The 56,150-nt window shown below is 71.6% G+C and carries 51 protein-coding genes and 1 tRNA gene (2 of these 52 running past the window's edge); 26 read left to right on the top strand and 26 right to left on the bottom strand.

Going from position 1 to position 56,150, the window contains the following annotated elements:
- The 4 genes in view from Aco04nite_RS10090 to Aco04nite_RS10105 are tightly spaced (each overlapping or abutting the next) and all read left to right on the top strand, a layout consistent with a single transcriptional unit that may run on beyond the window.
- Window positions 1–614, top strand: the end of a protein-coding gene (locus Aco04nite_RS10090) for an FtsX-like permease family protein (protein WP_212996927.1). Its footprint begins 2,512 nt before the window's first position; only the last 614 of its 3,126 coding nucleotides appear in the window; its start codon lies beyond the left edge, outside the window; the stop codon is at window positions 612–614.
- A complete protein-coding gene (locus Aco04nite_RS10095; RefSeq protein WP_212996928.1) occupies window positions 611–3,256 on the top strand; it encodes an FtsX-like permease family protein in 2,646 nt (881 codons plus the stop codon). The genes Aco04nite_RS10090 and Aco04nite_RS10095 overlap by 4 nt, the downstream gene beginning before the upstream one ends.
- Window positions 3,256–4,185 (top strand): ABC transporter ATP-binding protein, encoded by a 930-nt coding sequence (locus Aco04nite_RS10100; RefSeq protein WP_212996929.1) that lies wholly within the window; start codon window positions 3,256–3,258, stop codon window positions 4,183–4,185. The genes Aco04nite_RS10095 and Aco04nite_RS10100 overlap by 1 nt, the downstream gene beginning before the upstream one ends.
- On the top strand, window positions 4,178–4,855 hold the full coding sequence (locus tag Aco04nite_RS10105) for an ABC transporter ATP-binding protein (protein WP_212996930.1): 678 nt from the start codon (window positions 4,178–4,180) through the stop codon (window positions 4,853–4,855). The genes Aco04nite_RS10100 and Aco04nite_RS10105 overlap by 8 nt, the downstream gene beginning before the upstream one ends.
- A gap of 6 nt (window positions 4,856–4,861) precedes the next feature.
- Here Aco04nite_RS10105 and Aco04nite_RS10110 read toward each other — a convergent pair whose 3' ends face one another.
- Window positions 4,862–7,654: a type 1 periplasmic-binding domain-containing protein gene (locus Aco04nite_RS10110; RefSeq protein ID WP_212996931.1), complete on the bottom strand. Its 2,793-nt coding sequence runs from the start codon at window positions 7,652–7,654 to the stop codon at window positions 4,862–4,864.
- Between the two features lie 183 nt (window positions 7,655–7,837).
- Window positions 7,838–8,503 (bottom strand): NUDIX domain-containing protein, encoded by a 666-nt coding sequence (locus tag Aco04nite_RS10115; RefSeq protein WP_212996932.1) that lies wholly within the window; start codon window positions 8,501–8,503, stop codon window positions 7,838–7,840.
- 125 nt (window positions 8,504–8,628) lie between these two features.
- Between Aco04nite_RS10115 and Aco04nite_RS10120 the strand changes: the two genes are divergently transcribed.
- The gene (locus Aco04nite_RS10120; protein ID WP_212996933.1) at window positions 8,629–8,877 is read left to right on the top strand and encodes a DUF3040 domain-containing protein; all 249 of its coding nucleotides are present in this window, start codon (window positions 8,629–8,631) and stop codon (window positions 8,875–8,877) included.
- On the opposite strand, the gene Aco04nite_RS10125 is transcribed toward Aco04nite_RS10120, so the two are convergent.
- The gene (locus Aco04nite_RS10125) at window positions 8,861–9,820 is read right to left on the bottom strand and encodes an LLM class flavin-dependent oxidoreductase (RefSeq protein ID WP_212996934.1); all 960 of its coding nucleotides are present in this window, start codon (window positions 9,818–9,820) and stop codon (window positions 8,861–8,863) included. The genes Aco04nite_RS10120 and Aco04nite_RS10125 overlap by 17 nt on opposite strands.
- 57 nt (window positions 9,821–9,877) lie before the next feature.
- Between Aco04nite_RS10125 and Aco04nite_RS10130 the strand changes: the two genes are divergently transcribed.
- Together Aco04nite_RS10130 and Aco04nite_RS10135 are read left to right on the top strand one after the other, a co-directional pair.
- Window positions 9,878–10,618: a helix-turn-helix domain-containing protein gene (locus tag Aco04nite_RS10130; protein WP_212996935.1), complete on the top strand. Its 741-nt coding sequence runs from the start codon at window positions 9,878–9,880 to the stop codon at window positions 10,616–10,618.
- A 43-nt stretch (window positions 10,619–10,661) separates the two neighbouring features.
- On the top strand, window positions 10,662–11,183 hold the full coding sequence (locus tag Aco04nite_RS10135) for a hypothetical protein (RefSeq protein ID WP_212996936.1): 522 nt from the start codon (window positions 10,662–10,664) through the stop codon (window positions 11,181–11,183).
- A 56-nt stretch (window positions 11,184–11,239) separates the two neighbouring features.
- On the opposite strand, the gene Aco04nite_RS10140 is transcribed toward Aco04nite_RS10135, so the two are convergent.
- Together Aco04nite_RS10140 and Aco04nite_RS10145 are read right to left on the bottom strand one after the other, a co-directional pair.
- Complete coding sequence (locus Aco04nite_RS10140) at window positions 11,240–11,968, bottom strand: hypothetical protein (RefSeq protein WP_212996937.1); 729 nt, start codon at window positions 11,966–11,968, stop codon at window positions 11,240–11,242.
- A gap of 213 nt (window positions 11,969–12,181) precedes the next feature.
- Entirely contained in the window at window positions 12,182–12,934 is a 753-nt protein-coding gene (locus Aco04nite_RS10145; protein ID WP_212996938.1) for a TetR/AcrR family transcriptional regulator, read from the bottom strand.
- A gap of 147 nt (window positions 12,935–13,081) precedes the next feature.
- Here Aco04nite_RS10145 and Aco04nite_RS10150 point away from each other — a divergent pair, with 147 nt between their 5' ends.
- Window positions 13,082–13,693, top strand: coding sequence for a flavodoxin family protein (locus Aco04nite_RS10150; protein WP_212996939.1), 612 nt, complete (start codon window positions 13,082–13,084; stop codon window positions 13,691–13,693).
- On the opposite strand, the gene Aco04nite_RS10155 is transcribed toward Aco04nite_RS10150, so the two are convergent.
- The 6 genes from Aco04nite_RS10155 to Aco04nite_RS10180 all read right to left on the bottom strand — a co-directional run bounded on the left by Aco04nite_RS10155 (window position 13,690) and on the right by Aco04nite_RS10180 (window position 23,860).
- Window positions 13,690–16,857 (bottom strand): AfsR/SARP family transcriptional regulator, encoded by a 3,168-nt coding sequence (locus Aco04nite_RS10155; protein ID WP_212996940.1) that lies wholly within the window; start codon window positions 16,855–16,857, stop codon window positions 13,690–13,692. The two genes, Aco04nite_RS10150 and Aco04nite_RS10155, sit on opposite strands and share 4 nt — an antisense overlap.
- Window positions 16,858–17,530: 673 nt before the next feature.
- Window positions 17,531–18,529 carry an SEC-C domain-containing protein gene (locus tag Aco04nite_RS10160; RefSeq protein WP_212996941.1) on the bottom strand — a complete coding sequence of 333 codons (999 nt, stop codon included), beginning with the start codon at window positions 18,527–18,529 and terminating at the stop codon, window positions 17,531–17,533.
- 52 nt (window positions 18,530–18,581) lie between these two features.
- On the bottom strand, window positions 18,582–19,055 hold the full coding sequence (locus Aco04nite_RS10165) for a hypothetical protein (protein WP_212996942.1): 474 nt from the start codon (window positions 19,053–19,055) through the stop codon (window positions 18,582–18,584).
- Window positions 19,052–20,920, bottom strand: a complete 1,869-nt coding sequence (locus Aco04nite_RS10170; protein WP_244875910.1) for a glycoside hydrolase family 9 protein — start codon at window positions 20,918–20,920, stop codon at window positions 19,052–19,054. Before Aco04nite_RS10170 ends, Aco04nite_RS10165 begins: the two co-directional genes overlap by 4 nt.
- 127 nt (window positions 20,921–21,047) lie before the next feature.
- Window positions 21,048–21,557, bottom strand: coding sequence for a LysR family substrate-binding domain-containing protein (locus Aco04nite_RS10175; protein WP_212996944.1), 510 nt, complete (start codon window positions 21,555–21,557; stop codon window positions 21,048–21,050).
- Between the two features lie 80 nt (window positions 21,558–21,637).
- Window positions 21,638–23,860 carry a putative bifunctional diguanylate cyclase/phosphodiesterase gene (locus Aco04nite_RS10180; RefSeq protein ID WP_212996945.1) on the bottom strand — a complete coding sequence of 741 codons (2,223 nt, stop codon included), beginning with the start codon at window positions 23,858–23,860 and terminating at the stop codon, window positions 21,638–21,640.
- A gap of 124 nt (window positions 23,861–23,984) precedes the next feature.
- Between Aco04nite_RS10180 and def the strand changes: the two genes are divergently transcribed.
- The gene (gene def / locus Aco04nite_RS10185; RefSeq protein ID WP_212996946.1) at window positions 23,985–24,524 is read left to right on the top strand and encodes a peptide deformylase; all 540 of its coding nucleotides are present in this window, start codon (window positions 23,985–23,987) and stop codon (window positions 24,522–24,524) included.
- A 237-nt stretch (window positions 24,525–24,761) separates the two neighbouring features.
- Here def and Aco04nite_RS10190 read toward each other — a convergent pair whose 3' ends face one another.
- Window positions 24,762–25,418, bottom strand: a complete 657-nt coding sequence (locus tag Aco04nite_RS10190) for a TetR/AcrR family transcriptional regulator (RefSeq protein WP_244875864.1) — start codon at window positions 25,416–25,418, stop codon at window positions 24,762–24,764.
- Between the two features lie 153 nt (window positions 25,419–25,571).
- Between Aco04nite_RS10190 and Aco04nite_RS10195 the strand changes: the two genes are divergently transcribed.
- Entirely contained in the window at window positions 25,572–27,020 is a 1,449-nt protein-coding gene (locus Aco04nite_RS10195) for an MFS transporter (RefSeq protein ID WP_212996947.1), read from the top strand.
- Between the two features lie 54 nt (window positions 27,021–27,074).
- Here the strand turns inward: Aco04nite_RS10195 and Aco04nite_RS10200 are convergent, their stop codons facing one another.
- On the bottom strand, window positions 27,075–27,776 hold the full coding sequence (locus Aco04nite_RS10200) for a hypothetical protein (protein ID WP_212996948.1): 702 nt from the start codon (window positions 27,774–27,776) through the stop codon (window positions 27,075–27,077).
- Window positions 27,777–27,941: 165 nt separating this feature from the next.
- Here Aco04nite_RS10200 and Aco04nite_RS10205 point away from each other — a divergent pair, with 165 nt between their 5' ends.
- From Aco04nite_RS10205 to Aco04nite_RS10220, 4 genes are all read left to right on the top strand, one after another.
- The gene (locus Aco04nite_RS10205; protein WP_212996949.1) at window positions 27,942–28,217 is read left to right on the top strand and encodes a hypothetical protein; all 276 of its coding nucleotides are present in this window, start codon (window positions 27,942–27,944) and stop codon (window positions 28,215–28,217) included.
- 57 nt (window positions 28,218–28,274) lie between these two features.
- Entirely contained in the window at window positions 28,275–28,856 is a 582-nt protein-coding gene (locus Aco04nite_RS10210; RefSeq protein WP_212996950.1) for a class I SAM-dependent methyltransferase, read from the top strand.
- Window positions 28,857–29,041: 185 nt separating this feature from the next.
- Window positions 29,042–29,635, top strand: a complete 594-nt coding sequence (locus Aco04nite_RS10215) for an RNA polymerase sigma factor (RefSeq protein WP_212996951.1) — start codon at window positions 29,042–29,044, stop codon at window positions 29,633–29,635.
- Window positions 29,636–29,687: 52 nt separating this feature from the next.
- The gene (locus Aco04nite_RS10220) at window positions 29,688–30,218 is read left to right on the top strand and encodes a hypothetical protein (RefSeq protein ID WP_212996952.1); all 531 of its coding nucleotides are present in this window, start codon (window positions 29,688–29,690) and stop codon (window positions 30,216–30,218) included.
- 119 nt (window positions 30,219–30,337) lie between these two features.
- Here the strand turns inward: Aco04nite_RS10220 and Aco04nite_RS10225 are convergent, their stop codons facing one another.
- Entirely contained in the window at window positions 30,338–30,706 is a 369-nt protein-coding gene (locus Aco04nite_RS10225) for a VOC family protein (RefSeq protein ID WP_212996953.1), read from the bottom strand.
- 58 nt (window positions 30,707–30,764) lie between these two features.
- On the opposite strand from Aco04nite_RS10225, the gene Aco04nite_RS10230 reads away from it, so the two are divergent.
- A complete protein-coding gene (locus Aco04nite_RS10230) occupies window positions 30,765–31,214 on the top strand; it encodes a MarR family winged helix-turn-helix transcriptional regulator (RefSeq protein WP_212996954.1) in 450 nt (149 codons plus the stop codon).
- Between the two features lie 105 nt (window positions 31,215–31,319).
- On the opposite strand, the gene Aco04nite_RS10235 is transcribed toward Aco04nite_RS10230, so the two are convergent.
- On the bottom strand, window positions 31,320–32,663 hold the full coding sequence (locus Aco04nite_RS10235; RefSeq protein ID WP_212996955.1) for a S8/S53 family peptidase: 1,344 nt from the start codon (window positions 32,661–32,663) through the stop codon (window positions 31,320–31,322).
- Window positions 32,664–32,825: 162 nt separating this feature from the next.
- Between Aco04nite_RS10235 and Aco04nite_RS10240 the strand changes: the two genes are divergently transcribed.
- Genes Aco04nite_RS10240 through Aco04nite_RS10250 form a run of 3 tightly spaced genes read left to right on the top strand, consistent with a single transcriptional unit; the run spans window position 32,826 to window position 36,465 of the window.
- Window positions 32,826–35,378 carry a CHAT domain-containing protein gene (locus Aco04nite_RS10240; protein WP_212996956.1) on the top strand — a complete coding sequence of 851 codons (2,553 nt, stop codon included), beginning with the start codon at window positions 32,826–32,828 and terminating at the stop codon, window positions 35,376–35,378.
- A 35-nt stretch (window positions 35,379–35,413) separates the two neighbouring features.
- Window positions 35,414–35,854, top strand: a complete 441-nt coding sequence (gene trxA, locus Aco04nite_RS10245; protein WP_212996957.1) for a thioredoxin — start codon at window positions 35,414–35,416, stop codon at window positions 35,852–35,854.
- A 47-nt stretch (window positions 35,855–35,901) separates the two neighbouring features.
- Window positions 35,902–36,465, top strand: a complete 564-nt coding sequence (locus tag Aco04nite_RS10250; RefSeq protein WP_212996958.1) for a redoxin domain-containing protein — start codon at window positions 35,902–35,904, stop codon at window positions 36,463–36,465.
- A gap of 19 nt (window positions 36,466–36,484) precedes the next feature.
- Here Aco04nite_RS10250 and Aco04nite_RS10255 read toward each other — a convergent pair whose 3' ends face one another.
- Window positions 36,485–37,381 carry an alpha/beta fold hydrolase gene (locus Aco04nite_RS10255; RefSeq protein ID WP_212996959.1) on the bottom strand — a complete coding sequence of 299 codons (897 nt, stop codon included), beginning with the start codon at window positions 37,379–37,381 and terminating at the stop codon, window positions 36,485–36,487.
- A gap of 56 nt (window positions 37,382–37,437) precedes the next feature.
- Between Aco04nite_RS10255 and Aco04nite_RS10260 the strand changes: the two genes are divergently transcribed.
- Window positions 37,438–38,013: a TetR/AcrR family transcriptional regulator gene (locus Aco04nite_RS10260; protein ID WP_212996960.1), complete on the top strand. Its 576-nt coding sequence runs from the start codon at window positions 37,438–37,440 to the stop codon at window positions 38,011–38,013.
- Between the two features lie 45 nt (window positions 38,014–38,058).
- Window positions 38,059–38,520: a GNAT family N-acetyltransferase gene (locus tag Aco04nite_RS10265; RefSeq protein ID WP_244875865.1), complete on the top strand. Its 462-nt coding sequence runs from the start codon at window positions 38,059–38,061 to the stop codon at window positions 38,518–38,520.
- A 5-nt stretch (window positions 38,521–38,525) separates the two neighbouring features.
- Here the strand turns inward: Aco04nite_RS10265 and Aco04nite_RS10270 are convergent, their stop codons facing one another.
- The 3 genes from Aco04nite_RS10270 to Aco04nite_RS10280 all read right to left on the bottom strand — a co-directional run bounded on the left by Aco04nite_RS10270 (window position 38,526) and on the right by Aco04nite_RS10280 (window position 41,651).
- Entirely contained in the window at window positions 38,526–39,929 is a 1,404-nt protein-coding gene (locus Aco04nite_RS10270) for an MFS transporter (protein ID WP_212996962.1), read from the bottom strand.
- A gap of 91 nt (window positions 39,930–40,020) precedes the next feature.
- Window positions 40,021–40,602, bottom strand: coding sequence for a PadR family transcriptional regulator (locus Aco04nite_RS10275; RefSeq protein WP_212996963.1), 582 nt, complete (start codon window positions 40,600–40,602; stop codon window positions 40,021–40,023).
- Between the two features lie 44 nt (window positions 40,603–40,646).
- Entirely contained in the window at window positions 40,647–41,651 is a 1,005-nt protein-coding gene (locus tag Aco04nite_RS10280) for a DUF5937 family protein (protein WP_280519329.1), read from the bottom strand.
- Window positions 41,652–41,752: 101 nt separating this feature from the next.
- Between Aco04nite_RS10280 and Aco04nite_RS10285 the strand changes: the two genes are divergently transcribed.
- A complete protein-coding gene (locus tag Aco04nite_RS10285; RefSeq protein WP_212996965.1) occupies window positions 41,753–42,886 on the top strand; it encodes an MFS transporter in 1,134 nt (377 codons plus the stop codon).
- Window positions 42,887–43,174: 288 nt separating this feature from the next.
- Here Aco04nite_RS10285 and Aco04nite_RS10290 read toward each other — a convergent pair whose 3' ends face one another.
- From Aco04nite_RS10290 to Aco04nite_RS10315, 6 genes are all read right to left on the bottom strand, one after another.
- Entirely contained in the window at window positions 43,175–44,329 is a 1,155-nt protein-coding gene (locus tag Aco04nite_RS10290; RefSeq protein ID WP_212996966.1) for an RNA polymerase sigma factor, read from the bottom strand.
- Window positions 44,326–44,733 carry a YciI family protein gene (locus tag Aco04nite_RS10295; RefSeq protein ID WP_212996967.1) on the bottom strand — a complete coding sequence of 136 codons (408 nt, stop codon included), beginning with the start codon at window positions 44,731–44,733 and terminating at the stop codon, window positions 44,326–44,328. The genes Aco04nite_RS10290 and Aco04nite_RS10295 overlap by 4 nt, the downstream gene beginning before the upstream one ends.
- 96 nt (window positions 44,734–44,829) lie before the next feature.
- Window positions 44,830–45,735: an LLM class flavin-dependent oxidoreductase gene (locus Aco04nite_RS10300; protein ID WP_212996968.1), complete on the bottom strand. Its 906-nt coding sequence runs from the start codon at window positions 45,733–45,735 to the stop codon at window positions 44,830–44,832.
- A 41-nt stretch (window positions 45,736–45,776) separates the two neighbouring features.
- The gene (locus tag Aco04nite_RS10305; protein ID WP_212996969.1) at window positions 45,777–46,253 is read right to left on the bottom strand and encodes a MarR family winged helix-turn-helix transcriptional regulator; all 477 of its coding nucleotides are present in this window, start codon (window positions 46,251–46,253) and stop codon (window positions 45,777–45,779) included.
- 144 nt (window positions 46,254–46,397) lie between these two features.
- Complete coding sequence (locus Aco04nite_RS10310) at window positions 46,398–47,117, bottom strand: S1 RNA-binding domain-containing protein (RefSeq protein WP_212996970.1); 720 nt, start codon at window positions 47,115–47,117, stop codon at window positions 46,398–46,400.
- A gap of 160 nt (window positions 47,118–47,277) precedes the next feature.
- The gene (locus Aco04nite_RS10315) at window positions 47,278–48,105 is read right to left on the bottom strand and encodes a hypothetical protein (RefSeq protein WP_244875866.1); all 828 of its coding nucleotides are present in this window, start codon (window positions 48,103–48,105) and stop codon (window positions 47,278–47,280) included.
- A 101-nt stretch (window positions 48,106–48,206) separates the two neighbouring features.
- Here Aco04nite_RS10315 and Aco04nite_RS10320 point away from each other — a divergent pair, with 101 nt between their 5' ends.
- The 4 genes from Aco04nite_RS10320 to Aco04nite_RS10335 all read left to right on the top strand — a co-directional run bounded on the left by Aco04nite_RS10320 (window position 48,207) and on the right by Aco04nite_RS10335 (window position 54,925).
- Window positions 48,207–48,650: a globin domain-containing protein gene (locus Aco04nite_RS10320; RefSeq protein WP_212996972.1), complete on the top strand. Its 444-nt coding sequence runs from the start codon at window positions 48,207–48,209 to the stop codon at window positions 48,648–48,650.
- A 55-nt stretch (window positions 48,651–48,705) separates the two neighbouring features.
- Window positions 48,706–48,781 (top strand) — tRNA-Gly (locus Aco04nite_RS10325).
- Between the two features lie 404 nt (window positions 48,782–49,185).
- On the top strand, window positions 49,186–51,675 hold the full coding sequence (locus Aco04nite_RS10330) for a DEAD/DEAH box helicase (RefSeq protein WP_212996973.1): 2,490 nt from the start codon (window positions 49,186–49,188) through the stop codon (window positions 51,673–51,675).
- A gap of 208 nt (window positions 51,676–51,883) precedes the next feature.
- Entirely contained in the window at window positions 51,884–54,925 is a 3,042-nt protein-coding gene (locus Aco04nite_RS10335; protein WP_212996974.1) for an ATP-binding protein, read from the top strand.
- On the opposite strand, the gene Aco04nite_RS10340 is transcribed toward Aco04nite_RS10335, so the two are convergent.
- The gene (locus tag Aco04nite_RS10340; RefSeq protein ID WP_212996975.1) at window positions 54,899–55,747 is read right to left on the bottom strand and encodes a LysR family transcriptional regulator; all 849 of its coding nucleotides are present in this window, start codon (window positions 55,745–55,747) and stop codon (window positions 54,899–54,901) included. The genes Aco04nite_RS10335 and Aco04nite_RS10340 overlap by 27 nt on opposite strands.
- Window positions 55,748–55,830: 83 nt before the next feature.
- On the opposite strand from Aco04nite_RS10340, the gene Aco04nite_RS10345 reads away from it, so the two are divergent.
- Window positions 55,831–56,150, top strand: partial view of an NADPH-dependent F420 reductase gene (locus Aco04nite_RS10345; protein ID WP_212996976.1) — the 5' end (the start) only. Its footprint extends 421 nt past the window's final position; 320 of the gene's 741 nt are visible here — the first part of the coding sequence; the start codon lies at window positions 55,831–55,833; its stop codon lies off the right edge, out of view.

Genomic DNA, 56,150 nt, shown 5'->3' on the forward strand with positions numbered 1-56,150 from the left:
TGCCGTCCCTGCAGGCGTTCCTGCTGCACAAGGCCGGGCTGGTCCATCAGACGCAGGAGTGGTGGCTGGGGGTCGCAGCGGGCACCCATGACGAGGCCGCGAGCGACGCGGCCGCGCTCGGAGGCCTGCGGGTCCTGGACCGGCGGGCCATCGCCTCGGCCTCGGCCACCGACGCGTACGGCGTGGGCGGGCGCACCGCACTGTTCGCCGCCGCCCTCGGGGCCCTGCTCCTCGCCGCCGCCGGGATCCTCGTCGACGTGCGCACGACCACCCGGCGGCGCATCAACGAACTCGCCGTCCTGCACACCCTCGGCGCCGGGCCGCGCACGCTGGCCCGCTCGCTGATGACCGAGCAGGCGTTCCTCGCCGGGATCGGGGTGCTGGCCGGGCTCGCCGTCGGGATCGGCGTGGCCGCCGCGATGGCGCCGCTGCTCATCCTCACCCCGCAGGGCGCCAGACCGGTGCCACCGCCGTTCCTGGTCGTCGACTGGTGGCGGGCCGGGGGCACCGCGGCGCTGCTGCTCCTGCTCGCGCTCGGGCTCAGTGCCCTGGCCGGCTCGACCCTGCGCCGCCGGCTCGCCGCCACCCGCATGCACCTGGGAGCCGACCGATGAGGACGACGTTGCGCCGGGTCCGGGCGTATTCCGGGCACCTCGGGCTGCTAGCCGTTCTCGCGCTGGTCGGGGCGCTGCTGGTCAGCGGCGTGCCGCGGCTGGAGAACGAGTACACCGACCGTGGCCTGCGCGCCGACGTGGCCGGGCTGCCGTGGAGCACCCGGGACCTCGTGTTCACCGCGTCGTCCGGGCTCGTCGCGAAGACCCCGCCACAGACCGCCCGCGGACAGCTCAGCGGGTACGAGAAACGCCTGCCCGCGCCGATACCGGGCCTGGTCGAGGACCGCTGGTTCGCCGCCGAGTCCGCGCTGCGCGGCGCGTTCATCTCCGGTCCGGCGCCGTTCACCGGCAACTGCCGCCCCTCGCTGCGGGTCGTCGACCAGTCCGGTGCGGCTTCCGCCGTACGCGTGGTCGAGGGCCGGGCACCCGCCTCCCGCGGCGTCGCCGAGACCATGGTCTCGCGCGACGGCGCCCGGCTCGGGGGCCTGCGGGTCGGCTCGGCGCTGACCATCGGCGCCGACGACGGCGTCCGCACCCCGCTGCGTGTCGTCGGCATCTACGAGCCCCTCGACGCCGCGGCCGCGCGCTGGGAGCCACTCGCGAGCCAGCGCCTCATCTGCCCGGTTCCCGACGACGGGTTCACCTTCGACGTCGCGCTGCTCACCGACGACCCGGGGGTCACCCTGCTCGGGCAGGGCGCCGGGCCGCTCGCGTACTCGTGGCGGTACCGCCTCGCCCCGGACCGCCTCGACGCGTCGGTCGTCGCACCGCTCACCACGGCCGTGATCAACGCCCGGCGTGCCCCGGTCGATCCAGATCTGAAGCTGAACAGCACCCTGGACGCCGAGCTCAGCGAGTTCACCGCGCGGCAGCGATCCGCCCGGGCGACCGTGGCGGTTGTCGAGTCCGGCCTGGTCGCCACCGTCCTCGGCCTGATCGTCCTCGCCGCGCTGCTGATGACCGACCGGCGCCGTGAGGAGTACGCGCTCCTCAGCGCCCGTGGCGGGACAGCACGCCGCGCGGCCCTGCGGACCCTCGCCGAGACCGCCCTCGTCACGGTCCCCGCGGTGCTGCTCGGCTGGCTCGCCGCCACCCTGCTGCCCGGCCGCGCCCCCGCCACGGAGGCGCGGCTGCTCGCCGTGGTCCTCGTCATCGCCGCCGGCGTGGCACCCCTGCTCGCTGCCCGCTCGCGCCCCCGCCCCGGCCGGACGTCGCCGCGTCCCGGTCCGCGCCGGCTCGCCGCGGAGGTGTTCCTGGTGCTGCTGGCCGGGCTCGGGGTGGTGCTCCTGCGGCGTCGCGGCCTGCAGGACGAGGTCGACCCGTTCCTGGTCGTCGTGCCGGTGCTGCTCGGGGCGGCGGCGGCGCTGGTCGTCGTACGTCTGCTGCCCTGGCCCCTGCGCCAGGCCGGCAGGCTGGCGGCACGCGGCCGCGGCCTGGTCGGCTTCCTCGGCCTGGCCCGCGCGGGCCGCAGCGCCCCGCTGTCGGCCGGCCCGGTCGCCGTGCTCATCGTCGCCGCCGCGACCGGGGTCTTCACCGCCGCCGTCAGCACGACCATCGGCGACGCCCGCGACCAGGCCAGCTCGCAGCTCGTACCCGCCGACGCGACGGTCACCGGCTTCGGCTTCGCCCCCGACACCGACAAGCTGCTCACCGCGGTGCCCGGCGTGCGGGCGGCGGTCCCGATGCTGATCGGCTCCGGCGTCACGGTCGTCCCCGCCAAAGGCATGCAGACCCAGGCCCAACTGCTCGTCGTCGACGGCAGCCGCAGCACCCACTTCCCCGCCGCCCTGTCCGCGAAGGCGGGCACCGGCCCGATCCCCGTCGTGGTCTCGCCGGCCATCGCCGCGAAGGTCGGCGCCGGCGGCAGGATCATCATCCAGGGCCGCCGGTACGACTTCCGCGTCGACGAGGTCGCCGGCTCCATGCCCGGCCTCGACATCGGGGCCCGCGAGTTCATCGCGGTGCCCTGGGCGGCCCTGCCCGTCCCGGACTTCGACCCGCTCGTGCCGACCCGCTACCTGATCACCGGCGACGGCTTCGACCCGGAAGCCGTCCGCGTGGCCGCCAACGCCGGTCAGCGCGAGTACTACCTCGGCCTGCTCAATCGCACGATCAACGCCGGCGCCACCGAGGTGACCGACGAGCAGCTGCCCCGGCTCGCCACCGTGCGGACCTGGCAGCAGGAACGCCGCTCGCTCGACGAGAGCGGCGTCAACGCCCTGCTCAGCTTCGTGTTCACGGCGGGAGCGGCCGGTTCGGTGCTGCTGGCGCTGCTCGCGGTCGGGCTGGCGGTGCTGTCCGACGCCCCCGGCCGCGGTCAGGCGCTGTCGCGGCTGCGTACCCTCGGCGTCTCCCGGCGTCAGGGCCGCAACCTGCTGCTGCTCGAGCTGGCACCGCTGCTGGCGGTGGCGTTCGTCGCCGGCACCCTCGTCGGCTGGGCCCTGCCCCGGCTGATCGGGGCGTCGCTCGGCCTGGACGCCTTCACCGCGGGCATCCCCGCGGTCGTCGGCCTCAACCCCTGGCTGCTGCTGCAGGCGCTCGGCCTGCTCCTGGCCGGCCTGATCACCGCAGTGGCGGTGGAGACCACGGCACACCGCCGGATGCGCCTCGGCGAATCTCTGCGACTCGGGGAGGACAACTGATGTCAGATCTGGCGGAGTTGCAGCGGCGGGCAGCGGAACGGGCAGCGGCCCGCGCCGGTGGCACCGACCGGCTGCGCGGGCACCTCGTCTGCGACGGGCTGGTCCGCATCTTCAAGACCGAGGGCGTCGAGGTGGTCGCCCTGCAGGGCCTCGACCTGGTCGTCGACCGGGGCGAGCTGCTCGCGGTGGTCGGCGCCTCGGGCTCCGGCAAGTCCACGATGCTCAACATCCTCTCCGGGCTCGACGTCCCCACCGCCGGCATCGCCCGGGTGGCGGGCTTCGACCTGCTCACCATGAACGCGAAGCGCCGTCTGCGGTACCGGCGCAAGATCGTCGGTTTCGTCTGGCAGCAGACGGCCCGCAACCTGCTGCCGTACCTCACGGCCAAGGAGAACGTCGAACTCCCGATGACGCTGTCCGGCGGGAAGTCGCGGGACCGGGCGATGAATCTGCTGGAGATGGTCGGCGTCGCGCACTGCGCGGACCGCCGGCCCGACCAGATGAGCGGCGGCGAGCAGCAGCGCACGGCGGTGGCGGTCGCGGTCGCCAACGACCCGGAGGTGCTGTTCGCCGACGAGCCGACCGGTGAGCTCGACGAGGCCACCGCGTCCGACGTCTTCGGCGCGCTGCGCACCATCAACGCCGAGCTCGGTGTCACCATCGTCGTGGTCACCCACGACCATGCCGTCGCGGACCAGGTCCGTCGCACCGTCGCGATCCGGGACGGCAGAACGGCCTCCGAGGTACGCCGCAGCGCCCGCACCGGCGCCGACGGCGCGGAGGAGATCGTCTCCCAGGAGTACGCCGTCCTCGACCGCGCCGGCCGGATGCAGCTCCCCGCCGGCTTCGTCGACTCCCTCGCACTGCGCGACCGGGTCAAGCTGACCCTCGAATCCGACCACGTCCAGGTGAGGCCCGGCGATGAGTGACCAGCTGATCGAGGTCAAGGACCTCAACCGCGACTACGGTACGGGCGACCGCGCCGTCCACGCGGTCCGGGACGTCTCCTTCACCACGGGCCGCGGCGAGCTCGTCGCCGTCCGGGGACGCTCCGGGGCGGGCAAGACGACCCTGCTCAACATGATCGGCGGCCTGGACCGGCCGACGCGGGGCACGGTGCTCGTGGACGGGCACGACGTGTCCGCGGCGGGGGAGGACGAGTTGCTGGGCCTGCGGCGTACGACCATCGGCTTCGTCTTTCAGTCCTTCGGCCTGATCCCCATCCTGTCGGCGGCCGAGAACGTGAGCGTGCCCCTGCGCCTGGCCGGCCGCGCCACCGCCGACCGTGAGGAACGGGTCTCGCTGCTGCTGGAGCTGGTCGGCCTGGGCGGCCAGGCCAACCAGCGGCCCTACGAACTGTCCGGCGGCCAGCAGCAGCGGGTCGCGGTGGCCCGGGCCCTGGCCAACGACCCGCCGCTGCTGATCGCCGACGAACCCACCGGCCAGCTCGACTCCGACACCGGCCGCGCCATCATGGACCTGCTCCGCGCCCTGGTCGACGCCCGCGGCATGACCGCCCTGGTCGCCACGCACGACGCCTCCCTGATGGACCGCGCCGACCGCGTCCTCACCCTGCGCGACGGGCGCCTCGAACCCTGATCCGCGTCACCCGGCTGCCGCCGGCCGCGGTCGGGCCGGTTTCCCGACGGCGCAGACCGGCGCGGTGCCGGCGGTCCGGCACGCCACCCGCTGCTCGACCTCGGGCCCTGCCACCCCACCCGGCAGGCTGCGCAGCATGAGGATCGCCTTGGCCGCGGTGACCTGCCCGGTGCGGAAGTCGATCCGGCCCGAGGTGCCGTCGAAGGCGACCTCGTGCAGCCCGGTCCAGACGGTCTGCGGGGTCACCGGCACATCGGCGTCGGTCCCCGTCGGCTCCCGCAGGTATTCCACGGCCCGAACGATCGCCATGACGGAGTCGTACGACAGGGGCGCGTGCCCGTCGAGCGACGGCTGGCTCAACTCGGCGCAGCTCATCGCGAAGTAGTTCGGCTGCCCGGGAAACGTCTCCTGCACCGTGGCGGCGAGGTCGCGCCGGGCGCTGTCCAGGTCGACGGTGCCGGGCCCGTTCGCGCACTGCTCGGCCCCGAGCGCGAAACTGACGAAGTCGAACGACACGGTGTTCTGCAGGTTGCGCCGGGGGACGTCCGCGACGTACTCGGAGATGTCGTCGCCCGCGATGATCTGCGGGAGTCTCGCCCTGTCGGTGCCGCAGGCCGCGCCGAGCCCGGTGACGAACTGCTCGAAGTCCTCGGACCGGCCGGCGAACACGACGATCCCCGGATAGCCGCAGAAGGTGCCGCCCACCTTCCTCGGTTCGGCGGTCCCGTCGAGGGTCGTCGCGGCGCTGATGGGCTGGATCGCCCGGTCACCGTCCGTGGCGAACCCGTGCTCCCCGAGGCTGCGGGTGAGGTCCCCCGCGAGGCTCACGGCGTACGTGTCGTCGGGGTCCGCGGACCGCACCAGCCGGTAGCGCCGGGGAAGGTCACCGCCCGCCGGTCGCAGCATGTCGGCGTAGCCCGCCACGAAGTCGGCCTGCCGCCGGTTGTCCGGCGCCACCTGGAAGTACATCGGGGTCAGCTCGTCGAGCACGTCGGCGGAGAGCGTCGCGGCGACCATCGGGATGCCGTACGCCGACAGCGCCCTGATGGTCCGCTGGGTCGCCGCCCGGCTCTGGTCGAGGCCCACCACACCCGCGACGGTGCGGTCGGTCTCCGCGATGGTGTGCAGGATCCGGGCCACCTCCGGGCCGTGGCGCATGTCGTTGCCGGCGTTGCCGACCAGCACCCGGACGATCGGCGAGTCGTTGCCGGCCAGCTGCAGCTGACGCAGCTGCGCGGCGGCGATCCCCTCGAGCTCCTCGCGGCGGGAGATCAGCGTGGCGTCCGGCGCCCCCGGTCTGCTCAGGATCCCGATGAAGGCCACGCTGATCAGGGGCCGACCGGACGTCTCCCGCTTCGCCTCGGCGAGCCGGTTCAGCCAACCGATCTTGCTGAGCACGTCGCTGGTCCGTGCGGCGCCGGGCTGGAACGCATGGCCCGTCGCGCTGACCCCGATGCACTCACCGTCGATCGTGGTGAGATTCGCGGCGTCCGGGTCCTGGTCGCCCAGCCCGCAGTGCGCCGCGCTGAAGGCGGCGACACCCGCGGACCATCTCCGGTAGGCCAGTCCCGCGGGTACGCCGATGAGCAGCATCATCACCGTGAGCACCACCCACGTCCGCGACCACAGCGGCGCCCGGTCGACGCCCAGCGGCGGCGTCACCCCCAGGGCCTCCCCGCCGGTCCCGCGGGCAGGGCCGCCCGGCCGCGGGGGCACCGCCAGCGTCATGAACCAGGCGTTGTGGATCCGGGCCCGGCTGTCGGCCACGATCCGGTAGCCCCATCGGCGGTAGACGGTCGCGGTGTCGGCAGCCGGTGCGGTCACCCCCGCGACCAGCGGGGCATCCTCGCCCTTCGCGATGACCAGCAGCGGGTCGAACAGGCCCGTGTCGTTGCGGACGTCGTTGATCAGTTGCAGCAGCCGGCAGCCACCGTTCGCGGCGGTGACCCCGTCGAGCAGCACCACCGCGTACGCCGTGTGCCGGGCACCGGACGGATGCCACAACCGGCGCCGGTACGCCGCCCGCAGGTCCGCGAGGAACGCGTTCACGAGCAGGCGCAGCAGCTGCTCCGGGTCCTCCTCCCCGCGGGCAGCGGCGGTGAGCCGCTCCGCGAAGCCGATGAACGAGCCCGGGTCGTGCGGGGCGAGGTGCGGCTGGCGGCGCGCCCAGCGGTATTCGGCACCGGTCCACGCGATCCGCCCGGAGGCCTTCATCGGGAACCACAGCGGCCGGAAATACCGCACGGCCACCCAGACGACCAGAGCCACCCATTGATTCGGTACGCGGTCCGCGAGCTCGGCCAGCGGATCCCCACCGGTCCCGGCGGCGTCCGACGACTGGCCCCGGGAGGCGTCGCGGTCCCGCAGCCCGCGCAGCAGCACGGGGCGCGCGTTGTCCTGCTCGACGTCGACGTCCTGGTTCATCAGCCAGTTCAGCAGCCAGAGCCGCTGGAACAGAATCTGCCCCTGACCGCTGTTGGCACCCTTCGACAGCTTCCGCGACAGCTCGACGAGGACCCTGCGGACGTCGTCGACGTCCTGCATCGTCGGCGGAGCCGTGTCGTGGTTCCCGGTGCCGGGGTTCTCGTAGCCGTACAGGGCATGCGGTATCACGGCCCGGCGCGATCCCGCCTGATCGCCCCCGCGAAGATAGCGGTCCACGGCCTGCAGCAGGCTGCCCTGGTCGTCGGGCCGCACCAGGCACAGCAGCGGAATGCCCGCGCGGCCCTTCGGGCGGCCACCGGACACCGGGATCTCCCCGAACCGTGGCCGGCGAACCAGGGACCTGATGCATTCCATCAGCGGAAGAATCGCGTCGGACCGATCGGAGTCTGCCATCGCTCGCCCGTCACTCGGCACACCGGACGCTCCGGTGCGCGAAGACGTCAAGCTAGGCCACGGCATCCCCGCGACCCGCCCCTGAAACGGGCCAAAATCCCCGGTGCGGCGACGTTCACCCCTACGCGTTCCCCCGAACCGGGCTCAGGAGGGCCGGAACGGACCGCGCAGCGCCGCCCACTGCAGCAACATGATTGTCTTGGCGTCGTTGATGCGCCCGTCGTAGGTCATGTCCAGCGCCTCGGCGAAGGGCAGCTCGACCACCGTGATGTCCTCGCCCTCGTCGGCCAGCCCGCCGCCCGCGGTGAGCCGCGTGTCCGGGGTGTACGGCGCCGCGTAGAAATGCAGGCGTTCGGTCACCGAGCCGGGACTCATGTAGACGTCGAACACGTGCTCGATCTCGCCGATGGTGATGCCCAGCTCCTCCGTGGCCTCGCGGCGGATGGCGTCCTCGGGGCTGTCCTCGTCGAGCAGCCCCGCCGCCGTCTCGAGCAGCAGTCCGTCGGGGTGACCGTTCACGTAGACCGGGTAGCGGAACTGCCGAGCGAGCAGCACGGTGCCGCGTTCCGCGTCGTAGGGGAGCAGGGTCGCTCCGTTGCCGCGGTCGTAGGTCTCGCGCTGCTGCCGCGACCAGGTGCCGTCGGGACTGCGGTAGTCGTACGTCGTACGCCGCAGGACGTGCCAGGCCGTGGCCAGGAGCTCGACGTCGTGAATGACCACATCAGGGTTGCCCTCGAGATCCCGTCCGGTCCGGTCGAGACCGGTGCGGCCGCGGGCGTCGGGCACGTCGATACCGGGTCTGCTGCTCATGATCACCGAGGCTAGTGCACGGTCACCCGGCGGCTTCACCCCCGACAAACGGGTCCGTCGTGTGCGAGGCGTTCGAGATAATCGTGGAACACGCCGTAGGCTGAGGGCTATCGCGGAGGTGGACGTTGGCTGCAGAACCGGACGACGCCAAACGCTTCGACGACATCGTCAACAACCTCCACCAGGAGGACCCCGGCTTCACCTCGGCCTTCCAGCCCGAACGCCGCCCGCCCGGCCGCGTACCGTTGCTGATCGGCATCGCCCTGTGCCTCGTCGCCCTCGCCATGCTCTCCTTCGGCGGCGTCAAGGGCGCGGTCCTCTCGGTCTTCCCCTGGCTCATCGGCATGGGCTTCGTCCTCAAGGGCCGAGGCTGACCACAGCCGCTGCGACCCTCTCCAGTTGGTCGCGCTGGGCTCGTAGATCGAGCGCGCCGAGACGGAAAACGATATGACGAGCACCCGCGGCGGCGTAGCGGGCCAGCGCCGCGCGGACCTGGTCGGCGGAGCCTGTGACGACGGCCTGGATCTTCTCGAGGTCGGCGAGGGGTACGCCGTAGGTGGCGGTGGCGTACTTCTCCATGGTTCTCCGGCCGCGGGCGGCGTCGTCATCGATCAGCACGGTTACGAACAGTGCGGGTGTGATCGCCTCGGGGGCGCGGCCGTTGTCCGCGGCGGCCCTGTGTACCTGCGCGAGGCCGGAGGCGTAGTCGTCGGGGTCCGGCGGGTAGGGCAACCAGCCGTCGTAGCGGGAGCCGGTGCGGGCGAGGGCCGCCGGTGTCGCGCCGCCGAGCCAGATCGGCGGTCCGCCGGCACGGAACGGGCGTGTTGCGGGTGGGAGGGCGTCGTGCCGGAAGAATTCGCCGTGGAAACTGGCGGCACCGGCCCACAGCGCGCGCCAGAGCTCGACCGTCTCGTCCAGCCGGGCGAACCGCCGTGCCCAGGGCACCTCGGACAGCTCGTACTGCGGCTTCCCGAAGCGCCCCGGAAAACCCGCGCCCACCGCGACGGTCAGCCGCCCGCCGGAGAGCAGATCGATCGACGCCAGCGCCTGCGCCACCTGCAGCGGCCTGCGCAGGAACGGCAACAGCGCGCCCGTACCCAGCATTGCGGTGGTGGTGACCGGGGCGAGCGCGGCCAGCATCGTGAGCGTTTCGATGCGCGGGCTGAGCAGGGAATCGTTGACGAACAGGGAGGAGAAGCCCAGGCGCTCGGCGGTTTGGCCGAAAGCGATCAGGTCGCGGGGGTCGCCGTGGGTCGAGCCGGTCGCAAGCAGTACACCGATGTCCACGCCGATGATGGTCGCCGGGCGTGCGTACACCCGGCAATTCCCTCGAAGGTATAGCCGGGATGCCCTGGCTGCGGCTACAAACGGGCCATGGACTTTCCCCGCGCGCTGCGGGCCCGGCGTGCCGACCGCCGGGTCAGCCAGCTCGAGCTCGCCTCGCGGGCCGGCACCACGCAGCGCCACCTGAGCTACATCGAGGCCGGCCGGTCCCATCCCGGTCGCGCCATGGTGGTCCGCCTGGCCGAATCGCTGAACCTGACCCTGCGCGAACGCAACGAGCTGCTCCTGACCGCCGGGTACGCCCCCGCTTACCCGGAGACCGCATTGGACGCCGCGGCGCTGGCCCCGGTGCGCACCGCGCTCGGCCACATCCTCGCCGGCCACGAGCCCTATCCGGCCCTGGTCACCGATGGCACGGGCACCCTGATCGCCGCGAACGCCTCGTTCGGCGTGCTCACGTCCGGCGCATCGGCGGAGCTGACAGGCCCCGGCTGCAACGTCTACCGTCTCGCGTTGCATCCGGCCGGGATCGCGCCCCGTATCCGCAACCTGCCCGAATGGGGACGCCACATCCTGGACAGGCTCGGGCACCTGGCGGAGCTTCGCGACGAGCTTTCCGCGTACGTTCCCGATCTGGAGCCGTCGGCAGCCCACCTGGGTTTCGCGGTCCCGCTCCACCTCGGCTCGCCCCTCGGTGAGCTGCACCTGATCACCACCGTGACAACCTTCGCGACCGCCACCGACATCACCCTCTCGGAGCTCAAACTCGAAGCATTTCTGCCCGCCGACGCCGCCACCGCCGCAGCCCTGCACACCCGCCCCGGCCGGTAGCAAATCCCGCGACAGGATCGTGGGCAGCGGCCACACTGTCCTCGTGCCGGAACCGGGTGAGCAGGAGTATCTGCGTCAGGTCGAGTTACTCGCCCGCGAGGTGGTCGCCGCGGCGCACGACGAGGGGTGGCTGACGTACGCGGAAGACCCGGGGGAGGCCAGTGGGCTGCAGCGGCGGGTGAACGAGCTGGCGAGTACCCTGCGTCATCGGCATTTCGAGGGTGACGGTTGCGCTGAGAGTGACCGGCCCGTGCTGACCCTCGGTGGTGCCGCGTTGATCGTGCCGGGTGGGAACTATCGTGCCGGCTGTGACCTGCTCGGGGTCGAAGCGCGGGAGGAGGGCTGGGCGCTCTGGTACACCTGGGACGACAAGGACCATGCCCACACGATGGTGACCACCGCCCTGGAGACCACCCGCGGCCTGCTGGACAACTGGGCACAGGGCCGCGATGTCCATACTGTCCAGCCCGCACGCAGCCAGATCCGCGCCGTCCGGCGAGGATGGATCGGGCCGGTCACCCTGTCGCCCGGCTACGCCGCCACCAAAGGACTCGGCGGATGGTGACGATGCAGGGCCGGCCGCAGTGGTGGGGGAGTGCGTCCACGTTGCTCGGCACGTGGTCAGCCGGGCAGGCGGAGGTCCAGGATGCGGCCGAGTTGCGACAGGGCGCGCAGGTTGAGCCCGGTGGGGACGAGGCGCTTGGTGAGGATGTCGCCCCGATCGGTGATCGGGTTCTCGGCGTGGACCACCGCCCCGGATCGGGCCACGAAAGCGTCGGCCGCCTGCCCGGAGGCGTTCCGGTTGTTGCTGCCGCGAAAGAGCCACCACCCGGACAAGGACGTCGACGGCCGTCCGAGGGTGATGACCTGGGTGCCCGGTGGAAGGTTGCGCCGGGCGGCGTCGGCCGCGACCCATCTGCCGACGATCGCTGAATCCCAGGGTACGGTTTCCTGGCTGTACGGATGCGCCTCGGCGGCCGGCTCCCGGAACGTCATCGGTTTCCGGAAGTCCAGGTAGGGGCAGAGTCGCGAGACGAGTGGATAGACCTCGTCCCCCGTTATGCCGTCGAGCCACATCGCGACCTGCAGCAGTCGTTCGATCGGATCGATGGTCGTCAGCTTGGTCCCGATCTGCCGTTCCCGGGCCAGCGCGGCGGACCGCGCGTGCTGAGCACCGGCGCCCGTGCACCCCCGGCACCATCCGCCGGAGAGGCCCACGCAGTCGGCACACCGATATTGGCCGCACTGGCCGCAGACGGTGCTGGCAAGTTGGCCGCATCCGCACGTGGCGATGGGCTCGGTCGACGGATCGTAATACCGCTCGGTGCAGACGCCGACAGGTGTCATCATCGGCACGACCCGACCCGGACCGACCAGGGTCGGGATCTGAGCCAACACCGTGGCCCCGCATTCGAAAAGCCCGGGGAGGACACGGACCCGAGTGCCGTTCGGATGGCCCCTACCGCATCCCATGGTCCGACTATGGCAGCGTCCCGCACCGGACCGCTACGGGAAATGGACAGCTCGGTCCGGCTTCACCCGCCAACGGTGCGCCGCCGGGGGTCACCGGGCCAGGGTGCCGATCCACTCCCTGAGCAGCACGGCCTCCGCCGGGCTGAATCCGGCCTTCACCACCGGGTCGCCGGCATGGGCGTCGTTGCCCTCACCGATCGCCGCCAGGAGGGCCAGGGCCTGCCCGGCGATGGTCGGCCCGTCACCGGTCGGTCCGGTGTCGCTGACGATCGAGGCGATCACCGTGTCGCAGAGGCCGACCAGCGAGGCCGGGTCACGTTCGCTCTCGGGCTGCGAGAGCAGCAGCAGCACGGCACCGGTCGTGGACGCCTCGATGTGCCGCGCGGCTGTCTCGACCGGGACGCGTAGCCGGCCCTGTTGCCGGGCCCGCTCGAGCATCCGGCGAAGGATCTGCCCGTTCTCCTGCGCTGCGGCCGGGCGCCGGCCCGGGCGCAGGTTGCCGTACATCAGCGCGTAGAACGCGGGGTTCTGCAGCCCGAACTCGACGTGGATGTCCCACCCGCGGCGAATGTCGTCGATCGCGTCCGCGCTGGGTTCCAGAGCCCGCTTCCCGGCCAGGTAGCTCTCGAAGACGTAGCTGGCCAGGGCGTCGAGCAGGCCGTCCTTGTCGCCGAACAGGCGGTACAACGTCGGCGTCTGCACCCCGGCTGCGATGGCGACCGCCCGGGTCGAGATGGCAGCGGGACCTTGCTCCCGGAGCAGGTCGGCGGCAGCCTGCAGGATGCGCGCGCTCTGCTCGCTGCGGTCGGTGGTGGCGACGGTCTCGGTTCTCACAGCTGGCATGTGACGATGATAACGCCATCGTGTTGACGATGGTATTAACGCTGTAAACAGTTTAGCGTTGCCATCATCAACAGGGCCTGTACCCGACCACGATCGGGACCTCGTCCGTGCGCGAATCGCGCTGACCCAGAACCCGAACGGAAATTCATGCCCCAGATCTCAGTCGCCATCGCCTACACCTCCGGCTACGGTCACACCCGCGAATTCGCCACCAGCGTCGCCGGCGGTGCCCGTTCGGTGGCCGGTACGAGCGTCGATCTCGTCGACGTCGCCACCATCACCGACGCCGGCTGGAGCACGCTCGGCAGCGCCGACGCGATCATCTTCGGCACCCCGACCTACATGGGCAGCGCGTCGGGCGCCTTCCACGCCTTCGCCGAGGCCTCCTCCAAGCCCTGGATGCAGCGGTCCTGGCAGGACAAGCTCGCCGCCGGCTTCACCAACTCCGGCTCGATGAGCGGTGACAAGCTGCACACCCTGCAGTACCTGGCGCTGCTCGCCGCGCAGCACGGCATGCACTGGATCAGCCTCGGACTCCTGCCCGGCTGGAACACCACCACCGCCAGCGAGCACGACGACAACCGTCTCGGCTTCTACCTCGGAGCAGGCGCCCAGTCCTGGAACGACCAAGGCCCCGACGCCGCGCACAAAGCCGACCTGAGCACCGCACGTCACCTCGGCCGGCGTGTTGCCACGGCGGGCCACATCTTTGCCGCAGGAAATTCCATCACGACAGCCGGACCGGTCGCCATCGACTAGGAGGCAAAGCCACGTCCCCCACGAACGACGGCGACGGCTGCTTCGGTGTCCAGCTCCCAGCCCTGGGCGTACGCCGTGGCGAAACCCTCCGGGCCCAGCGCGGCCCGCCCCCGCTCGGTGAGTTCGCGGACGTGCGGGTCGGTGTGGTCGTGGGTGCCTCGCAGCCGGGCGGCGGTGCCGAGCAGCATGGCCGACCGTTCCCGCAACCCGCGCGCGTCGGCGAGGGCGGCCGCGTTCACCGTTACCAGGGACAGGACCGGCAGTTCCCGCGTCGCCAGCGCGGCGGCGTACGCCTCCTGCAGTGCGCTGTCCACGCCGGACAGATCACCCCGCGCCAGGCAGAGAGCCGCCCGTGCGTTGCCGACCAGCGTCCGGGCGTGGGAGGTGGACGATCCGGGGTCGGCGGCGTCGAGCAGGTCAGCGGCCCGGTCCAGGTCGCCGCGGCGCACCCGGTAGCCGGCCTCGGTGGCGTCGACGAGGATCAGCATCGGCGCCGATGAGGCTTGCAATGCGCGCGATCGTGCCGCGTCGAGCATGGTGAGCGCGCGGTCGGTGTCGCCGCGGCGGGCGTACAGGTCGATCCAGCGCAGGTCGCTGTAGAGCTGGTCGCCGAGGCTGAGCCGGCCGAACTCGCCCGCCAGGGTCCGGGCCTCGCGCAGATCCGCCAGGGCGCCGTCGAGATCGTCGTAGCGCCGCAGCTGGGCGCGCATCGGGAGGGTGGCGGCCAGGCCCCAGCCGTCGCCGGCCTCCCGGAAGCGGGCCAGGGAGACCTCCACATGGGAACGCATCCGGGTCAGGTCGCCCATGTTCTCGGCGAGCTCCGCCTGGAACATGTGGGCCAGTCCGGAGAGCCAGGTGTCGCCGCCGTCGGCGAGAACCTGGAAGTTGGCCAGTGCGGTGTCCTCGTCCTGCAGGAAGAGCAAGACCGGGCCGAAGACGCGGTAGTGGCTCGGCAGCTCCGGATGGGCGAGCAGCCGGGCGGCGAGGTCGCGCATCTCGATCCGGTCGGCCGCGGCCTGGTCGGCGGTGATCCCGGAGAGGATGTCCGCGCGGTTGAGCAGGTAGACGGCCCGGGCGCAGTCGCGTTCGGGGCTCGGGGCACCGCCGGGGACCGCCAGGGCCTCGCCGAGCCAGTGGGCCCCGTCGGCGTGGTGGCCGAACATCTGCCAGTACCAGGTCAGGGCCAGTGCGAGGGCGATCGCCCCGGTGGAGTCGTGGGTGGCACACAGGTGGCGCAGGGCGGCGAGCGTGTTGTCGTACTCCGCGCTGATGACCTTCATGGCGGCAAGCTGGGACGGACCGCGCAGCCGGGCGTCGTGCCGGGTCGTCAGAGCGGTGAAATGTACGGCGGCCAGGTCGCGGACCGGCCCGAGTTCACCGGTGCCGGTCAGCCGGTCGATGCCGTACTCCCGGATGGTTTCGAGCATGCGGTAGCGGCCGGCGCCGGGCGCGAGCTGCAGCAGCGACCGGTCCACGAGGGTGGCGAGCAGGTCGGGGATGTCACCGGCAGGCACCGCCGTCCCCCCGCACACCGCGACGGCCGAGGCCGTCGTGACACCACCGGGAAGGACCGAGATCCGTTCGGCGACCGTACGCTCGTGCCCGGTCAGCAACTCCCAGCTCCAGGCGATGACAGCGCGCAGCGTCCGATGTCGTGGCGGTGCCGTGCGGCTGCCGGTGGTGAGCAGCCGGAACCGGTCGGACAGCCCGTCGGCGAGGTCCGGGAGCGCGAGGGTCCGCAGCCGGGCGGCGGCCAGCTCGAGGGCGAGCGGCATGCCGTCCAGGCCGCGCACCACGCGCACGATGTCGGGCACCGTGGACCCGTCGACGGCTAAACCGGGTCGTACGGCAGCGGCCCGCTCGGTGAACAGGCGCACCGCGGCCGACCGGCGGGCCTGCTCGACGCCGTCGTCCGGGCCGGGCAGGGCGAGCGGGGCCAGCGGCACGAGGGTCTCGCCGTCGACCGCGAGGGGTTCCCGGCTGGTGGCGAGCACGCGCAGGCCGGGGCAGCGTCGCAGCAGAGCCTCGACCAGGTGGGCCACGGCGTCGATCAGGTGCTCGCAGTTGTCGGCCAGCAGCAGCACCTCCCGGCTGCCGAGCTCGTCTACGAGGATGTCCAGTTCGTCACCGCCGCCCCGCACGCCCCGCAGCCCGATCGCGGCGAGCAAGGCCCCGGCGATCTTCGCTGTCTCGGTGACGGGCGCGAGATCGACGAGCCACACACCGTCGCGGGTGTCCTGGCGGCGGGCTGCCTCCAGCGCGAGCCGGGTCTTCCCGGCGCCCCCAGGACCGAGGACGGTGACCAGCCGTGCGGTGGTGAGCAGGGTGCCGATGCGCTCGAGGTCGTCGTCGCGGCCGATGAAGCTGGTCAGCGGCGCGGGCAAGGGGGAGCGGGAAGCGGCAGGGGTCGATGGAGCACGCAACAACCGCAGGTGGCGTTCCCGCAAGGCGGTGCCCGGGTCGGCGCCGAGGCCGTCCGCCACGGCCTCCCGGACCCGCTCGTAGACAGCGAGCGCCTCGGCCTGACGCCCCTGAGCGGCGTACGCGTCCATCAGCAACGCCGCCGCCCGCTCGTCGCCGGCGTGCTCGGCCAGCACTCCGGCCAGCCGGTCAGCGGCAGCCTCGGCCTGCCCCAGCGACAACTCCGCATCGGCCAGATCGGCAACCGCCTCGATCGACAACTGCGCCAACCGGGTCGCCACCGCCGGCGCGACCGCGGCGATCACCGGGGGTTCGGCGCCGGGCCGTCCACCCCACACCATCAGAGCCTCGGCGAGCGCGGCACTCGCGGCCTCCGGCTCACCCGCCCGCAGCCGCTCCCGCCCGGCCGCGGTCAGCTCCTCGAACCGCAGAGCGTCCACATCGGCCGGTGCCACCGCCAGCCGGTAGCCGCCCGCGACCTGCTCGATCGCATCACTGGCCGGAAAAGCCGGAGCAAGGGCGCGCCGGAGCCGGGAGACCAACGCCTGCAGGGCCGCCGAGGGTCCGGCCGGCGGCTCCTCACCCCAGATCGCCCCGATCAGCACGCCCGGCTCGACCGCCCGCCCACCACCGAGCGCCAGCCGCACGAGCAGTCCCTGCAACCGGGCCCCGGCAACGCTCAGGACGGCGTCGCCGGCGGACACCCGGAACGTGCCGAACATCGTGATGCGGAGACGGTCCATGGCCTGAATCCTCCCGCCCAGACTTGTGCACCCGCACATCAGGGGCGGCGATGTCCTGGCAACGACGAGCATCGACGCGGGCGGATCAATCACGTCGTTCCGGCAGCACGCGCAGTAAGGTTGTGGGCAATTTGGTTGTGCACAACTAAATTGTGCACAATTTAATTGCCCACAACCTTACTGCGCGAAAAAGGGCTGCTCTGCCGGGAAGGCTGCTCTGCCGGGAAGGCTGCTCTGCCGGGAAGGCTGCTCTGCCGGGAAGGCTGCTCTGCCGGGAAGGCTGCTCTGCCGGGAAGGCTGCTCTGCCGGGAAGGCTGGGCCGCTCGGTGATGCAGCGGGAGCGCGACAGGCAGGGCCGCGAGGTGGAACTCAGCGGGAGGCGACCGTCGGGCCTGCTGCCGCATGGCCGGCATCGGCGACGGAACGGCGACGAGCCGGGCAAATCACGGCGACGCGGCGGCGGGTCTGTCCGCGGTGCGGGGCCGCTGCCGGGCCAGGTCGAACAGGTAGGCGGGTGTAACCCAGATCGGGCGTGACTGGCGGGCCTGCCTGCTGTAACCCAGATCGGGTGTGACTGGCGGGCCTGCCTGTTGTAACTCAGATGGAGCGTGACAGGCGGGCCCGCTTGGTGGAATTCAGACCTGGCGTGACAGGCGGGCCCGCCTGGCGGAGCTCAGCGGGAGCGGGGCAGGCAGCACTTCTTGTACTTGTTGCCGGAGCCGCACCAGCAGGCACCGTTGCGCTCCGGGGGCCAGGTGATCTGGCCGGCGCGGGTGGCCTGCTGGTTCGCATAGCCGGCGCGGGTTTTCGGGTCGGCCGGGTCGTTGTCGGTGCCGGCGAAGCCGGTGAGGCCGGTGACCGTGGCGGGGAGCAGGGTGAGGCCGGTGCGGCCGGCGGAGGTCAGGCGGACCAGTTCGCGTTCGAGGTGGGCGCGGTGGTCGTCCCAGGTGGCGCCGTAGGGCTGGGCGAGGGCGGGCCACGTGGTCAGCATGCGGTCGAACTCGGCCTGGGGCCAGAACAGCAGGTCGTCGGCGGGCTCGGCGGCTGCGCGGGCGGTGGTGGCGGCGAGCTTGTTCTCGAGGCGGTCGGCCAGGTTGTCGTTGGCGTCGTGGGGGAGGCCGAGGGTGTGGCGGACGCGGTGGCGTTGCTGGAGGAGGAAGAAGGTGAGGCCGGCGTCGTCGGCGCTGGACGGCTCGGTGGCGCGGCCGGCGAGGGCCTTCTTCACGGCTTCGGTGAGCCACTGCTCGGCGATGATGACCCTGCTGCGGCCGCCGGCGGCCAGGGCCGCGGTGATGTACGCCGCGGCGTCCGGAACCTCGGTCAGCAGGGGGCGCAGGGGCTCGAGCTCGGCGAGGGCCTCGTCGTCGCGGCCGGAGCGGAACAGCAGGCGGGCGTGCAACGCGTGGGCAGCGCCGGCCTTCGTGTCGTCCGGTGTGGCGTATGAGGCGATGGCTCGTTCCGCGTAGCCAAGGGCGGCGTCGAGCTTGGAGCGGCTCTCGGCGATCTCGGCGGCGAGGGTGAGCGCGTGACCGGCGTCGTCGGGATCGGCGAGGCGGCCCGTTTCGGCGGCGTCGGCCAGGTCGGCGGCGATGCCCAGCGGATCGGCGGCGCCCAGGGCGGCTTGCCGGATCTCGGTGAGGTCAGCGCTGGTCAGGTCAGCTTTTGTCGGCACATCGCCACGCTACTGCGCACAGCGTACCGATGTCGGTTGATCTAAGTCTCATTCACGAAAGCCCGCGGCGGTCCAGGGCATGGAGGGTGGCGTAGGTGACGGCGCCGTAGATCAGGTGGGGGACCAGGTCACCGGCCCAGTCCGTCGCTGACCAGCTTCGCGGGTCGGTCACCCGCAGCTTGGCCATGGACACGTCGGTCGAGGCCATCGCTGTCACTCCGGCGAGGAGCGCTCCTACGGGTACGGGTGGGCGCACCCCGGCACCCCGCAGCAACCCGAACGCCGCGCCGATCCCGACTCCCGTGAGGATGCCGGTGAGGCTACCGAGGCCACTGACCCTGTTCTGCCGTTCATCGCCGGCGCCGGGCACCGTGACGGGGAGCCGGTCCTCGATGGCCTCGACGGTCCGCTCGGGTGTCCGGCTGGCGGCCCGGCCACGCACCACCATGTCGACGTAGGTCGCCGCGTTCAATGCGGCCGTGCCCGCGGCGCCCGCTGCTGCTCCGGCGAGGAATCCCGTGTTCATGAACCAGGTGTTCCCGGGGGCGCCGCGGTCAAACGGCCGATGAGGGCGAAGGCGAGCAGCCCGGTGGCGGTGAAGTCGATCGAGGGTTCGTTGGTGGCGGAGACGCGGGTGTCGTCGACGTAGTGGGCATCATCGCGGTCGAACGCCGCCAGGGAGCCCGTCGCACACGGGCTGGGTTCCGGGCCGTCGAGCAGTTCAAGGACGCGGTCCGCGTCGTTGGGGCCGTTGACCACGGCGCCGGTCATCCGCGCGGACGTCCCGGCCAGGGAGGCGATCTGATCGTGCGGGCATCGCGGGTACGTCGTCCCGGCCCCGACGACCAGCGAGGTGCCCCACCCGTTCGCGCCGAGGACCACACCGCGCTGGGCCGTCGCGAACGCCGCGTACCTGTTGTCGTGGAACGTGTGCTGGTAGAGCTCCGCCGCTGCGGTGAACCCGAGTTGCCGCGCGGCGTAGTCGGATCCGCCGTTCCCCGCGGCCGCGCTCATCGGGTTCGTGGCGGCGGCTTTCACCGCAGCGTCGAGGCGGTGTTCCAGGTCGGCGCGGAGGGCGTCGGTGTCTGCCCCCGGGATCCGGGCGAGCTCTGCGTCGGCGAGGACGCTCACGTCGTACACGGAGAGTGTTTCTGTGCCGCCGTCCTCCATGTAGCCGGACGCCCAGCTCGAGGCCGTCCGGAGCCATTCCGCGGTCCGGGGGTCACCGAGACCGGCGCCGGCGAGGGCGAGTTCGGTGGCGCCGAGGGCCATGTCGTCGGCCCAGCTGTCCTCGGGATAGAAGCTGCGGGGTTCAGCGGTGACCAAGGTGTCTCCGCCGGAGCCGGCCGCGTCGTAGATCTGGGCGGCGAGCGCCAGGTAGCGCGTGGCGAGGGCCCGGTCGGTGCCGGTGCGGACCTGGGCGGCGAGGGCGAACGCCGCGGCGACCCGGCCGGCGAGGTTGGGGCTGAGCGGTTCCCCGGAGGCCGCGGCGCGGAAGACCGGCCGGTACCGCTGGTAGTACTGGTCATCGCCGGGTTGGACGTCGAGCTGGTCGTCGGCCTGGGGGAGCCGCCACGTGTCGTGGTCGCCCAGGAAGGAGCCGCTCAGGCCGCTGCCGATCCCGACCTGGGTGTAGAGGACCCCGGCCTGCGGGTTCCACATCTTGGTGAGCCAGTCCAGGCCGTGCCGGGTCTCCGCCGCCAGGCCGTCCACGGCGCTGCCGTCCCGCTGCACCACGAGCATGGCGATCAGCGCGTACGCCGTGGTGTGCGTGAACTTCAGGAAGTCCCCGGCGTCGTACCAGCCCCCCTCCACGTCGACGGGCCCGCCCGACCCGGTCAGCTCCCCGGTCAGTGTCCCGTCGTCGTCGAAGTCCGGGGTCTCGTAGATCGTCGCCGCCCGGTCCGCCAGATGCGCCGGCTGCCGCTGGAACGGCCCGCTGACCTGGTCGGCGCCGTCGCGGTGCGCCTGGAAATATCCGACGGCGTCCCGGACCAGCGGATCGAAGAGCGAGTTCCCGACCCGGAAGGGTACGGACTCAGCGCGCACGCCGCCCTCGACGCGGATCTTGTACGTGCCCGGCCGGGTCAGCGCGCTCAGGTCCACCGGGCGTACGTCGGGGAACCGGTCGTTCCAGCCGGCGCGACGGGCACCGATCGTCGCGTCCAGCACCTTGTCGCCGGAGGCGTCGATCACCGTCGCCCGTGCCCCTGCGGCGTCGCGCGGGGCCATCAGGACGGCGATCTTCTGCTCGCCGGGGGCGTAGCCGATCTGGTCCACCCGGATGAACGCGTCCGCCTCCGGGTGGCTGGAGCCGCATGAGCCGACTGGCAGGAGCACCACGATCAGCGGCAGCACGAGCAGGCGGCGGAGCCGGGTTCCCAAGAGCATCACGACGATGCATTCTTGTCGCTGCCGAACTCCGCGAGACGGACATTTTGTACGGGCCGCTCGCCGTTGTGTTGCGCACAATTTAGTTGTGTGCAATTTAGTTGTGCACAACTAAATTGCACACGACCTAACGGTGGGTGACTTGAGCGGCGCCGAAGCTCGTCGAGGTGATTCTGCTGTCATCCCGGCGGCGCAGGATCTGCACCTCGGTGGTCGCCCCGGTGCCGGTCATCGGCAGAACGCGCACCGAGGAGGGCGCGACCGCGGACACACTCGCCGGCGCGATGGTCACCCCGAGCCCGGCCGCGACCAGATGCGTCACCGTGGTCCAGCTGCTGGCGTCCTGCACGATCCGCGGGATGTAGCCGGCCTCCAGGCACGGGCGGAGGTTGCTCTGGTACGCCCGCTCCCCGGCGGCCCGCGGGAAGAACACGAACGGGTCGTCCCGCAGGATCCCGGCATCGATCGCCTGGTCACCGGCGTGCGGGTGGTCGGCCGGCAGGATGGCGACGAAGGACTCGGTGGCGAACGCGGTGGCCACCAGATCGTCGTGCGGGTCCGCGTCCCGGACCACCCCGAGATCAACCTCGCCGGTCAGCAACCGGTCGATGACCTGCGCCGTCACGTCAGCCCCCACGAGATCCCCCTGGCGCCGTACGCCCGAGCCAGCGTCTTCATGAAGATGGCCCTCTGATCTTCACGGCCGGCACCGCGTGATCAGGCCCGGGCGCGTTCGACCAGTGACGCCGTGAAATCCGCCGCCGGCATCGGCCGCGCGAACAGATACCCTTGCGCGACCGAGCACCCGAGCAACTGCAGCTCCGCGACCTGAGCCGTCGTCTCGATCCCCTCGGCGACGGTGCTGAGCCCGAGCACCTGAGCCAGCCGGATCACCGCCTCGGCCACACCGGCACCACGCGTCGTGCCGTCGAGCTTCGCCACGAAGCTGCGGTCGATCTTGAGGACGTCGACCGGGAGCTGGGTGAGCAGGTGGAGCGAGCTGTAGCCCGTACCGAAATCGTCGACCGCGACCCGGATGCCGTGCCGGCGCAGGGCCTCCAGGGCCGGGATCGCGACCTCCTCGTCCACGATCGCGGACTCGGTGATCTCCAGGACCAGCGCCTCGGCGGGCAGCCCGGTGCGGTGCAGGACGGTGATCACGTCGCCGAGGAACGAGTGTTCCTGCAGCTGGCGGGCCGAGACGTTGACGCTCGCGTAGAGGTCGCCGGCGCCGGACATCCGCCACTGCTGCACCTGGCGGCACGCCTCTTCCAGGACCCAGCGGCCGATGCCGGTGATCGCGCCGGTGCGTTCGGCGATCGGGACGAACTCGGCCGGGGAGATCGGGCCGAGGACCGGGTGCTCCCAGCGCAGCAACGCCTCGACGGCGACCGGGTTGCCGGTGCTCAGATCGACCAGCGGCTGGTACGCGAGCCCGAACTGCCCGTCGCCGGCCGCCGTCACCAGCGCGTCGGCGAGTGCGGCGTCCCGGTCGCGCCGGTCGGTCATCTCCGGGTGGAACATGCGCCAGCCGTGCGTTCCGGCGCGCTTCGACTCGTACATGGCGACGTCGGCCCGGTGCTGGAGTTGTTTGGCCGTGTCGCCGGGCCGGGACAGCGCCATGCCGATGCTGCAGCGGATCGTGAGCCATTCGCCGCCGATCTCCAGCGGGGTGCCGGCGAGGGTCGCGAGCACCCGCTCGGCGACGGCGACGGCCTCGCCCTCGTTCGTGACCCCGCTCAGCAGCACCACGAACTCGTCGCCGCCGACCCGGGCGGCCACATCACCGCGGCGCACCGTCGTGTTCAGCTGCCGGGCGAACTCGACCAGCACCCGGTCCCCGGCGTCGTGCCCGAGCCGGTCGTTGACCTGTTTGAAGCCGTCGAGGTCGAGCAGCATCAGCGCTGCCGGATCTCGGCGCTGCTCGGCGCGGTCCAGGGCCTGGCGCATGCCGGTGAGGTTCGCGAGGCGGGTGAGGGTGTCGGTGACGTTGATGCGGCGGCTGTCCCTCAACGAGATCAGCTGGCGTACGGCGAGCGCGGTGGTCATCGCCGTCTGACCGATCGTCAGTCCGCCCCAGAGCAGGAACGCGTGCTCGCGGATGGTGACGACGACCAGGAGCGCGTTGCCGAAGCCGACCGCCACGTACGGCAGCCGCGTCGACCAGGCCGGCATGCGCGCGGTGCCGGGCAGATCGTCGTCGGTCGCGGCGGAACACTGCTGCATGGCGGCCACGGTCATGATCAGCGAGGCGATGACCAGGCTGGCGGACGCGAGCGGGGAGTGCTCGGCCGCCTGACCCTGCACGCGCAGCGCCGAGAACACGGTGTCGGCGACGGCGTAGAGCAGGATCCCGGCCAGCAGCACGATCAGCGGCCGGTTCAGGCGGGCCACCGCGCCCCGCAGCAGCACGGCGCTGACCGCCACGAGCAGCAGCAGGGTGCCCAGCGGATAACCGACGTCGAACAGCCAGCGCAGGTCGGGTTCGGTGCGCACCGAACGGGCCAGCACGAAATACCAGACCAGGATGAATCCGCTGCTCAGTACGGTGACGACCTCGGCGATGAAGGCGAGACGCTCGCGAGCGTCGAGGCGCTGCGCCGAGACCGACAGCGCGGCCCCGGTCAGGCTCAGGAACATGCTCAGCCCGCACAGAACCGCGACCCAGAACCACGGCTCCCGGCCCGTCAGCTCGTTGACGGCGAAGCTGATCGTACTGGCCAGCGAGAGACCGCGGCCGGCGGCCGCCAGCAGCCAGGTGGTCCGGGTGGCGGTCCGGCGGGCAGCCCTGATGCTGTACGCCAGCCCGAGCGCATCGAGCGCCAGCAGCGACACCCCGAGCACGGCGGTACGCGCTGCCGGGCTGGTCAGCGCCACGCCCTGCCCGAGCACGGTGAGAGTGATGAGCCCCAGCGCGCTGCGGGGCAGCCGTCCGAGCATCGACCCGTCCTCCGCCGTAGTGGTTTTCCACGCGTCTCATCGGTCGGCAGCGGCCCGTCTCACAGCCGTCGTGACTGTTGCACCCGATCTGCAACCGTCGTGGCGGCGCCGTATTTTGGACGCCATGACTGTTCTGCCCATCCGGCTCGTCGGCGATCCGGTGCTGCGCGAGGCCGCCGTCCCCGTCTCCGACTTCGACGCCGAGCTGCGCAAGCTCGTCGACGACCTCAGCGAGACCCTGATCTCCACCGGCGGCGCCGGGCTGGCCGCCCCGCAGCTCGGCGTCGGCCTGCGGGTCTTCGCGCTGAACCCGAAGATCAGCGACGGCGAGTTCGACCACCTCGTCAACCCGGTCCTCGAGTTCCCCGACGAGGAGGATCAGGACGGCCCCGAGGGCTGCCTCTCCATCCCGGGCATCTACCTCGACACCCGCCGCCGGATGAACGTCGTCGCCAAGGGCTACACCAAGCACGGCGACCCGATCCAGCTCGTCGGCGAGGGCCTGCTGTCCCGCTGCGTGCAGCACGAGACCGATCACCTCGACGGTGTGCTCTTCATCGACCGCCAGCGCCCCGAGCAGCGCGACCAGCTGCTCGCCACGATCCGCGCGGCGGCCTGGGCCGAGGGCCTGCCGATGCCGGAGGTCCGCACCAGCCCCCACTGATCACCCGCGTCCGCGCCGCACCACCGGGACCCCGGAGCTCACGTGATGACGCCTCCCAGGGCGTGCCGGGGCCTTCAGCCGGCGACGATCGGCTGACCGTTCGGCCCCCGGTCGACCGGCCCATCCTGACCGATCGGACCACGGCGACCGACCCGATTGGACGGTCGCGGTATCCATCGAGTATCGTTGTCCCTACGCCGTTGCGAGTTCTTCCCCCGTGGAATTCGCAGCGGCGCTTTAATTTCCCCCGCCTCCCGTGATTTCCCCGTCTCCCGTGATCCCCTCGCCGCCCGTGTTTCCGTCCAGGCCCGGTGCGCGGTCGTCACGCCACTCGGCTGCCACGGCGAGCAGGACCTCCTCGAGATGGGCGAGCGGGTCGGCCGGCGCCGACCGGAAATACTCGTCGTACCAGACCCGGAACGCCCCCACGGTCGCCACGACCCGCAGCCGCAGCCGCCAGTCCACCTCGCGCGGCCCCGGGCCCCGGGCCGCCACCAGCGCGGCGATCTCGCTCTCCTGATCGGGGCGCATCCCGACGCTGGTCGCCCGCAGATGCTGCGACCCCTGGACCACGAACCGCAGCCCGGCCAGCCAGTCGTGGTGATCGATCGCGAACCGGCCCAGCTCCAGCATCGCGAGCCGCAGCACCTCGGTGTCCGACGGCCCGCCCGGCGCCGCCGCCAGGTAGTCGATCACCAACCGGCCCATCAACCGCACCGGCTCGGCGACCACGTCCTCCTTACTGGCGAAATACCGATGGAACGTACGCGGTGCGATGTCCGCCGCCGCACAGATGTCCGTGACCGTCACGTGGTCGTACCCACGCTCGACGAACAGCCGCCACGCGGCAGCCACCGTCGACGCGCGGGCCTCCTCGCGCTTGCGGTCCCTCAACGTAGTGATGAGCGCGCTCCCTCTCGCTGTCCCGGCCGGTTGTGACGCCGCTCTCAGAATCGCCGTGCGGCCATCTCCCTGCAACATACAAGTGGCACTGTCTGCCTCGTGGCACATCCTGCCACTTCCGCGTCCCGATGTTGGAGCCTCCACATGTCCCGAGCCGCCGAACTCGCCGCCCCGGCCGCGGCCCCCGTACCGGCGAAGGGGTCCTGGTCCGGCCGGCAGATCGCCGTCGTGCTGGTGATCGGTCTCGCCGCGCTGATGGTCTCACTCACCCAGTCGCTGCTCATCCCGGTCATGTCCGAACTCGGCGTCGAGCTCGACGCCTCCGCCGACGGCATCGCCTGGATCTTCACCTCGACCCTGCTCGTCGGTGCCGTCGCCGTCCCGACCTTCGGGCGCCTCGGTGACCTCTACGGCACCCGCAAGATGCTGCTCGTCGCCCTCGGCGCGCTGATCGCGGGCTCACTCATCTGCGCCGTCTCCACCAACCTGCCGATGATGATCGCCGGCCGCGCGGTCGTCGGCCTGTCCGCCGCGACCATCCCGCTCGCCATCAGCCTCGTCGGCGTGATCCTGCCCCGCGAGCATTCCCGCTCGGGCATCGCCCTGATCAGCGCCATGCTCGGCGTCGGCGGCGCCCTCGGCCTCCCGCTCGCCGGCCTCGTCGCCCAGTACGCCGACTACCACGTGCTGTTCTGGATCTGCGTCGTCGGCGGCATCCTGGTCGTCCCCGCGATCCTGCGCATGGTTCCCGAGCCGGAGCGCACCGCCAAGGGCACGATGGACATCCCCGGGACCCTGCTGCTGGCCGCCGCGATGCTGTCCCTGCTGCTCCCGCTCGCCCAGGGCGAATCCTGGGGCTGGACCGACCCGCTGACCGTCGGCCTGCTGGTCCTCGCCGTGGTCCTGCTCGCCGCGTTCGTCCTGCTGGAACTGCGCCTCAAGTCCCCGCTGGTCGACGTGCGGACCAGCGCCCGGCCGTCGGTCCTGCTGACCAACCTGGCATCGCTCTGCGTCGGCTTCGCCCTCTTCGCCACCCTGATCGGCACGGCCTCCTACGTCCAGGCCCCGGCCGCGACGGGGTACGGCTTCGGCTCGTCCATCCTGGTCGGCGGGCTCTGCATGCTCCCCGGCGGCCTGATGATGCTGCTGCTCTCCCCGGTCTCGGCCAAACTCAAGCCCCGCACCGCCCTCACCGTCGGGGCCCTGATCATCGCCGCCGGCTTCGGCACCCGCATCGTCCTCACGGACCACCTCTGGCAGGTCATCCTCGGCGCCACCATCGCCGGAGCCGGCACCGGCATCGCGTACGCCGCCATGCCCGGTCTGATCATGCACGCCACCCCCCGCTCCGAGCTGGCCGCCGCCAACGGCCTGAACACCCTCTTCCGCAGCGTCGGCAGCTCCCTCGCCAGCGCCATCGGAGGCGCCATCCTGGCCGCCCAGACCATCGCCCTGGCCGGCCACGCCCTCCCGTCCCTCACCGCCTACCGCACCCTGTTCGCCATCTGTGCCGGCGCGGCGGTTCTGGCCGCAGCCCTCGCCACGGTCATCCCACGCTCCTCCACCACCGCGGACGCCGCCCTCACCGACTGACAACGCCCTCCTCCTCTTTTGCCGGTCGTGCCGCGAAAGAGGAGGAGTGTGTCGTTACCGGCCAGGGGTGTCCGAGCCGACACAGATGCGAAAGCCGTACTCCTTGGCCTCGCTACGGTATTCGGCCTCGATGTCGGACGCACTGCTCAGGAATTGCTCACCGGTCACCGCCTGACCGACCTTGAAGGCGCCGGCCGATTGCAGGAAGACGTCGTTCGCCCGGGTCCGTTGCGCGAAGAGGTCAGTCAGCAGGTCCTTGTCCGCGGGCGGGCGGCTCAGGGCGGCGAGGGTGTCCAGCAGCCTCTGGTTGCCGGTGGTGATCGTGGTGAGCCAGGCGCCGAAGTCTCCGGGCTCCTGGGACCGGTCCGGCATGGCTGTGGAGACGTCGCTGCGATGGTCCGCGCACGCCTTCTCGGCCTTCGCGAGGAAGGTCGCCTTCGAGGTGCCGCGGCTCGGGACCGGGCTGGGATCCCCGCTCGGCGTCACCTCCGGCGTCACCTCCGCTGTCGCCTCCGCCGTCCGGGAAGCCGACTGATTTCCCGGGTTCCCGGAATTGGATTCGCTTTTCTCGTTATCAATGGCGAATCCCACCGCGGCGGTTGCGACGACTATCAGGGCGAGTGCCATGACGACCCGCCTCGCCCCGCCTCGTTCCGGCCTGGCCCAGCCGGGCCGGTCGAGCCAATTCGCCAGCACTCCGCCGACGACGGTGATGGCCGCCCCGGCCAGCACCAGAATGATCAGTATGGGCATCACGGATACATGGTGCCAGCCGATATCGATCATTATCGGTGCGGCATGCGATCAATTTCCTAATTCTATTGAACGGTGATCCTTCTGATCCTTTCACCGGTTGCGAACGTACGAGTTGTCACGCCGGCAGCGACTGCATTCATCAACCGACAGAAAGGACGGAACGCGATGCTCGATCTTCTTCTGGAGTTCCTCTTCGACGAGGTCGGAGAGCTGGTGGGCGATGCCGTGAGCAGCGTCGTGGAGGCGGTCGCCGAGGCATTCGGTGACTCCGTGGCGGACGCCGGATCGGCCGTGACAGCCATGGACCTGCCGATCGACGGGCCCGTCGAACCGCCGCTGGACACACCCGCGGAGGGCGGCGGCATGATGGCCGCCATGGACGGCGGCATCTCACCGGACCGGTTCGACCCGGCGCCCGTGATGGGGGCTTTCCGGCCCTGACGAAACACCCGGCGACCGGCGCGGCAATGCTGACCGCACCGGTCGCCAATGGGGAGGGTGACCGGTGTCGACGTCGGTGGGCGTCTGGTCGGGTGGGCCAACCTCATGCACCATCAGCGGAATGTGACCACCGCTGCCTTCCCTGTCGCTGACGGGATGGGCGGGTTTCCGCGGAACGCTCCGTACGACCGGATCGTCGGATGGTGCACGCCACCGGAGTTGCCGCGGGCCCGGATCGAGCAGCTGGCCGTGGGCGGACTCGACCTGCTCGTGGAGCCCGCGCACACCGAGGTCTGCCGGCATGCCCCGCTGGACCGGCGATCGTGGACAGCGGGGTGTTCGGCGCTCGGGGATCCGCAGCTCAGCACCGCTTCCCTGCGTGACGGGACGCGCGCCGCCGGGCACGGCACGACGACGTCGGCCGCGATGGCCGGGAGCGACGGGGTGATCGTCGCCGACGGGCCGGGCCCGCCGTCACTCAGCGTCCTGCGAGGGCGGTTGCGGGACTGGGAGCGGGCCGGGCGATCCGGTGCCGACGGATATCGGGGCGTTTGGGGGGCTGCGGCTGCGGCTGTTCCGGCGATGAGGGTGGGGGGCTCGTGGGGTCGTGACGGTGGGTCACTAGCCTGGGTCCGCTGATGGGGCGGGATGGGACACCGGATTCGGGGTCGGGGTCCACCGTGTCGTGTCGGTAACCGGGACATGTGTTTGGTCTATGGTGAATTGGTATATCTACGGTCGCCGATGGGCGTTCCGGGCGGGGACCCTGTGGACCGGGGTGGTGCCGTGCGGGGCGTGGCGGGGCGGCGGCATCGGAGGAGACGATGAGCGACAGCGAGCCGGCCGACGACATGGCCCTGCTCGTCGGCAAGGCCCTCGGCGGTGATCATGCTGCCTGGAATCGGATCGTGGACCGCTACAGCGGCCGGGTCTGGGCCATCTGCCGGGTCCACAACCTGGGCCAGGCGGACGCGGCGGACGTCTTCCAGCAGACGTGGCTGCGTGCGCTGGAGAATCTCGCCGCGCTGCGCGACCCCGACCGGTTCGGTGCCTGGCTGGGCACGACCTGCCGGAACGAGGCCCGGGCGACGCTGCGGCGCGGCCGGCGTACGCAACCCGTGGACGACACCTGGCTGCTCGACCGGGAGGCCGGGCCGGACGGGGACCCGGAGCGGCCGGTGCTGACGGCGGCCCGGGACTCCGAGCTGTGGGGGGCCTTCTCCCAGCTGGGTACGCGCTGCCAGCAGGTGCTGCGGGTACTCGTGGTCGACGCGGAGGACCGCCGCCCGTCGTACGAGCTGGCCGCCACCGCGCTGGACATGCCGATCGGCAGCCTCGGGCCGACGCGCAAGCGGTGCCTGAATCAACTGCGCCGATTCCTGACAGAAGGTATCGACGGCGAAACTCGGGAATCGTGACAGTGACGAGCGCGCCACGCAACGCGTTTTCCCCCCGCCCCGAGGAGACACCGTGACCGAACCCATCGAGCCCGACGAGCTGTCGCCGGAGGACGGGCTGCTGCTGGCCCGGCTGGAGGCGATGTTCATCGAGGCGGACCCGGCCCCGGACGGGGCCGTGGCGCTCGCGAAGGCGAGTTTCATCCTGCGGTCCCTCGACGCGGAGCTCGCGGCGCTGGTGGAGGATTCGGAGAGCGAGTCGGCCGAGCCCGCGGGCAGCCGGGCGATGGCGGTGCGCGGGCCCGGTGCGGCACCCCAGCCGCGTCAGCTCACGTTCCAGGTCGTCGACGCGCGCGGCCGCGACGAGGTGGTCATCGCGGTGCAGGTGGAGGCCGTCGGCACCCGGCGCCGGCTCACCGGCCATCTCGCCCCCCAGGGCCCGGCAACCATCGAGGTACGCCAGACCGCCGGCGCCCAGGCCCGCAGCGTCGACGCCGACGGCCGCGGCCTGTTCATCATCGACGACGTCCTGCCCGGCCCGATGAGCCTCACCCTGCGCCGCGCCGGATCCCCCGCCGTCGCCACCCAGTGGACCCTCGTCTGACAGATCACCGACACTGCGCCTCTTCGCCGTGACGGACCCAGGTCCCTGCGGCGAAGAGGGCCAGGTCATCCCAAGGCGCGGTCGTGCAGGTTGGTTCAGGCGCGGTCGTGCAGGTTGGTTCAGGCGCGGTCGTGCAGGGTGATCTGGTAGCCGTCGGGGTCAGCGAACGTGAACGTGCGCCCGAACGGGCCGTCGATCGGTGCGGAGACGATGGGGTGACCGTCGGCGGCGAGAGCGTCGTGAATGGCCTGGACGTCGGTGGCATGGAGCCAGATCGCCGCGCCGATGCCGGGCTGGGCGACGGCGGCGAGGTCGGTGCCGGGAACGATGTCGCGGAGTGCGAACGCGATCGGCTTCGTCTCGAAGACCACGGCGTGCGGCGGCCCGGCCGGCGAGCGGACGAGGCCGAGATACTGCTCGTAGAACGCCTGCGAGGTGGCGAGGTCGCGGGCCTGCAGGGAGATGAAGTCGGGGCCGGTGACCGGCATGTGAGGCTCCTTCGCATGTGTCAGTTAACTGACACGGAGCTTATGTCAGAATGCTGACATGAGTCAAGACAGCACCGGCGTCGACCTGGAGACGTCACTGGGCTACCTGCTGAAAGAGGCGTCGAGCGCCCTGCGCGCGGCCATGGAGGAGGCACTGCGCCCGTTCGGGATGAACGTGACGCGCTACGCCTGCCTCGAGCTGCTGGCGCAACGGCCGGGCCTGTCGAACTCCGAGCTCGCGCGGGGCGCGTTCGTGACCCGGCAGTCGATGAACGTGCTGCTCCAGGCCCTGGAGCGGGAGGGCTACGTCACCCGGCCCGCGGAGGCCCCCGTCGGGAAAATTCTCCCCACGCGTCTCACTCCGCTGGGCCGGCAGAGCCTGGAGAAGGCCACGGCGGCGGTCCGGTCCGTCGAGGTCAGGATGCTGGCCGGCATGACCGGCCCCGAGCAGTCAGAAGCATTCCGGCTCCTGCAGAGCATGATCCGATCCCTGCGCGACACCGCCTGACCGCGACGCCGGTCCAGAGCGACGCCGGACAGAGCGACGCCGGACAGGGAAAGGCCCGGGACCGCGTGGTGGTCCCGGGCCGGTGTTCGTTGTGCGGGGTAAGGGTCAGAGCGGCGTGCCGGGGAGCAGGTGCACCGCGGTGCCCAGCTCCGGAACACCCGGGCGGCCGGTGACCAGCTGGTCGAAGGCTGCCTTCGGGGTCAGGGTGGCGTTCTCGCCGCAGAGGGCCGCGACCGCCGCGCTGATCTGGGGTGCGGTGAACGAGGTGCCGCTCCAGGTGGCCCACGGGTCCTGGCCGAAGGTGACGTCGTCGCCGATGTGGTCCTCCGGCGGGAGTTTGCCCTCGACGAAGGTGGAGACGATGCCGACGCCGACCGTGGAGCAGTGGACCCAGGAGCCGTGGTTGGAGAAGTTGGCCGGGGTGAGGTCGCTGTTGAGCGCGCCGACGGCCTTGACGCCCGGGAACGCCGCCGGGTAGAGCGGCAGGTCCTTGCCGTCGTTGCCGGCGCTCGCCACGATCAGGACCTGCGGGTGCTCCGCGGCGATGTGGGCGACCGCCTCCTGCATGGCCAGCGGCGGGACGCCGTCGACGGCGGGGGCGCCGAAGGAGGCGTTGATGATGAGGCGTCCGCCGTTGGCGTCCTCCGCGGCTTTGATCATCATGTCGGCCGCGGCCTCGTCGGTGCCGAGGCCGTCGGTGCTGGTGAAGCGGTAGACCACGACCTCGCAGTCGGGGGCGATCTGGCGCACGATGCCGGCCGCGAACGTGCCGTGGCCGGCGAACCAGTCGATGCGGTCGAGCGGGGCGAGGACGTTGACCGGGTCGGTGCCCTCGCGGACGACGCCGGTGTCCCAGCCGTCGCTGCGGGCCTCCGCGGTGATGCCCGTGTCGATCACCGCGACCCGCACCGGGGCCCCCGCGCCCTGGGCGGCGAACGGTGCCGGGGCGACGGTGCTGCCCGGGTACGAATTCCCCTTGATCACGTAGCCGAGCGGGACGATCGAGTTGACGTTCGCCATGATTTTCTTCTCGTCGCGCAGGCGCTTGGCGTCGGCGCGCAGCTCGGTGACGTTCTTGCGGCCCTCGCTGCGCAGGACGCGGGTGCGCCGGCGGGGGCTGCGGTCGGCCCGGTCGGCCGGCGCATATCCGGGGAGCAGTCCGTCGAGCTCATCGGGCCCGGCGTCGACGACGAGCTCGTTGGCCACGGCGAGGACCGCGCGGGTGCCGCTGCGTGGCACGAAGTGCAGGAACGGCGTGGCGTGGTCGGCCGGGGCGGCGAGCTGGCGCCGCTGGATCCGCTCGACGAAGACCTCCTGGGCGACCCGGGCGTCGTCGTCGGCGTTGGGCGTCGTCAGCGAGGTCACCTGCTTGCGGACGGCTTCCTTGTCGTGCGCGAGCTGTTCGGCTGTACGCCGGTCCGGCAGTGGCCAGCGGGACGCAACGGTCATGGATTCTTCTCCCTTGTCGTCGGTAGTCTGACGGCGGCTTTATCCCTCACGTCATCCGGGGCGGTGGACCATGGGGGCCGGCGGAACGGAAGACGGTCGGTTGTGGATCTGAGTTCTGTAGTGGATCTGAGTGAACGGGCTGACGCCGCCTACAACAGAGTCGTGCTCGATCCGGTCAGATACGCCGGAGAGGCAGAAGAACTCGTGGCGTCCGCCACCTCGGCCGGTGACAGCGAGGCTCTGGTGGTGAGCCTGCGTGCCCTGGCCTGGGTGCGGCACGTCAATCTCGACAACGAGGGCGCCCGGAAACTTCTGAGCCGAGGGGTACGCCTCGCCGCTCACTGCGGCCTCGACCGGCGCCTCGGCGACCTGCTGATGACCCGCTCGATGGCGCTGCAGGAGCTGGGCCGCTACGAGGCGGCCGCCCGTGACCTGCACCGCGCGGAACCCCTCGTGGATCACGCGGAGCTACCCGACCTGCGGTTCCAGCTCGCCGTCCTCGATCACAACCGGGGCCGCATCCAGGCCGCCGCCGACGCGTACGAGCAGCTGCTGCAGGATCCGGCCTGCCCGCCGTTCGTCTGGGTGAAGGCGGCCAACAACCTGGCCAACGTGCAGACGCTGCTGGGCCGCCCGCAGGAGGCGCTCGGCTACCTGGAGCGCGCCGCCGAGCTGGCCGCGGGCCTGGGCACCCGGCTGCCGGCCGTGATCGCGAACGGGCGGGCCTGGTCGAGCTACCACGCCGGCCGGCTCGCCGAGAGCGTGCGCCTGTTCGAGGAGGCCGGGCGGCTGCACGCGGCGGCGGGGCTGCCGCTGGGCGAGCACCACGTGGAGTACGCCGACGTGCTGCGCGATCTGCGGTTGCTCGACGAGGCGATGGCCGCGGCACGCTCCGCGAGTGTCGAGTTCGAACGCCACGGCGCCCGGCTGATGGCCGCCGAGGCCCGGTTGCGATGTGCCCGGCTCGCGCTGGAGCTGGGTGACCCGGCGACCGCCCTGGCCGACGCGCAGACCGCGGCCCGCGACTTCCGCCGTCAGCGCCGCCCCGCCTGGGCCGCCCGGGCGCGCGTGGCGGAGGCGGAGGCGCAGGCCGCCCTGGAGGGTGACTCGACGCCGGTGCTGCACAGGCTGCGGCGGGCCGCGGCCACGCTGCAACGGCTCGGCCTGCGCGAGGAGGCCGCGTACGCGCACCTGGCCGCCGGTCGCGCCGCCATCGCCCTGAACCGCCCGGACTTCGCGCGGCGCGAGCTCTCCGCGGTCGGTGACCTCGCGGACGGCCAGTCCCTGCTGGTACGCCTGCGCGGGCACCTCGCCCGGGCCCTGCTCGCGGACGCCGAGGATTCCGGCGACGTGCTGCGGGACTGCGTACGGGGCCTGCGTGAACTGGCCCGGCACCGCGCCGCCCTCCCGTCGCTGGAACTGCGGGTCCTCGCCTCCGGGCACGGTGCCGAGCTGGGCGAGCTGGGCCTGCGCACCCTGCTGCCGAACGGCTCGGCCGGCCGGATCTTCGAGTGGCTCGAACGCACCCGCGCCGCCGCCCTGCTGCGCGTGCACCCCCCGGCGACCGGCGTCGACGAGGACGTCGTCGCGCTGCGCAGCGTCGAGCAGGAGCTCCGCGACGCCCGGCTGGCCCGCGGCGAGGAACCGGCCGGGTTGCTGGCCCGGCAGAGCGCGCTGGAGGCCCGCATCCGGCGCCGCTCCTGGACCGGGGACGAGGGTGTCGGCGGTGAGGCCGCCTCCCCGACGAGCCTGGCCGGGTTGCGGCGCGCCCTGGACGGTCAATGGCTCATCGAGTACGCCGTGATCGGCGACCGGGCACTGGCGGTCGTGGTCGAACCCCGCCGGACCCGCGTCGTCGAGCTCGGCCCGGTGGCTCCGATGAACCAGGAGGTCGCCGCGGCGGAGTTCGGGCTGCGCCGGCTGCTCAGCGGCACCCGGTTCGGGGCCGCGGCCCGTGCGGCGACCCAGGAGGCGATCGACGCGCTGGCCCGGCTGCTGGTCGCCCCGGCCGGCGTACCCGCCGATGTCCCGCTCGTCGTGGTGCCGTCGACGCACCTGCTCGGCGTACCGTGGTCGGCTCTGCATCCGGCCCCCGTGTCGGTGTCGCCTTCCGCGGGTCTCTGGGCACACGCTCGCCGGATCCTGCCGGCCGGGGGAGCGCGCGGGGTGGCCGTCATCGGCGGCCCCGACCTGGACGGCGCGGGAGCCGAGGTCAAGGCGGTCGCCGCCGAGCACGACCGGGCCCGCGCCCTGCTCCCGCCGCAGAGCACGGCCGCCGCGACGGTCGCCCTGGTGAAGGACGTGGAGCTGGCCCACTTCGCGTGCCACGGCCGGTTCCGCTCCGACAGCCCGCTGTTCTCCGCGCTGCAGCTCGCCGACGGCCCGCTCACGCTCTACGAGATGCTCGCGCACGGGATGGCCCCGCGCCGGCTGGTGCTGGCCTCCTGCCACTCCGGGGCGCAGCAGCCGTACGGCGGTAACGAGGTCCTCGGCTTCGCCAGCGCCATGATGTCGCACGGCAGCACCGGCATCGCCGCCGCCGACGTACCGATCCCCGACGGCGCCAGCACGGGCGCCATGACCGTCCTGCATCAGCGCCTCGCCCGCGGCGACACCATGCCGCAGGCCGTCCGGCACGCCCGCGCCGCGCTGGCCGAGGGCGGCGCGGAGGAGTACGTCGCGTGGTACGGGCTCACGGCGTACGGTCCGGGTTAGGAATTTTCTTGGTTGTCGCGGTGTCTGTTCCTGACGTGACTTCTGACATCGTCGCGTGCGCCTCGTGCGGGCAGCGCAACCGCGTGCGGGCGACCGCCGCCGGTAAACCCGTCTGCGGCAAGTGCCGGGCGGCCCTGCCGTGGATCGTCGACGCGGGCGACGACACGTTCGCCGAGGTGGCCGAGCAGTCCTCGACGCCCGTCCTGGTCGACTTCTGGGCACCGTGGTGCGGGCCGTGCCGCGCGGTCGGCCCGGCACTCGAACAGGTGGCCCGGGACCTCGCCGGACAGGTCAAGCTCGTCAAGGTCAACGTGGACCACGCCCCCCGGTTGTCGCAGCGCTTCGCCGTGCAGGCCGTGCCGACCCTGATGCTGATCAGGGACGGCCACGTCGCCGCCCGCCAGGTCGGCGCAGCACCGGCCGCGATGCTGCGCCGCTGGGTCGAGCAGGGCCTCGCCGCACCCACGGTCCACTAACCGTTAACCTATTATCCTAATAGGAAATGACCAGGTATCCTGAATCCATGACCGTCACCTCGGCCCACCCCAAACCGGCTACCGACGCAGCGTTCCGCCGGCAGCTGGAACGCGACGCCGTCTGGGAACGCATGATCTCCCCGGGCGCCCGGGTGCCGGACCTGCCGCTCCTCGAGGCGGACCTGGGCCCGATCTTCCTGCACCGCCTGCTCGACACCGGCCCCGTCGTCCTGATCTTCTTCGGTCACGCCGGCTCCCCGGGCAGTGCCGAGGCGCTCGCTGCGTACGACCGGGATCTGCGAGGCCTGGACGCCCACCTGGTCGCCGTCAGCCCGCAGCGCCCGGAACGCCTCGCCGAGCTCAAGCACCGCCTCGACCTGACGGGCCTGCTGGTCGCCGCGGACCCCCGGCACACCCTGATCGACGCGTTCAACCTCGGCTACAGCAGTCCCGAATCAGCCCCGGCCCTCGCGACCGGCCGCTCCACCCTGCCGTACCCGGCCGTCGTGGTGGTCGACCGCACGGCCACGGTCCGCTTCACCGACGTCAGCGCCGACCCCTCCGCCCGCATCGGCGCCGCCGCCATCATCGAGGCGGTCTCCGCCCTCTGAGGACGATCGGCCGGAGGGGTCAGCCGTCGAGGAAGCCCTCCAGGATCCGGGTGAACTGCGCCGGCTGCTCCTCGGCCACGTAATGGCCGCAATCGTCGAGGACCACCCCGGTGACGTCGTCGGCCGCCAGCCGCATCGTGCCGGCGGCCGACGCACCGGTGTAGAGCGCGCCGCCGACGGCGAGCACCGGTAGCGTCAGCCGGGTCTTCATGCGCTGCTCGTTCTGCGCGATCGTCTCGTCCAGCGCCCGGTAGTAGGCGAAGCTCGCCCGCAGCCCGCGGGGATCCGCGACGATCGCATCGACGTAGACGTCGACGGCGTACGCGGGGATCGCCTCCGGGGTGGCGGCCTTCTGGGTGAACTGGTAGCCGAAGAACAGCCGCTCCCGTCCCCGGACGAGGTCCTCGCCGAGGTGGTCGGCGAGCCGGTTGAAGCCGAAGTGCCAGAACCGCTGGCTGACCGCGGCCGGGCTGAAGAACTCTGGGGTCGGCGTGACGCCGGGGATGATGGCGTCGACGACGGCGAGCTTGCCCACCCGCTCCGGGTGATCGGCGGCGAGGGCGTACCCGGTCCACATGCCGATGTCGTGACCGACCACGTCGAACCGGTCGTGCCCGAGTGCGGCCATCAGCGCGACCAGATCAGCGGCCAGCGTGCCGGCGTCGTAACCGTCGTCGGGCTTGTCGGAGAGCCCGGCCCCACGCGAGTCGACGGCCACGACGGTGTGCTCGCGGGCGAGCGCGGGCATGACCTCCCGCCAGGCGTACCAGGTCTGCGGCCATCCGCCGATCAGCAGCACCGGCGGGCCGTCCCCGCCGGTCACCGCGTGCAGCCGCAGCCCGTCCACCTCCACGATCCGGCTGGTGAACACGTCGGTGAACCCCTCGGGCAACCGCAACGAACTCAGATATGTCATGCCGGCGACGATACCCATCTTTGAACGATCAGTACAAGATGTGTAGGCTGACGAGCATGGCGGGCCGCAAGCAATTCGACGTGGACGAGGCGCTACGACGCGCGATGCACGTGTTCTGGCGCTGGGGCTACTCGGAAGCCTCGATCGACCGCCTCACCGAGGGCACGGGCCTGGGCCGCGGCTCGCTCTACGGCACGTTCGGCGACAAGAGCACCCTCTTCCGCAAAAGCCTCGAACGGTACGCCCAGACCTACCACCCGCTGTACTACCAGGCCCTCACCGCCCCCCACCCGGACCCGGGCGCCGTCATATCCGACTACCTCCAGGTCACCCTGAACCGCATCGCCGACCCCACGGTCCCGGACGGCTGCCTGCTCACGGTCTCGGCAACGCAGTTCCCCGCCCTCGACGCGGAGGGTCAGACCATGGTCCGGACCATGATCGACGGCTTACGGGCGATGCTGACGCAGGCGTTCCTCGCGGCGGGTGCCGATGAGCAGCGGGCGGCAGAGCTCGCGCTGTGCACCCTGGCAACAAACAAATCCCTCGCGGTGCTGAGCCGCGCCGGCTTCTCCGCCGAGGATCTGGCAACCGTCGCCGCAGCCGCCGCCCGCATCCCCGGTAGGCCCTGACCGCCTCGTGGGGACGGGTGATCAGGGGTGCTTCATGATGTCGGGGTGAGCAACCTGACTATCCGGCCTTTGACCATCCGGGCCCGGCGGTCCGAGGACCTCGAGCTGTGTGTGCAAGCGTTGCGTGAGGTGCGCCTCGCGAGCGGTTATCCGATGAAGTGGCCGTCGGATCCCGTGGGGTGGCTGGACCATCCGCGGCTGGACCAGGCCTGGGTCGCCTATAGCTCACCCGGTGTGATCGACGGGCATGTCGCTGTGCAGAACGGCCGGGAGGTCACCCGGTTGTTCGTGGCGCCCGCGGCCCGGCGGATGAAGGTTGCCAGCGCGTTGCTGGACCACGTGAGTGTGTGGTCCGGCGGCCGGCTGATCCTCGACGTCGTCGACCGGCCGGACTCGTCCGCGGTCGCGTTCTACGAGGCCACCGGCTGGCGGTACACGCACATGACGACCGCCGGCTGGAACGGTCCGCGTGGGGAAACCGTCCGGCTGCGACACTACGTCCGATAGTCGTCTCACGGGCGGGCTTGGCGGGGGAGCAGGAAGGTCAGCGCGGCCAGGGCGACGGTGATGCCGAGTCCTGCCTGGAGGCTGCGTTCGAAGCCGGCGAGGTAGCCCGGCGCGGCGAAGAAGACCGTGCCGATGGCGGCGATGCCGGTCGCTGAGCCCAGCTGCTGCAGCGTGTTGAGGACGCCGGAGCCCGAGCCCACCTCGTCCTCGGTGAGGGCGGCGAGGACGAAGTCGAACAGCGGGGCGATCACGAGCCCGATGCCGAGGCCCCATACGAGCAGCGGCAGGGCGAGGTCCCAGCTGGTGACGGTCAGCTGCGTACGGGAGAGCACGACCAGCGTCAGGATCAGGCCCGCGGCCTGCAGGGCGTTGCCGAGCTGGAGGGTGTTGCGGCCGATCCGGGGGGCGAGGACCGCCGCTCCGATGATGGCGCCCACCGATGAGCCCAGGGCGAACGGGGTGGCGGTGAGGCCGGCGTGGATCGCGGAGAAGCCCCGGCCGAGCTGGAGGAACAGGGTCAGCGCGAGGCCTACGCCGAAGGTGGCGCCGAAGAAGGCCAGGGTGATCAGTACGCCGCCCGAGAATCCGCGGTGGGAGAAGACCGACGGCTGGACCAGGGGGTCGCGGCCGGTGCGCAGGCGCAGCCGGGTCCAGAGGACGAGGGCGCCGAGGGTGGCCAGGCCTCCCGCGATCAGGGCGTAGGTCCAGGCGGGCCAGCCCGCTTCCCGGCCCTGGATCAGGGGGTACGCGATGAGCAGGGCCGCCGCGCCGACCAGCAGGGTCCCGGTGATGTCGAGGCGTGGGGCGGACTCGGCTCGGGACTGCGGGAAGATGCGGGTGGCGCCGACCGCGGCGAGGATGCCGATCGGCAGGTTGATCAGGAAGATCATGCGCCAGCCGGTGCCGAAGAGGTCGGCGTCGACGAGGACGCCGCCGAGGACCGGGCCGAGGACGGCGGCGAGGCCGACCACGGGGCCGAAGATCGAGAAGGCCCTGCCCTGATCGCCGGGGCTGAACGCCTCCTGGAGCAGCCCGAGCCCCTGGGGGATCAGGAGTGCGGCGGCGACACCCTGCAGCAGCCGGCCCGTGATCAGGGTCGGGGTGTCGGGGGCGAGTGCGCACAGCGCTGAGCAGGCGACAAACGCCCAGGCGCCGACGGCGAACAGGGTGCGGCGGCCGAAACGGTCACCGAGGCGGGCCCCGGCGATGAGGAACGCGGCGAGGGTGAGGGCGTAGCCGCCGGTGATCCATTGCAGGGCCGCGGAGCCGGCGTGCAGGTCGCGGGCGATGCTCGGCGCGGCCACGTTGACGATGGTGCTGTCGAGCAGGTCCATGATCTCCGCGCACAGGATCAGGGCGAGGATCAGCCACGCTCGGGGGTGGGTCTGACGTGCGGTGTCGACGGACACGGAGCCTCCTGGTGACGTTTTGTTCAAGGGTGAATATTCACCCTTGAACAAAAATCGTCAACAGGGAATGACGTCGATCACGGGAGAGGGTCTACTCGCCGGCGAAGGTGTAACTGCCGGAACGGATACGCTCCAGGAGGGTGCGGGTGAACGTGAGCTCGCCGTCGAGACGACCCGCGGCCAGCTTGACGAACTCGACCGAGTGCGGCGGCTTGGTGACGCTGTCCAGGACGGTCTGCTTCTCGTCGAACTCGAACTGCCGCAGCTGGCTCTCCAGCCGGGAGACCCGCTCCTCGATGGCGGCCGTCACCTCGTCGCGCGTCAGGGCGACCAGGAAACAGAGCGCTGCCATGAAGGGCGCCGTACGGTACGGGCTGACCTCCCACAACGCGCTGCGCAGCAGGCTCGTGAACGCCGACTCGCCCTCGTCGGTGAGGCGGAATTTGGTGCTGTCCTTGTGACCCCGCCCGCTCGTCGCGACCTTGTCGGTGACCTCGGCGACGAACCCGTCCTTGACCAGCGCGCGCAGCGCCCCGTAGATCGAGCCGGGGTTCACGCTGGCCCACTCCTGCACGCCCCAGCTGGTCAGCTCGCGCATGATGGCGTACCCCGTCGCCGGTTGTTCCTGACGGGTGGCGCCCAGCACGAGGAGCCGGGTCGGGTCGACACTCATGAAGGACATCGTGTCATGGCCGCCGCGCCGCGAACGGTTGCCGGTCAGCGCAGCAGGACGGCGATCAGGTCTGTGCCCAGGGCCGCCGTCGCGGTGAGGTCGAGGCGGTGGCTGGTGTAGCGGCCGGTGCGGGTGCTGTGGAGCAGGCCTGCCGCGCGCAGGGTGGCCAGGTGGCGGGAGACCTCGGGGGCGGTGAGGCGCAGGGCCTCGGCGAGTTCGGTGGTCGTCCGGGGTGCGCGGGCGAGGCTCCGGCAGAGCTGGAGGCGTACGGGATGGGCGAACGCGTCGAGCCGGCGCCGGACCAGGCCCGGGGCGGCGGCCGGCGCCGGGGTGATCGGGTACTGCACCACGGGCTGCCAGCTGGGGGCGTACACGGCGAGCAGGTGAGGGTGACCGAAGACGGTCGGGACGAACGTCAGGCCGTGCGCCGCGGTGGTGCTGTCGTTCTGGAGTTTGTCCAGGGTGATCCGGGTGCCGTGCAGGGCCAGGGCCGGCGACATCGCGGCGAGGGCGGCGCTCAGGCCGTGCCGGGCGTGCAGGTCGGACTTGTGCCGGGCGTCGGCGGCGAGCGTGGTGCGGATGCCCTGCCAGGCCGCGTCGAAGAACTCGGTGGCGCAGTCCTCGAGGATGCGCCGGACGTGGGCGCGGGCACCGGACGGGTCGCTGAGCAGGCGGGCGGCGAACGCGGCCTGGCGCGGGCCCCGGGCCGCCATGAGCTCGACGAGCCGGTCGGGCGCGGGTGCCCCGAACGACAGGCGGGACGAGCCGCACGTCGTGACCAGCGCGGACGCGACGTACACCCCGTCGGGTAGTTGATCGATGCGGTCGAGCTCCGCCTCGAGGGTGGGCCGGGGGTCGGCCGGTAACAGGAAGTCGGCCCGCGACGAGCGCCACAGGAACTCGGCGTCCAGCAGGCGGTCGGCGAACGCCGCGCTCACCCGGGTCTGCGGCGCGCGGACGTGCAGCATCGCGGCGAGCTCGGCCAGCGGGGACGGCGCGATCGTGAGCCGTTGCGGTGCCAGCCCGGTGATGTCGATCGTCAACGCCATGTGCCGCATTGTCGCGCGCCCGGCTGTGCGCGGGCGAGCCGGTTGACGAAGATCCGCAACTGGCGCGGCGTACGCGGCAAGCGGGGGTCAGGGTTGCCGCCATGTCACTGCGTCGTTACTCGGCCGCGCTGCTCGTCGACGCCCTGGGCGCCGGTCTGCTGCGGCCGTTCCTGCTGCTCTACGGTCTCACCGTCGTCCATCTCAGCACCGCCGGGACCGGGCTGGCGCTCTCCGCGGGCCTGCTGCTCGGCCTGATCGCCGTCCCGCTGACCGGGCGCTGGATCGACTCCGGTGCCCGCGGATGGCCGGTCGCCGCGACGATGCTGATCCGCGCGGCCGGGATCGGGCTGCTGCTCCAGGCGTCCGGCCCGGTCGTGTTCGGCCTGGCCGCGCTGCTGCTCGGCGCGGGCGGTCAGGTCTTCCCGGCGGCGCACGCGGCGCTGGTCAGCTCGCTCGTGGACGGTCCCGCCGACCGGGCGCTCGCGGGTGCCCGCGCGTTGCGTAACGCCGGGCTCGGGGCGGGCGCGCTGATCGCCGCGGTCGCGGTCACCGGTGGCCCCGACGCGTTGCGGCTGCTCGCCGCGATCAATGCTGCTGGCTATCTGGTCGCGGCGGGCCTGGTGCTCTCGCTGCCGCAGCGCGGAATTCCCCGGCTCGTGCGGCCCGAGCCGGTCGAAGGGCCGGCCCTGGGACCACTGTTGATCGCCAATCTTGCGTACGCGTTGTGCTTCGGTGTTCTCGAAGTCGCCCTCCCCGCCCTGCTCGTCACCCGGATGCACGCCGCGCCGGCCTGGTCCGCGGCGGTGTTCGCGGGCAACACTGTGCTGGTGGTCGCGATCCAGACGCTCGTGGTGGTACGCCTCGCGGGGCACCCCCGGCGGCGGGTGCTGGCGGCTTCCGGGGTGGTGCTCGCGTGCTCGTACCTGGGATTCTGGGCCGCGGGGGAGTCCGGCGCGCTGGGGCCGGTGCTGGTGGCGGCGGTCGCGGTGCCGTACACGATCGGCGAGATCCTGTATGCGGGCAGCGGCACGGCTCTGGTCGCCGCCGCCGCGCCGGCGCATCTGCTGGGGCGGGCGTTGTCGCGCTGGCAGTTGTCGACCGGGCTGGCGTCGGCCGCGGCGCCTGCGGTGCTCACCTCGTTGCTCGCCGCCGGGCCGGCCGCGCTGTGGGGCGTGCTCACCGCGGGCACCCTCGGCGCGGCGGTCGCGGTCCGCCGCTGGGCCCCGGCAGTCTGAGCCGCTGGTCTGAAGCTCGCCGGCCCCGTCGGTGGCGGGGACACCGTCCGGGAACTGGCCGCGCGGTGTCGTCACATTCCGTCACCTCAGCCAGAACCTATGTGACAATTGCGGCTGCCCGGTCCAGGCCGGTCACCGGCATCTGAGCATCCGCCGGGTGGGCCGAATACAGAGCGACCGGCGGGTGTCCCAGCGTTGTGGTTGCGGGGCTCGGTGACCGCGCCGACGATGCCGTAGCCGCCGACGCCGGCCGCGCTTTCGTCGGCCGGCGGCTGCTGGTCGGTTGGGTCAAGCCTCGCCCGGGTGGAGCCGGGTGTTGAGGCGGGCGGCCTGGCGGGTGAGGTGGTCGCGTTCGGCGAGGTTGGGGGACTTGCGGGCGGCGTCGGCGTACAGCCGGGCCGCGGTCGCCGGGTCGCCGTCGCGTTCGTGCAGCCACGCGGCCACGGCGGTGTGCCGGGGCAAAGACTCGTCCAGCCCGGCGAGTGCCGCCAGGCCGGCGCGCGGGCCGTCCGCCTCGCCGACGGCGACCGCGCGGTTGAGCCGCACGATCGGGTTGTCGGTGAGCCGCGCGAGTTCGTCGTACCACTCGACGATCTGCACCCAGTCTGTCTCGGCGGCGGTGGGTGCGTCGGCGTGCAGGGCCGCGATGGCGGCCTGGGCCTGGAATTCGCCGAGCCGGTCCCGCGCGAGGGCCGCCTGCAGGATCTCGACGCCCTCGGCGATCGCCGTGGTGTCCCACCTGCTGCGGTCCTGCTCGGCGAGCGGCACCAGGCTGCCGTCCGGGGCTGTCCGGGCGGCGCGCCGGGCATTGTGCAGCAGCATCAGGGCGAGCAGGCCCGCGACCTCGGGGTGGTCGATCGCCGCCGCGAGCTGCCGGGTGAGCCGGACCGCCTCGGCAGCCAGGTCGACATCGCCGGAGTAGCCCTCGTTGAACACCAGGTAGAGCACCCGCAGCACGGTGGCGACATCGCCGGGCTGGTCGAACCGTACGCCGCTCACCGTGCGCTTGGCCCGGCTGATCCGCTGCGCCATGGAGGCCTCGGGCACGAGGTACGCCCCGGCGATCTGCCGCGTGGTGAGCCCGCCGACGGCGCGCAGCGTGAGCGCGACCGCGGAAGACGGGGTCAGCGACGGGTGGGCGCACAGGAAGTACAGCTGGAGCGTGTCGTCGACCCCGGAGGCGGGCCCGGGCTGCGGCTCCTCCTCGACGACGTCCTCGCGGCGGCGGCGGGCGGCATCCGCCCGGGCGATGTCGAGGAACCGGCGCCAGGCGACGGTGACCAGCCAGCCCTTCGGGTCCCGCGGCGGATCATCGGGCCAGCTGCGGACCGCTTCGATCAGCGCCTCCTGCACGGCGTCCTCGGCCGCCGCGAAGTCAGCTCCGCGGCGGACGAGGACGGCGAGAACCTCCGGGGTCAGCGTCCGGAGCAGGACCTCGTTCACTCCGTGATGGTGGGAGGCCCGGTCAGGAACGGGCGCACCTCGAGCCACTCGTGGATCGGCCGGCCACCGGCCCCGGGAGCGGCCGACAGCTCCCCGGCGAGCTCGATCGCCCGCTTCTCGCTGTCGACGTCGATGATCATCCAGCCCGCGATCAGGTCCTTCGTCTCGGCGAACGGCCCGTCGGTGACCGGCGGCCGGTCCTCACCGTCGTAGCGCACCCACATCCCGGTGGGAGCGAGGGCCTGCCCGTCGACCCACTCACCGGTCTTCTCCAGCTGAGCCGAGAAATCCCACATGTACTGCATGTGCGCCGAGACCTCCTCCGGCGTCCACTTGTCCATGGGCACGTCGTTGACCGGGGTCTTCGCGCCGCGGTAGTGCTTGAGCAGCAGATACTTGGCCATCGTGGTTCTCCTCGGTGCGACTGCGACCCATTGTGGCCGCGTTCGCACCGGGGACGGAGCCCGACACGGCTTCTCGACATCCCGGCCCGGAAAACTTCACAAACTTTTGGACACGGCTTCGCGTACGGCCGGAGCCACCTCGACCGCCCACCGCCCCAGGGTGACCGCGTCAGCAGTGCCCCCGACGGGCGTGAACAGCGTGAAACCCGCCGCGCCGTGCTCCAGCACCGCCCCGGTCAGCTCCTCGACCCACTGCGCCACCGAGCCCCCGAGCCACTTCCCGGTGTCCCGGTCGCGGGTGACGCCGAGGGGGAGGTCGGTGATCATGCCCTGCAGGTTGTAGATCGTCCGGATGTCGCGCGGGTCGCGTCCCGCTGCGGTCGCGGCGGCGTCGATGACCGGGCGTGAGCTGCGGAACCGGTCGCTGAGCCAGTCCGCGCCGTGCCCCGGGATCCAGCCGTCGGCGACCCGCCCGGTGACCGCCAGGGACTTCGCGCCGACCGAGCCCGTCCACACCGGAGGAGCGGCCACCGGCGCCGGCTCGATCCCGTCGACGCGGTAGTGCACGCCGTGGTGGGTTACCGGTCGGCCGGTCGCGCTCAGTTCGCGTACCAGGATGATCGCCTCCTCGAAGGCCTCCACCGCGGCACCGGGAGAGAGCCGCGGCACCCCCATCGCGGTGATCCGGTCCCAGATCCCGCCCGCACCGGCACCGAGAATGACCCGCCCGCCCGACAGCGCGGACAGCGAGGTGATCGTGCGGGCCAGCATCGCCGGCGGCCGCAACGGCACATTGGTGACATTGGCGAGACCCGAGATCCGCCGGGTCCGCCCCAGAACGAAACCGATCATCGCGTACGCGTCCAGCCGCCCGCCCAGATAGGGATGGTCGGAGATCGAGAAGTGATCGAGCCCATCGGCATCCGCCTGCTCGACGCTGCGCAGAATCCCGGGCACCTCGGCGATCTCATGCTGCGTCCCGAACCCGAAAACAACGCTCATGGTGTTCCCCTCCCGCAGGTAAGTTCGCACCACGAACTTTATTAGTTCGTACTGCGAACCGTAAAGTCCCCCGGCTCCGCAAAAACCATCGGCACCTCGTTCTCCTGAACCACCCGCCCCAGCAACGCACCCAGCGCTTCCCGCTCACCGGCATCCAGCCCGTTGGCGAGCTCGTCGATCCGCCGGCAGGTCTCGGGATAGAACACGTCAACGAGCTCCCGCCCTCCGGCGGTCAGCCCGACGTGGACGCCACGGGTGTCCTTCGGATTCGGCAGCCGCTCGACCAGGCCGTTCCGCTCGGTACGGTCGACGAGCCCGGTAAGACTCGACTTCGCCAACCCGAGCATCGCGTTCAACTCACCCATGCCGTACGGCTGCACCATCAGCACGCAGAGCAACTGCCCCTGCTGCGAGGTGATCCCATGCTCCCGCGCCGACCTCTCATACACCGCATTCACCAGGAACGCCGCCCGAACCAGCCCGGTCACCACCCCGACCGACCCACCCTGCTCACCCATTCCCGCAGCGTACTGCGCCTCGCTCTGCCCGCATCGTCCCTCAGAGCAGGCGGTCGTCCATGACCGGGCCTTCCGGCCCCGGGGTGAGCGCCGGAGCGGAAGTCAGCGCGTAGACGAGTTCACGCGAGTCGATGGGAGTGGTCGTCATGCCTCCGGGTGATCATCCACCGGCAGCTCCACCCTGATCCTGCGGCGGCGCAGGTCGACCTCGGCGATCGTCACCGTGAGCTCGGTGCCGATCGGGTAGGGGTCGGTTCCGCGGAGCATGGCGTGGACCTGCGGGGCGAGGCGGATGAAGGAGCCGAACGGGACGACCTTGGTGACAGGGGCGGTGAGGGTTTCGCCGACGCGGGTGGCGTACGGGAGGAAGGGGTCCGGTTGCAGGGCCTTGAGGGACACGGAGACCTGGGCGCGGCGGGTGTCGATGTCGAGGATCTTGCCGGTGACGCGCCGGCCCGGCTCGACGACCTCGGTGGTGCTGCTGATGTGGGACCAGGTGAGTTCGGGGACCTGGATGAAGCCGGTCTCGCTTTCTGCGGGCTCGCCGTCCAGAGCGAGGAAGACGCCGAAGTTGCGGACGCTGGTCACCGTGCCGCTGATGATCTGGCCGCGGCGCAGGCTCAGGAGGAAGGCGCGTACGGCGGGGTTCGCGCAGGCCCGGGCCGAGAGCATGATCGGGTCGAGGCTGATTGTCTCTGCTTCGAAGGTCTGACCGATGGTGGCTGTTCCGGCCGCGTCGAACATTTCGCTGTGCGGGATGCGGCCCGCGGGGCCGGGGCCGGGGCCGGGGCCGTCGAGTTGTACGAGGATGTTGCGGGGTTCGAAGCCGGTCACCGTGACCGTTACGGTTTCGCCGATGCGCACGGCTGTCAATCTAGTGTCCTGACAACGCCGTCGAAGCGGCCCGGCGGAGACTGCGAGAGCAGGGGCGGTGTTGCCTCGCCCTCACGGTTGCCGGGCAGCAGGTACTGATCGAACCGTCGACCCGGGCAGATGCCAGTCAGGTGCCGTGGCCGGTCGGCACTCAGGCGAAGGCGTCCAGGAGCGTGCTGATCTGCAACCGCAACGCAGGCGAGTGCGCGCCGGCGACAATGACGGAGACCACGTCTCCGCCGGCTGCCAGGCGGACGTCGAGCGTCTCGAAGATTCCGTCCATGGTGTACGAGTGCCAGCTGTCCTTGTCTTCCTCCTTGCTGTTGTCCATTGCCGAGGCCACCACCTCGCGGGCTGTGCCGATGGGGCGGTGCAAGGCGTACTCGGAGAGCAGGTCGAGGAAGGCGCCCAGGTGCGGTAGCTGGATTCGCCCGTCTATCTCGGTACCTTCCGGCCCCGGTAGCCCCGCCTCCTCTTCGGCGTCGTCGCGCGGCTGTAGGCCACCACTGACGGCGTGCTTGTCGTTGAATCCGAGACGCACGTCGGCCCAGAGGTCCAGATTGCGGATCGAGCGAGCGGGATCGTAGGCCGCGGTGGGCAACTGCGGGATGTGTTTCCGGCCCGTCTCGTCGAGGCGGTAAGGGACATCGAACGCGGACTGCCAGTGCTCGACGGCCGATGCGAACCGCTGTTCCGCCGCGGGACCGCTGAGGTCCAGATACCGGCCGATGTCCTCCCAGGAACTGCCGCGTTCCCGTTCGTAGATCACCGCACTGGTGATGAGCCGATCCGCATGGCTGGCCATCGCCGCCGCCTCACTGACACGGCCGCCGGCGCCGGAGAACTCGTCGTAGCGGGTGACCGCCAGCCCCGCCGCAGCATTGGACAGACCGCTGGCCCGGTCGGAGAGCACCAGACGGGCAAGAGCCCGGCGCGAGAACTGGGAGCGGTCATCGTCGTACGGCGTTCTGGCGATCATCGACGGAGCGTTGCACATCGACGCCGCGTTGACGATATTGCCGGCACCGAACCTGCGCGGCGGTGCTGGGATCAGGCTGTTGTCAGGGGGATGCTGAGGCGATGAACAGTGTCTACGAGGCCGCTGGCGGTGGCGAGGGCATGGTGCGGCTGGCGCGGGCGTGGCATGAGCGGGTGATGGCTGACGAGATGGTCAGTCATGCGTTCATGCACGGGTTTCGGGAGGATCATGCTGAGCGGTTGGCGGCGTACTGGGGTGAGGCGCTCGGGGGACCGGCCGGCTACACCGCTACGTACGGCGACGAGAGTCAGGTGGTCCGGTTGCACAGTGGCAACGGGTTGCATGACGAGATGAATGTGCGGGCGATCGCGTGTTTCGACGTAGCTCTTGATGATGTGGGCCTGGAAGATCCGGTCCGTGGGGTGCTGCATGACTACTTCGCATGGGCGACGGCGAACAGCATGTACCAGTTCCACGATGATGCCGGGGAGGTGCCGGAAGGCCTGGTCATGACGCGGTGGTCGTGGGAGGGGCGGGTGGGGTGAGACCCCCGATTTTGTTGCTGGTGGGGTGGTCCCGTAAAGTTCTCTTCAGCAGCAGGCGGACGTAGCGCAGCTGGTAGCGCATCACCTTGCCAAGGTGAGGGTCGCGAGTTCGAATCTCGTCGTCCGCTCCATGCAATCCCCCGAGGCGTAAGCCTCGGGGGATTTTTTGTGCCTACAGGGCGGCAACGACGTGACGCACCGCAACCAATCGGCAACCAAGACCGTCCCGGACAGCAACCCGGCGGGCCGAAATTAGGTGTCAGCGAGGCCAGTCAGCACCAGAAAGGCTCCCCAGATGCGCTTCAGAATCGGCTCCACCATCGCCGTCTTCGCCGCCGTGATCGGCCTCGCGGGCAGCGTCGCCGGCCCGATCTACGCGGCCTTCGCCGCCTAGGTCACCAACAACTCCACAAGCAGGGTCCCTTCCGTGCCCGGACGCGCTCCCGCGTCCGGGCACGGTGCTGCCCGGGGTGAACGGCGAAGAACACCAGTGCGGCGAAGAGAAAAGACAGCCGGGCCATAGACTCGACCCATCATGAATCTGACCGAACGCCTGCCCGGCACCCCCGAACCCGACGCCGTCTTCGACGCCTTCCAGACCTGGGTCGCCGAGCAGGGCCTGACGCTGTACCCGCATCAGGAGGAGGCGCTCATCGAGATCGCCACCGGGGCGAACGTCATCCTGAGCACCCCGACGGGCTCCGGGAAGAGCCTGGTGGCGACCGGCGCGCACTTCGCCGCGCTGGCCGACAAGCGGACGACCTTCTACACGGCGCCGATCAAGGCGCTGGTGTCGGAGAAGTTCTTCGCCCTCTGCGCGATCTTCGGCGCGCACAACGTGGGCATGCTGACCGGTGACGCGAACGTGAACGGTGACGCGCCGATCATCTGCTGCACCGCGGAGATCCTGGCGAACCTGGCGCTGCGCGAGGGCGCGGACGCGGATGTCGGCCAGGTAGTGATGGACGAGTTCCATTTCTACAGCGAGCCGGACCGCGGCTGGGCGTGGCAGGTGCCGCTGATCGAGTTGCCGCAGGCCCAGTTCATCCTGATGTCGGCGACGCTCGGCGACACCACCCGCTTCGTCGACGATCTCCAACGGCGCACGGGCCGCCCCACCGCGGTGGTCACGAACGCTGAGCGGCCGGTCCCGCTGCTCTTCTCGTACGCGAAGACGCCGCTGCACGAGACGATCGAGGAGCTCCTGACCACCCACCAGGCGCCCGTCTACATCGTCCATTTCACGCAGGCGTCGGCGCTGGAGCGCGCCCAGGCCCTGATGAGCATCAACATGGCGACCCGCGCCGAGAAGGACGCGATCGCGGCGGCCCTGGGCAACTTCCGGTTCACGGCCGGCTTCGGCAAGACGTTGTCGCGGCTGATCCGGCACGGCATCGGCGTCCACCACGCCGGCATGCTGCCCAAATACCGGCGCCTGGTGGAGACGCTCGCGCAGGCCGGGCTGCTCAAGGTCATCTGTGGCACGGACACGCTCGGCGTCGGCATCAACGTCCCGATCCGCACGGTGCTGTTCACGGGCCTGTCCAAGTACGACGGGGTGCGCACCCGGCTGCTCAAGGCTCGCGAGTTCCACCAGATCGCCGGGCGGGCGGGCCGCGCCGGCTACGACACGCTGGGCACGGTCATCGTGCAGGCCCCCGAGCACGTGATCGACAACGAGAAAGCCCTCGCCAAGGCCGGTGACGATCCCAAGAAGCGCCGCAAGGTGGTACGCAAGAAGCCGCCGGAGGGCTCCATCGGCTGGGGTGAGCCGACGTTCGAGCGCCTCGTCGCCGCCGAACCGGAACAGCTGACGTCGTCGTTCCAGGTGTCGCACGCGATGCTGCTCAACGTCATCGCCCGCGGCGGGAACCCGTTCGAGTCGATGCGGCACCTGCTGACCGACAACCACGAGGAGCCGGCCGCCCAGCGCAAGCACATCCGCCGCGCGCTGGCGATCGCCCGCGCGTTGCTCGCCGGTGGGGTCATCGAGAAGGCCGACGGCACGTACAAGCTCGTCAAGGATCTGCAGCTCGACTTCGCGCTCAACCAGGCGCTGTCACCGTTCGCGCTGGCGAGCCTGGAGCTGCTCGGCAAGGAGTCCCCGGACTACCCGCTCGACGTCGTGTCGATCATCGAGGCGACCCTCGAGGACCCGCGGCAGGTGCTGTCCGCCCAGCAGTTCAAGGCCAAGGGCGAGGCCGTCAACGCGATGAAGTCCGAGGGCATCGAGTACGACCAGCGCATGGAGCTGCTCGAACAGGTCACGTACCCGAAGCCGCTCGTGGAGTTGCTCGACGCCGCCTACGAGACCTACCGCCGCGGTCACCCGTGGGTCGCCGACTACGAGCTGAAGCCCAAGTCGGTGGTCCGCGACATGTACGAACGCGCGATGACGTTCACGGAGTACGTCTCGTTCTACGGGCTGTCCCGCTCCGAGGGCCTGGTCCTGCGCTACCTCGCCGACGCGTTCCGGGCGCTGCGCCAGACCGTCCCCGAGGACGCGCGGACAGAAGAGCTGACGGACCTGATCGAGTGGCTGGGCGAGCTGGTCCGCCAGGTCGACTCGAGCCTGCTCGACGAGTGGGAGCGGCTGCGGAACCCGGGCGCCGAGGTCGTCGAGATCTCCCCGCTCGACGACCGTCCGCCGGCGGTCACGCGCAACCTGCGGGCGTTCCGCGTACTCGTCCGCAATGCTCTTTTCCGCCGGGTGGAGCTCTTCGCCCTGCGCCGCCCGGACGAGCTCGCCGACCTCGACGCCGCGGAGTCCGGCTGGACCTCGGAGCGCTGGATCGAAGCCCTCGAGGAGTACTACGCCGAGTATCCCGTGGTCGGCACCGGCCCGGCGGCGCGCGGCCCGGCGTTCCTGCACATCGAGCAGGGCCCCCGCCAATGGAAGGTCCGCCAGGTCTTCGAGGACCCGGAGGGCGACCACGACTGGGGCATCGAGGCCGAGGTCGACCTGGAGGCCAGCGACGAGGCCGGCGCCGCCGTGATCCGCATCGTCGCCGTCGGCCCGCACTGATACCCGACGCTCAGAGGTCCGTGGACGCTGCCACGGACCTCTGAGCGAGGACGTCGTCGAGGCGGGCCGCCATCTTCGCCGGGTCGCCGGCCGGTCCGCCGAAGCCCTCGCCCTGCTCGTGCTCGCGGATATCGCCGCCGGGTAGCTGGTCTCGCCGGCGCGGCCCGGGATGTGATCGGCTTTTCCATGGGTACGCGATGATGGTGGCGTGCGGATCACGACGCTCGGCCCCCTGGCGGTGGACGGCCGCCCGGTGCGGGGCGAGCGGCTCGCCGCGGTGATCCGTGAGCTTGTCGACGCCCGCGGCCGTGCGGTGTCCGTCGGCGCGCTGGCCGGCGCGGTCTGGCAGGACACCCCGCCGGACGACACTCTGGGTGCGGTGCAGGCTCTGATCGGACGGGTACGCCGCCTGGGCATCCGGGTCCTCGCAGTGCCGGGCGGTTACCGCGCCCCGGCCGACGGGCTGGAGGTCGACGCCGTCAGGGCCCGTGAGCTCGTGGATCGGGGCAGGACAGCGCTGGCTTCGGGTGATGGGGTTCTCGCGCGGGATCGTGCTGAACAGGCGCGGGCGTACTTCCCGGAGGTGCCCGCTGCTGCCGGCGGCCGGCTCTTCGGTGACGTGGTGACCCTGCGGGCGGAGGCGGCGCTGGCCTGCGGCGGGCCGTTCGAGGAGGCGGATCTGCGGCGGCTGGTCGCGGGGGTTCCGCCGGACGAGCCGGCTGCGGCGCTGCTGGTGCGGGTGCTCGCCGCGCAGGGTCGCGACGCCGAGGCTCTCGAGCTGGTCGAACAGGTGCGCGGCGAGCTTGCCGACAGGTACGGGGCCGGCCCGTCGCCGGTGCTCGCCGAGGCGCACCTGGCTCTGCTGCGCGGGCAGCTGGCCGCCGCGCGTCCGCAGCGGACCGGGGGTCTGCCCGCATCGTGGCGGCGGGCGGTCACGCCGCTGGTGGGGCGGGACGAGGATCTCGCCGAGGTCAGCAGGGCGCTGCTGGAGGCTCCCCTGGTGAGCGTCGTCGCCACCGGCGGGGCGGGGAAGACCCGGCTGGCGGCGGAGATCGCCCGGTCCGCCGACGCTTCCCGGCGGGTACGCGTGGTCGAGCTGGCAGGAGTGCGCTCATCGGCCGAGGTCCTCCCCGCAGTACTGACAGCCCTGGCCGGAGCGGGCTTGGGTGGAGCGGGTCTGGGTGATGGCGTCGTGGGGGTGCGGGGCGGTGGCCGGGTCGTCAGTGCCGAGGAGCGGTTGCGGGTGGTCGGTGCGGAGCTCGACGGGCTGATCGTGCTGGACAACTGCGAGCACGTTCTGGACGCTGCGGCGACGGTGGTGGCTGAGCTGCTGGCTGTCGTGCCGCCCGATGTCAGTGTGCTTGTCACCAGCCGGGCGCCGCTGGGACTGGTCGGCGAGGTGGTGCACCGGTTGCCGGCGCTGACCGATGAGGAGGCGGTGGATCTGCTCGGAGCTCGCGTGCGGGCCGGGGGAGTGACGCCCGCCTGGGGCCGGGACCGGGCGATCGCGCTCTGTCATCGGCTGGACAATCTGCCGCTCGGCCTCGAGCTGGCTGCCGCGCGGTTGCGACACATGCCGATCGATGACGTCCTGGCCGGGCTCGGTGACCGGTTCGGGCTGCTCGACGACGCGCTGCGCGGGCTTCCCGAACGCCATGCCGGGTTGTGGGCGATGGTCGACTGGAGCCGTGACCTGCTCGGGCCCGCCGAGCAGACGCTGCTGGAACGCCTGTCGGTCATCCCGGCACCGTTCACCGCGGACCTCGCCGCCGCCGTGGCCGGTGGTGATGTCCGCCGGGGGCTGGCGGTTCTGGTGGAGCATTCGCTGCTCCTGCTGGAGGACGACCGCTACCGGATGCTCGAAACGGTCCGCGAGTACGCCGGTGCGCGCCTCGACGCGGGACCCGGGCGCGAGGCGGCCATGGATGGGCTGGTCGAGTGGGCCCGGCGCCGGGCGGTGACGCTGGCCGCGGGGTTCATCGGGCCGGGGCAGGTCGAGGCGTTGCGGGGGTGTGCGGAGGATCAGGACATCCTGGTCGCGGCGCTGCACCGGGCGCACGAGCGGGACGATGAACCGGCCGCCGTGGACGTCGCGGTGGCGTTGTTCGCGTTGTGGACGGTTCGGGGGCAGCATCCCGAGGCGAGTTCGTGGGCGCGGGTGCTGCTGCGGGTCGATGATCCGGCGGGGCGGCTGCGGTCGGCGATCCTGCGCGGGCGGGCGAGCGGGCGCCCCCTGCCGGACGCCGACCGGCTGGCGTGGCTGTGTGTGCTGATGGGGGTCAACGCGGGGAGCACCGGTCCGCTGCGGCTGACCGTGCTGGTGCGGCGGGCCCTGCGGATCCTGTTCGCGGAGCGGGGCGGGGAGGTCTCGCCGCGGCATGTCGCGCTGGCGGGGGCGCTGCCCGGGCTGGAGCAGGCGGATCCGGACACGAGCCTGGCGGACGCGGCGGCGCTGGTCGCGCACTCCGACCCGTACGTGCAGGGTATGGGGTATTTCATGCGGGCTGTTCTGCTGGAGAACGGGGACGCGGAGCTGGCCTACCGGCGGTTCGAGGCCGTCGGGGACCACTGGGGGATGGGGATGGCCGCCCATGCCGCGGGGCATGCGAGCGGTGCCGGTCCGCGTACCGATGAATGGCTTCGACGCAGTGAGCGGCACATGCAGCTGGTCGGTGCGGCGCAGGATGCCCGGGCCGCGCGGGTGTTGCTCGACACGCAGCTGGCCCTCGCCGGTGATGCGGAGGCGGAGGAGAGGCTGCTGGAGGCCGGCAGTGCCCAGGCTCACCTCGGGCTGGCGCAGCTGGCGTTCCAGCGCGGCGACCACGACGGCGCACTGGCCCACGCCGATGTTCTGCTCGAGGACGCCGAGTTCCGGGTCGCGGCCGCCGTCATCTGCCTGTGGATCGCCGAGGAGTCCCGGGCCGTCGACGCGTTGCGGCTGTCCCGCGCCGAGGTGGTCTCCGCGCACGACCGGGAGCTGCTCGGCGCGTGGGCCATGGGCGGCGCCGAGCTGGCCGCGTTCCGGGGCGACGCCGCGACCGCGGGTGAGCTGTGGGCGATGGGGACGCGGGTCGGCACGAACGTGAGCCGGTTCTTCCCGCAGGGGCACGAACGGCTCACCGCGATGCTGGGTGACCGGCGCGAGGCGCTGCTCGCCGAGGCCGCCGCGCTGACGGGGACGGTCGTCCACAGCAGGATCAACGCCCGCATGGACGAGCTGTTGTCAGTCCTCGAACGCCGCCACGTATGACGCCACGCACGTCTCCGGCGTCGCGAGGGAGGTCACGATGTGGCCGTCGATGCTCGCCGGTGGGTCGAGCGGGATCTGCAGGAGGCGGTCGGTGCGGGAAGCGTCGAGCTGCTCGGCCGGGACCAGCGTCCACGCGTCCGGGTCCTGGCTGACCTCGAACAGCACGTGGAGCAGGTCACCGGCCGGCGGGCGCGGCGGAGCCACGGGCAGGACGGCGAGGATCGCGTCGTGCAGCGGCGGGTCGGTGGCGGGCGCGGGGAGGCGCAGCCCGTGCGGGTCGAGGTCGTGCAGGCTGACCGTGGGTTTCCCGGCCAGGGGGTGACCGGGGGAGAGCACCACGTGCAGCGGCTCGGACCAGGCCCGCACCACCCGCGCCGCCGTCGAGGTGACCGCGCCACGGACCAGCGCCAGATCCAGCCCGCCGTCGCGGACGGCGTCGATGCGGGCGGTCACGGGAAGGTCGATCAGGGTCGGGTCGGCGGGGCGGTCGCTGTCGCGCAGCCGTTCCAGCGCCCGGGCGACGCGGGGCGTGACGCAGGTCGCGAGCCCGATCCGGAGCGTCGCGGCGCGTTCCCCTGCGACCACGCGCACCCGGGCCGCCGCTGCCAGGGTCTCCCTCGCCGCGGCGAGCACGCGCTCACCCGCGGGCGTGACCCGTACCCGGCGTGACGTGCGGTCGAGCAGGCGCACGCCCAGCTCACGCTCGAGCCGGGCGATCTGCTGGCTCACGGCGGGCTGCACGATGTTCAGCCGCTCCGCCGCACGGCCGAAGTGCAGCTCCTCGGCGACGGTCACGAAGTACTGCAGCGCTCTGAGTTCCACTGTTCGGATCTATCACATCATGTGATCGCTGCCGAAGCATTCTGCTCATTGTTGGCGCAGGTCACTGCCGCTGAGATGGATCCATGAGCACATCAACCCTCGCCATCATCGGCACCGGCATGGTCGGCGCCGGCGTGGCCCGTCGCGCTGTCGCCGCCGGCCTCGACGTCATCCTGAGCAACTCCCGCGGGCCGGAGACCCTGACCGGCCTGGTCACCGAGCTCGGTGATCAGGCACGCGCGGCCACGCCCGCTGAGGCGGCACGGGCAGCGGATCTGGTCGTGGCCGCCGTACCCCTCACGGCTCTGGAGAGGTTGCCCCGCGCGGAGCTGACGGGAAGGACGGTGATCGACCCGATGAACTACGCGGTGTATCCCGGGGCGCGGGTCGCGGAGCTCGACAG

Origin of the sequence: Winogradskya consettensis (assembly GCF_018332715.1) — a bacterium.
In the GTDB taxonomy this organism is placed as follows: Bacteria; Actinomycetota; Actinomycetes; order Mycobacteriales; family Micromonosporaceae; genus Actinoplanes; species Actinoplanes consettensis.

Bases quoted from the DNA above. Each gene is read 5' to 3' on its own strand.
- Aco04nite_RS10095 (WP_212996928.1), top strand. From the start codon at position 611: ATGAGGACGACGTTGCGCCGGGTCCGGGCGTATTCCGGGCACCTCGGG.
- Aco04nite_RS10100 (WP_212996929.1), top strand. From the start codon at position 3,256: ATGTCAGATCTGGCGGAGTTGCAGCGGCGGGCAGCGGAACGGGCAGCG.
- Aco04nite_RS10105 (WP_212996930.1), top strand. From the start codon at position 4,178: ATGAGTGACCAGCTGATCGAGGTCAAGGACCTCAACCGCGACTACGGT.
- Aco04nite_RS10110 (WP_212996931.1), bottom strand. From the start codon at position 7,654: ATGGAATGCATCAGGTCCCTGGTTCGCCGGCCACGGTTCGGGGAGATC.
- Aco04nite_RS10115 (WP_212996932.1), bottom strand. From the start codon at position 8,503: ATGAGCAGCAGACCCGGTATCGACGTGCCCGACGCCCGCGGCCGCACC.
- Aco04nite_RS10130 (WP_212996935.1), top strand. From the start codon at position 9,878: ATGGACTTTCCCCGCGCGCTGCGGGCCCGGCGTGCCGACCGCCGGGTC.
- Aco04nite_RS10140 (WP_212996937.1), bottom strand. From the start codon at position 11,968: ATGATGACACCTGTCGGCGTCTGCACCGAGCGGTATTACGATCCGTCG.
- Aco04nite_RS10145 (WP_212996938.1), bottom strand. From the start codon at position 12,934: ATGCCAGCTGTGAGAACCGAGACCGTCGCCACCACCGACCGCAGCGAG.
- Aco04nite_RS10150 (WP_212996939.1), top strand. From the start codon at position 13,082: ATGCCCCAGATCTCAGTCGCCATCGCCTACACCTCCGGCTACGGTCAC.
- Aco04nite_RS10155 (WP_212996940.1), bottom strand. From the start codon at position 16,857: ATGGACCGTCTCCGCATCACGATGTTCGGCACGTTCCGGGTGTCCGCC.
- Aco04nite_RS10165 (WP_212996942.1), bottom strand. From the start codon at position 19,055: ATGAACACGGGATTCCTCGCCGGAGCAGCAGCGGGCGCCGCGGGCACG.
- Aco04nite_RS10170 (WP_244875910.1), bottom strand. From the start codon at position 20,920: ATGCTCTTGGGAACCCGGCTCCGCCGCCTGCTCGTGCTGCCGCTGATC.
- Aco04nite_RS10180 (WP_212996945.1), bottom strand. From the start codon at position 23,860: ATGCTCGGACGGCTGCCCCGCAGCGCGCTGGGGCTCATCACTCTCACC.
- def (WP_212996946.1), top strand. From the start codon at position 23,985: ATGACTGTTCTGCCCATCCGGCTCGTCGGCGATCCGGTGCTGCGCGAG.
- Aco04nite_RS10195 (WP_212996947.1), top strand. From the start codon at position 25,572: ATGTCCCGAGCCGCCGAACTCGCCGCCCCGGCCGCGGCCCCCGTACCG.
- Aco04nite_RS10205 (WP_212996949.1), top strand. From the start codon at position 27,942: ATGCTCGATCTTCTTCTGGAGTTCCTCTTCGACGAGGTCGGAGAGCTG.
- Aco04nite_RS10215 (WP_212996951.1), top strand. From the start codon at position 29,042: ATGAGCGACAGCGAGCCGGCCGACGACATGGCCCTGCTCGTCGGCAAG.
- Aco04nite_RS10225 (WP_212996953.1), bottom strand. From the start codon at position 30,706: ATGCCGGTCACCGGCCCCGACTTCATCTCCCTGCAGGCCCGCGACCTC.
- Aco04nite_RS10230 (WP_212996954.1), top strand. From the start codon at position 30,765: ATGAGTCAAGACAGCACCGGCGTCGACCTGGAGACGTCACTGGGCTAC.
- Aco04nite_RS10235 (WP_212996955.1), bottom strand. From the start codon at position 32,663: ATGACCGTTGCGTCCCGCTGGCCACTGCCGGACCGGCGTACAGCCGAA.
- Aco04nite_RS10250 (WP_212996958.1), top strand. From the start codon at position 35,902: ATGACCGTCACCTCGGCCCACCCCAAACCGGCTACCGACGCAGCGTTC.
- Aco04nite_RS10255 (WP_212996959.1), bottom strand. From the start codon at position 37,381: ATGACATATCTGAGTTCGTTGCGGTTGCCCGAGGGGTTCACCGACGTG.
- Aco04nite_RS10260 (WP_212996960.1), top strand. From the start codon at position 37,438: ATGGCGGGCCGCAAGCAATTCGACGTGGACGAGGCGCTACGACGCGCG.
- Aco04nite_RS10275 (WP_212996963.1), bottom strand. From the start codon at position 40,602: ATGAGTGTCGACCCGACCCGGCTCCTCGTGCTGGGCGCCACCCGTCAG.
- Aco04nite_RS10280 (WP_280519329.1), bottom strand. From the start codon at position 41,651: ATGGCGTTGACGATCGACATCACCGGGCTGGCACCGCAACGGCTCACG.
- Aco04nite_RS10285 (WP_212996965.1), top strand. From the start codon at position 41,753: ATGTCACTGCGTCGTTACTCGGCCGCGCTGCTCGTCGACGCCCTGGGC.
- Aco04nite_RS10295 (WP_212996967.1), bottom strand. From the start codon at position 44,733: ATGGCCAAGTATCTGCTGCTCAAGCACTACCGCGGCGCGAAGACCCCG.
- Aco04nite_RS10300 (WP_212996968.1), bottom strand. From the start codon at position 45,735: ATGAGCGTTGTTTTCGGGTTCGGGACGCAGCATGAGATCGCCGAGGTG.
- Aco04nite_RS10305 (WP_212996969.1), bottom strand. From the start codon at position 46,253: ATGGGTGAGCAGGGTGGGTCGGTCGGGGTGGTGACCGGGCTGGTTCGG.
- Aco04nite_RS10315 (WP_244875866.1), bottom strand. From the start codon at position 48,105: ATGATCGCCAGAACGCCGTACGACGATGACCGCTCCCAGTTCTCGCGC.
- Aco04nite_RS10320 (WP_212996972.1), top strand. From the start codon at position 48,207: ATGAACAGTGTCTACGAGGCCGCTGGCGGTGGCGAGGGCATGGTGCGG.
- Aco04nite_RS10330 (WP_212996973.1), top strand. From the start codon at position 49,186: ATGAATCTGACCGAACGCCTGCCCGGCACCCCCGAACCCGACGCCGTC.